General features: G+C 60.8%; 51 protein-coding genes, 3 tRNA genes, 1 pseudogene and 1 riboswitch (2 of these 56 running past the window's edge). Of the genes and pseudogenes, 37 read left to right on the forward strand and 18 right to left on the reverse strand.

Annotation, left to right across the window (positions count from 1 at the left end):
• The 5 genes from clpX to AC1ECN_RS10805 form a co-directional block, all read left to right on the forward strand.
• Positions 1-801, forward strand: partial view of an ATP-dependent Clp protease ATP-binding subunit ClpX gene (gene clpX / locus AC1ECN_RS10785; protein WP_003547337.1) — the 3' portion only. Its footprint begins 477 nt before the window's first position; only the last 801 of its 1,278 coding nucleotides appear in the window; the start codon falls outside the window, past its left edge; its stop codon occupies positions 799-801.
• Between the two features lie 403 nt (positions 802-1,204).
• Entirely contained in the window at positions 1,205-3,622 is a 2,418-nt protein-coding gene (gene lon / locus AC1ECN_RS10790; RefSeq protein ID WP_018483565.1) for an endopeptidase La, read from the forward strand.
• Between the two features lie 206 nt (positions 3,623-3,828).
• Complete coding sequence (gene hupB, locus AC1ECN_RS10795; RefSeq protein WP_003558438.1) at positions 3,829-4,104, forward strand: DNA-binding protein HupB; 276 nt, start codon at positions 3,829-3,831, stop codon at positions 4,102-4,104.
• Between the two features lie 122 nt (positions 4,105-4,226).
• A riboswitch (FMN riboswitch) is annotated at positions 4,227-4,382 on the forward strand.
• A gap of 189 nt (positions 4,383-4,571) precedes the next feature.
• On the forward strand, positions 4,572-5,480 hold the full coding sequence (gene ribN / locus AC1ECN_RS10800) for a riboflavin transporter RibN (RefSeq protein ID WP_455710431.1): 909 nt from the start codon (positions 4,572-4,574) through the stop codon (positions 5,478-5,480).
• An 83-nt stretch (positions 5,481-5,563) separates the two neighbouring features.
• On the forward strand, positions 5,564-7,774 hold the full coding sequence (locus AC1ECN_RS10805) for an esterase-like activity of phytase family protein (protein WP_477952960.1): 2,211 nt from the start codon (positions 5,564-5,566) through the stop codon (positions 7,772-7,774).
• An 84-nt stretch (positions 7,775-7,858) separates the two neighbouring features.
• On the opposite strand, the gene AC1ECN_RS10810 is transcribed toward AC1ECN_RS10805, so the two are convergent.
• Positions 7,859-8,845 carry an aldo/keto reductase gene (locus AC1ECN_RS10810; RefSeq protein WP_130672350.1) on the reverse strand — a complete coding sequence of 329 codons (987 nt, stop codon included), beginning with the start codon at positions 8,843-8,845 and terminating at the stop codon, positions 7,859-7,861.
• Positions 8,846-9,089: 244 nt separating this feature from the next.
• Here AC1ECN_RS10810 and AC1ECN_RS10815 point away from each other — a divergent pair, with 244 nt between their 5' ends.
• Positions 9,090-9,491, forward strand: coding sequence for a (R)-mandelonitrile lyase (locus AC1ECN_RS10815; protein WP_197727399.1), 402 nt, complete (start codon positions 9,090-9,092; stop codon positions 9,489-9,491).
• A gap of 109 nt (positions 9,492-9,600) precedes the next feature.
• Here the strand turns inward: AC1ECN_RS10815 and AC1ECN_RS10820 are convergent, their stop codons facing one another.
• Entirely contained in the window at positions 9,601-10,206 is a 606-nt protein-coding gene (locus AC1ECN_RS10820) for a class I SAM-dependent methyltransferase (RefSeq protein ID WP_024321118.1), read from the reverse strand.
• Positions 10,207-10,371: 165 nt separating this feature from the next.
• On the opposite strand from AC1ECN_RS10820, the gene AC1ECN_RS10825 reads away from it, so the two are divergent.
• Together AC1ECN_RS10825 and AC1ECN_RS10830 are read left to right on the forward strand one after the other, a co-directional pair.
• Positions 10,372-10,725: a hypothetical protein gene (locus AC1ECN_RS10825; protein WP_130661352.1), complete on the forward strand. Its 354-nt coding sequence runs from the start codon at positions 10,372-10,374 to the stop codon at positions 10,723-10,725.
• Between the two features lie 132 nt (positions 10,726-10,857).
• Positions 10,858-11,406: a glutathione peroxidase gene (locus AC1ECN_RS10830; protein WP_130672352.1), complete on the forward strand. Its 549-nt coding sequence runs from the start codon at positions 10,858-10,860 to the stop codon at positions 11,404-11,406.
• Between the two features lie 59 nt (positions 11,407-11,465).
• On the opposite strand, the gene AC1ECN_RS10835 is transcribed toward AC1ECN_RS10830, so the two are convergent.
• Together AC1ECN_RS10835 and AC1ECN_RS10840 are read right to left on the reverse strand one after the other, a co-directional pair.
• A complete protein-coding gene (locus tag AC1ECN_RS10835; RefSeq protein ID WP_018069463.1) occupies positions 11,466-11,864 on the reverse strand; it encodes a hypothetical protein in 399 nt (132 codons plus the stop codon).
• A 101-nt stretch (positions 11,865-11,965) separates the two neighbouring features.
• Positions 11,966-12,041, reverse strand: a tRNA-Val gene (locus tag AC1ECN_RS10840).
• A gap of 404 nt (positions 12,042-12,445) precedes the next feature.
• Between AC1ECN_RS10840 and AC1ECN_RS10845 the strand changes: the two genes are divergently transcribed.
• From AC1ECN_RS10845 to AC1ECN_RS10950, 22 genes are all read left to right on the forward strand, one after another.
• Positions 12,446-12,522, forward strand: a tRNA-Asp gene (locus AC1ECN_RS10845).
• Between the two features lie 84 nt (positions 12,523-12,606).
• Positions 12,607-12,683, forward strand: a tRNA-Asp gene (locus tag AC1ECN_RS10850).
• A 247-nt stretch (positions 12,684-12,930) separates the two neighbouring features.
• Positions 12,931-13,296 (forward strand): NADH-quinone oxidoreductase subunit A, encoded by a 366-nt coding sequence (locus AC1ECN_RS10855; RefSeq protein ID WP_010055493.1) that lies wholly within the window; start codon positions 12,931-12,933, stop codon positions 13,294-13,296.
• Positions 13,287-13,871, forward strand: coding sequence for a NuoB/complex I 20 kDa subunit family protein (locus AC1ECN_RS10860; RefSeq protein WP_003547368.1), 585 nt, complete (start codon positions 13,287-13,289; stop codon positions 13,869-13,871). Before AC1ECN_RS10855 ends, AC1ECN_RS10860 begins: the two co-directional genes overlap by 10 nt.
• Before the next feature lie 18 nt (positions 13,872-13,889).
• Positions 13,890-14,492, forward strand: coding sequence for an NADH-quinone oxidoreductase subunit C (locus tag AC1ECN_RS10865; protein ID WP_018069464.1), 603 nt, complete (start codon positions 13,890-13,892; stop codon positions 14,490-14,492).
• A gap of 65 nt (positions 14,493-14,557) precedes the next feature.
• Entirely contained in the window at positions 14,558-15,748 is a 1,191-nt protein-coding gene (locus AC1ECN_RS10870) for an NADH-quinone oxidoreductase subunit D (RefSeq protein ID WP_012756960.1), read from the forward strand.
• Entirely contained in the window at positions 15,748-16,020 is a 273-nt protein-coding gene (locus tag AC1ECN_RS10875; RefSeq protein ID WP_025394095.1) for a hypothetical protein, read from the forward strand. Before AC1ECN_RS10870 ends, AC1ECN_RS10875 begins: the two co-directional genes overlap by 1 nt.
• Before the next feature lie 16 nt (positions 16,021-16,036).
• Positions 16,037-17,203 carry an NADH-quinone oxidoreductase subunit E gene (locus tag AC1ECN_RS10880; RefSeq protein WP_130672353.1) on the forward strand — a complete coding sequence of 389 codons (1,167 nt, stop codon included), beginning with the start codon at positions 16,037-16,039 and terminating at the stop codon, positions 17,201-17,203.
• Positions 17,204-17,213: 10 nt separating this feature from the next.
• Positions 17,214-18,518 (forward strand): NADH-quinone oxidoreductase subunit NuoF, encoded by a 1,305-nt coding sequence (gene nuoF, locus AC1ECN_RS10885; protein WP_003547378.1) that lies wholly within the window; start codon positions 17,214-17,216, stop codon positions 18,516-18,518.
• Between the two features lie 2 nt (positions 18,519-18,520).
• Complete coding sequence (locus AC1ECN_RS10890) at positions 18,521-19,204, forward strand: 5' DNA nuclease (protein WP_477952963.1); 684 nt, start codon at positions 18,521-18,523, stop codon at positions 19,202-19,204.
• A 218-nt stretch (positions 19,205-19,422) separates the two neighbouring features.
• On the forward strand, positions 19,423-21,504 hold the full coding sequence (gene nuoG / locus AC1ECN_RS10895) for an NADH-quinone oxidoreductase subunit NuoG (protein ID WP_130672355.1): 2,082 nt from the start codon (positions 19,423-19,425) through the stop codon (positions 21,502-21,504).
• 12 nt (positions 21,505-21,516) lie between these two features.
• A complete protein-coding gene (gene nuoH / locus AC1ECN_RS10900; RefSeq protein WP_477952965.1) occupies positions 21,517-22,560 on the forward strand; it encodes an NADH-quinone oxidoreductase subunit NuoH in 1,044 nt (347 codons plus the stop codon).
• Between the two features lie 40 nt (positions 22,561-22,600).
• On the forward strand, positions 22,601-23,092 hold the full coding sequence (nuoI, locus tag AC1ECN_RS10905; RefSeq protein WP_003547385.1) for an NADH-quinone oxidoreductase subunit NuoI: 492 nt from the start codon (positions 22,601-22,603) through the stop codon (positions 23,090-23,092).
• A gap of 145 nt (positions 23,093-23,237) precedes the next feature.
• A complete protein-coding gene (locus AC1ECN_RS10910) occupies positions 23,238-23,852 on the forward strand; it encodes an NADH-quinone oxidoreductase subunit J (RefSeq protein ID WP_003547387.1) in 615 nt (204 codons plus the stop codon).
• A gap of 23 nt (positions 23,853-23,875) precedes the next feature.
• A complete protein-coding gene (gene nuoK / locus AC1ECN_RS10915) occupies positions 23,876-24,184 on the forward strand; it encodes an NADH-quinone oxidoreductase subunit NuoK (protein ID WP_003547388.1) in 309 nt (102 codons plus the stop codon).
• A gap of 7 nt (positions 24,185-24,191) precedes the next feature.
• The gene (gene nuoL, locus AC1ECN_RS10920; protein WP_477952968.1) at positions 24,192-26,189 is read left to right on the forward strand and encodes an NADH-quinone oxidoreductase subunit L; all 1,998 of its coding nucleotides are present in this window, start codon (positions 24,192-24,194) and stop codon (positions 26,187-26,189) included.
• Complete coding sequence (locus AC1ECN_RS10925) at positions 26,189-27,700, forward strand: NADH-quinone oxidoreductase subunit M (RefSeq protein ID WP_477952969.1); 1,512 nt, start codon at positions 26,189-26,191, stop codon at positions 27,698-27,700. Before nuoL ends, AC1ECN_RS10925 begins: the two co-directional genes overlap by 1 nt.
• A gap of 18 nt (positions 27,701-27,718) precedes the next feature.
• Positions 27,719-29,164, forward strand: coding sequence for an NADH-quinone oxidoreductase subunit NuoN (nuoN, locus tag AC1ECN_RS10930; protein WP_018069472.1), 1,446 nt, complete (start codon positions 27,719-27,721; stop codon positions 29,162-29,164).
• Entirely contained in the window at positions 29,164-29,928 is a 765-nt protein-coding gene (locus tag AC1ECN_RS10935; RefSeq protein WP_130661360.1) for a biotin--[acetyl-CoA-carboxylase] ligase, read from the forward strand. Before nuoN ends, AC1ECN_RS10935 begins: the two co-directional genes overlap by 1 nt.
• Before the next feature lie 17 nt (positions 29,929-29,945).
• Positions 29,946-31,616, forward strand: coding sequence for a ribonuclease J (locus tag AC1ECN_RS10940; protein WP_018069474.1), 1,671 nt, complete (start codon positions 29,946-29,948; stop codon positions 31,614-31,616).
• Between the two features lie 2 nt (positions 31,617-31,618).
• Positions 31,619-32,023, forward strand: coding sequence for a methylmalonyl-CoA epimerase (mce, locus tag AC1ECN_RS10945; protein WP_018069475.1), 405 nt, complete (start codon positions 31,619-31,621; stop codon positions 32,021-32,023).
• Positions 32,024-32,137: 114 nt separating this feature from the next.
• A complete protein-coding gene (locus tag AC1ECN_RS10950; protein WP_018069476.1) occupies positions 32,138-32,413 on the forward strand; it encodes a DUF1467 family protein in 276 nt (91 codons plus the stop codon).
• A gap of 402 nt (positions 32,414-32,815) precedes the next feature.
• On the opposite strand, the gene AC1ECN_RS10955 is transcribed toward AC1ECN_RS10950, so the two are convergent.
• Positions 32,816-33,004 carry a hypothetical protein gene (locus AC1ECN_RS10955; protein WP_018069477.1) on the reverse strand — a complete coding sequence of 63 codons (189 nt, stop codon included), beginning with the start codon at positions 33,002-33,004 and terminating at the stop codon, positions 32,816-32,818.
• Here AC1ECN_RS10955 and proS point away from each other — a divergent pair.
• Genes proS through AC1ECN_RS10970 form a run of 3 tightly spaced genes read left to right on the forward strand, consistent with a single transcriptional unit; the run spans position 33,003 to position 36,343 of the window.
• Positions 33,003-34,325 (forward strand): proline--tRNA ligase, encoded by a 1,323-nt coding sequence (gene proS / locus AC1ECN_RS10960; RefSeq protein WP_130672358.1) that lies wholly within the window; start codon positions 33,003-33,005, stop codon positions 34,323-34,325. The genes AC1ECN_RS10955 and proS overlap by 2 nt on opposite strands.
• 15 nt (positions 34,326-34,340) lie before the next feature.
• Entirely contained in the window at positions 34,341-35,645 is a 1,305-nt protein-coding gene (locus AC1ECN_RS10965; protein WP_018069479.1) for a lipoprotein-releasing ABC transporter permease subunit, read from the forward strand.
• 14 nt (positions 35,646-35,659) lie between these two features.
• Positions 35,660-36,343, forward strand: coding sequence for an ABC transporter ATP-binding protein (locus AC1ECN_RS10970; RefSeq protein ID WP_018069480.1), 684 nt, complete (start codon positions 35,660-35,662; stop codon positions 36,341-36,343).
• Positions 36,344-36,454: 111 nt separating this feature from the next.
• Here the strand turns inward: AC1ECN_RS10970 and AC1ECN_RS10975 are convergent, their stop codons facing one another.
• Positions 36,455-36,919: a DUF5680 domain-containing protein gene (locus tag AC1ECN_RS10975; protein ID WP_018069481.1), complete on the reverse strand. Its 465-nt coding sequence runs from the start codon at positions 36,917-36,919 to the stop codon at positions 36,455-36,457.
• Between the two features lie 510 nt (positions 36,920-37,429).
• Here AC1ECN_RS10975 and dnaE point away from each other — a divergent pair.
• The gene (gene dnaE, locus AC1ECN_RS10980) at positions 37,430-40,924 is read left to right on the forward strand and encodes a DNA polymerase III subunit alpha (protein ID WP_130672359.1); all 3,495 of its coding nucleotides are present in this window, start codon (positions 37,430-37,432) and stop codon (positions 40,922-40,924) included.
• A 123-nt stretch (positions 40,925-41,047) separates the two neighbouring features.
• Here dnaE and AC1ECN_RS10985 read toward each other — a convergent pair whose 3' ends face one another.
• Both AC1ECN_RS10985 and AC1ECN_RS10990 read right to left on the reverse strand, forming a co-directional pair.
• Positions 41,048-42,304: a L,D-transpeptidase family protein gene (locus AC1ECN_RS10985; protein ID WP_018069483.1), complete on the reverse strand. Its 1,257-nt coding sequence runs from the start codon at positions 42,302-42,304 to the stop codon at positions 41,048-41,050.
• Between the two features lie 92 nt (positions 42,305-42,396).
• Positions 42,397-43,689: a DNA polymerase IV gene (locus tag AC1ECN_RS10990; RefSeq protein WP_130662771.1), complete on the reverse strand. Its 1,293-nt coding sequence runs from the start codon at positions 43,687-43,689 to the stop codon at positions 42,397-42,399.
• Positions 43,690-43,765: 76 nt separating this feature from the next.
• Between AC1ECN_RS10990 and AC1ECN_RS10995 the strand changes: the two genes are divergently transcribed.
• A complete protein-coding gene (locus AC1ECN_RS10995; RefSeq protein WP_130661362.1) occupies positions 43,766-44,353 on the forward strand; it encodes a GNAT family N-acetyltransferase in 588 nt (195 codons plus the stop codon).
• Here AC1ECN_RS10995 and AC1ECN_RS11000 read toward each other — a convergent pair.
• Both AC1ECN_RS11000 and AC1ECN_RS11005 read right to left on the reverse strand, forming a co-directional pair.
• On the reverse strand, positions 44,328-45,005 hold the full coding sequence (locus AC1ECN_RS11000; RefSeq protein WP_018069486.1) for a hypothetical protein: 678 nt from the start codon (positions 45,003-45,005) through the stop codon (positions 44,328-44,330). The two genes, AC1ECN_RS10995 and AC1ECN_RS11000, sit on opposite strands and share 26 nt — an antisense overlap.
• Positions 45,006-45,007: 2 nt before the next feature.
• Positions 45,008-45,316, reverse strand: a complete 309-nt coding sequence (locus tag AC1ECN_RS11005; protein ID WP_018494103.1) for a DUF3572 domain-containing protein — start codon at positions 45,314-45,316, stop codon at positions 45,008-45,010.
• Positions 45,317-45,448: 132 nt separating this feature from the next.
• On the opposite strand from AC1ECN_RS11005, the gene AC1ECN_RS11010 reads away from it, so the two are divergent.
• Complete coding sequence (locus AC1ECN_RS11010; protein ID WP_003547430.1) at positions 45,449-45,820, forward strand: response regulator; 372 nt, start codon at positions 45,449-45,451, stop codon at positions 45,818-45,820.
• A gap of 18 nt (positions 45,821-45,838) precedes the next feature.
• Positions 45,839-47,212 carry a PleD family two-component system response regulator gene (locus AC1ECN_RS11015; RefSeq protein ID WP_018069488.1) on the forward strand — a complete coding sequence of 458 codons (1,374 nt, stop codon included), beginning with the start codon at positions 45,839-45,841 and terminating at the stop codon, positions 47,210-47,212.
• A 745-nt stretch (positions 47,213-47,957) separates the two neighbouring features.
• On the opposite strand, the gene rpmG is transcribed toward AC1ECN_RS11015, so the two are convergent.
• The 8 genes and pseudogenes from rpmG to AC1ECN_RS11055 all read right to left on the reverse strand — a co-directional run.
• Positions 47,958-48,125: a 50S ribosomal protein L33 gene (gene rpmG, locus AC1ECN_RS11020; RefSeq protein ID WP_003547442.1), complete on the reverse strand. Its 168-nt coding sequence runs from the start codon at positions 48,123-48,125 to the stop codon at positions 47,958-47,960.
• A gap of 92 nt (positions 48,126-48,217) precedes the next feature.
• Complete coding sequence (locus AC1ECN_RS11025; RefSeq protein ID WP_018069489.1) at positions 48,218-49,402, reverse strand: MFS transporter; 1,185 nt, start codon at positions 49,400-49,402, stop codon at positions 48,218-48,220.
• Positions 49,403-49,661: 259 nt separating this feature from the next.
• Positions 49,662-50,114, reverse strand: coding sequence for a DUF983 domain-containing protein (locus AC1ECN_RS11030; protein WP_024321100.1), 453 nt, complete (start codon positions 50,112-50,114; stop codon positions 49,662-49,664).
• Positions 50,115-50,241: 127 nt separating this feature from the next.
• Complete coding sequence (gene rnr / locus AC1ECN_RS11035; RefSeq protein WP_018069491.1) at positions 50,242-52,614, reverse strand: ribonuclease R; 2,373 nt, start codon at positions 52,612-52,614, stop codon at positions 50,242-50,244.
• Between the two features lies 1 nt (position 52,615).
• Complete coding sequence (gene topA / locus AC1ECN_RS11040; protein ID WP_130655191.1) at positions 52,616-55,270, reverse strand: type I DNA topoisomerase; 2,655 nt, start codon at positions 55,268-55,270, stop codon at positions 52,616-52,618.
• Between the two features lie 249 nt (positions 55,271-55,519).
• A pseudogene (locus AC1ECN_RS11045) lies at positions 55,520-56,172 on the reverse strand (DprA-like winged helix domain-containing protein).
• Positions 56,172-56,792: a glycerol-3-phosphate 1-O-acyltransferase PlsY gene (gene plsY, locus AC1ECN_RS11050; RefSeq protein WP_130655193.1), complete on the reverse strand. Its 621-nt coding sequence runs from the start codon at positions 56,790-56,792 to the stop codon at positions 56,172-56,174. The pseudogene AC1ECN_RS11045 and the gene plsY overlap by 1 nt, the downstream one beginning before the upstream one ends.
• A 78-nt stretch (positions 56,793-56,870) precedes the next feature.
• Positions 56,871-57,671: the 3' portion of a dihydroorotase gene (locus AC1ECN_RS11055; RefSeq protein ID WP_477952974.1), read on the reverse strand. It continues 489 nt past the right edge of the window; only the last 801 of its 1,290 coding nucleotides appear in the window; its start codon lies beyond the right edge, outside the window; its stop codon occupies positions 56,871-56,873.

A 57,671-nucleotide genomic window follows, 5' to 3' on the forward strand; every position in this document is an offset into this window, starting at 1 on the left:
GTCGAAAACATCATCCTGAAGCTGCTGCAGTCGGCCGACTACAACGTCGAGCGTGCGCAACGCGGCATCGTCTACATCGACGAAGTCGACAAGATTTCGCGCAAGTCCGACAACCCGTCGATCACCCGTGACGTCTCGGGCGAGGGCGTGCAGCAGGCGCTGCTGAAGATCATGGAAGGCACGGTCGCTTCCGTTCCGCCGCAGGGCGGCCGCAAGCACCCGCAGCAGGAATTCCTGCAGGTCGACACGACGAACATCCTGTTCATCTGCGGCGGCGCTTTTGCCGGCCTCGACAAGATCATCTCTGCCCGTGGCGAGAAGACCTCGATCGGCTTTGGCGCTAGCGTCAAGTCGCAGGATGACCGCCGCGTCGGCGAGGTCCTGCGCGAACTGGAGCCGGAAGACCTGGTCAAGTTCGGCCTCATCCCTGAGTTCATCGGCCGTCTGCCGGTTTTGGCGACGCTCGAGGACCTCGACGAGGACGCACTGATCCAGATCCTGTCCGAGCCAAAGAACGCGCTGATCAAGCAGTATCAGCGCCTGTTCGAGATGGAGGATGTGGAACTGAACTTCCACGAGGATGCTCTGCGCGAAATCGCCCGTAAGGCGATCGTGCGCAAGACCGGCGCCCGCGGCCTTCGCTCGATCATGGAGAAGATCCTGCTCGACACGATGTTCGAACTGCCGACGCTGGAAGGCGTGCGCGAGGTCGTCATATCAGAGGAAGTGGTGCGCGGTTCGGCCCGTCCGCTTTACATCTATGCCGATCGCCAGGAAGAAAAGGCCAACGCTTCGGCGTGAGCTTATGGATTTCGTGTGATTATTTTGGGGGCTTGCCATAGGCAGGCCCCTTTCTATTTGAAAAACCATGCGAAGCGCTGTTAGTATTTGCCGGTGGGAACCGAAATTGCCTTTGCCGATGTTGCGCAAGGGGTCGTGCTTGGCAATGATGCAATGATCCGTAAGTCTCTTGCTGGCGTTTGCATTTTAGCCGGGTCGGAAGTGGTAAGCGCCGGTCCAGCCACGCGCTTCATAGTGTTGGCGTTCCGTTGTAATAAAGCTGTCACATCCGGGGGAACGCGGGCGTTAGCGTGGCTTGAAAAGCGTAGTCAGAACCTCCACTTGTAGCAACAAGTGAGAGTGCCGGCCGGTCCCAAGCGGCCGTGCAGAGAGCCCGGCAACGGGACGATGGAAAGGACATAAAATGACGAAGAAAACGTCTGTAGCGAGCAGCACTGCCTACCCTGTTCTGCCCCTGCGCGACATCGTGGTTTTCCCGCATATGATCGTGCCGCTATTCGTCGGACGGGAAAAGTCGATCCGTGCGCTCGAAGAGGTCATGGGTTCCGACAAGCAGATCATGCTGGTGACACAGATCAACGCCAGCGACGACGATCCGGATCCTTCCGCGATCCACAATGTCGGCACCGTGGCGAACGTGTTGCAGCTGTTGAAGCTGCCCGACGGCACCGTGAAGGTTCTGGTCGAAGGCCGCGCCCGCGCCGAGATCGACACCTATACCAGCCGCGAGGATTTCTATGAGGCGCTCGGCCACGTGCTCGAGGAGCCGCATGACGATCCGGTCGAGCTGGAAGCCCTGTCGCGTTCGGTCGTCTCCGAATTCGAGAGCTACGTGAAGCTCAACAAGAAGATTTCGCCCGAAGTGGTCGGCGCCGCCAGCCAGATCGACGACTATTCCAAGCTCGCCGATACGGTCGCCTCGCATCTGTCGATCAAGATCACCGAGAAGCAGGAGATGCTGGAGACCACCAGCGTCAAGCAGCGCCTCGAAAAGGCCCTCGGCTTCATGGAAGGCGAGATCTCGGTCCTGCAGGTCGAAAAGCGCATCCGCTCGCGCGTCAAGCGCCAGATGGAGAAGACCCAGCGCGAATACTATCTCAATGAACAGATGAAGGCGATCCAGAAGGAACTCGGCGACGGCGAGGAAGGCCGCGACGAGATGAGCGAACTGGAAGAGCGCATCTCCAAGACCAAGCTGTCCAAGGAAGCCCGTGAAAAGGCCGATGCGGAGCTGAAGAAGCTGCGTCAGATGAGCCCGATGTCGGCGGAAGCCACCGTCGTGCGCAATTATCTGGACTGGTTGCTCGGCATTCCCTGGGGCAAGAAGTCGAAAATCAAGGCCGATCTCAACAATGCCGAGAAGATCCTCGAAGCCGATCACTTCGGTCTCGATAAGGTCAAGGAGCGCATCGTCGAATATCTGGCCGTGCAGGCCCGCGCCACCAAGATCAAGGGCCCGATCCTCTGCCTCGTCGGCCCTCCGGGCGTCGGCAAGACCTCGCTCGCCCAGTCGATCGCCAAGGCGACCGGCCGTGAGTATGTCCGCATGGCGCTTGGCGGCGTTCGTGACGAAGCCGAAATCCGCGGTCACCGCCGCACCTATATCGGCTCGATGCCCGGCAAGGTCATCCAGTCGATGAAGAAGGCGAAGAAGTCCAACCCGCTCTTCCTGCTCGACGAGATCGACAAGCTCGGCCAGGACTATCGCGGCGATCCGTCCTCGGCCCTGCTGGAAGTGCTCGATCCGGCGCAGAACATGACCTTCATGGATCACTATCTGGAAGTCGAATACGACCTGTCGGATGTGATGTTCATCACGACGGCGAATACGCTGAACATTCCAGCGCCTCTGATGGACCGCATGGAGATCATCCGTATCGCCGGCTACACCGAGGATGAAAAGCGCGAAATCGCCAAGCGGCACCTGTTGCCGAAGGCCATCAAGGAACATGCGTTGCAGCCGGAAGAATTCTCGGTCAGCGACGACGCCCTAATGTCGATCAGCCAGCAGTACACCCGCGAAGCCGGCGTCCGCAACTTCGAGCGCGAGCTGATGAAACTCGCCCGCAAGGCGGTCACCGAGATCATCAAGGGCAAGGCGAAGTCTGTTCATGTGACGGCTGCCAACATYTCCGACTATCTGGGCGTTCCGCGCTTCCGCCACGGCGAAGCCGAGGGCGAGGATCAGGTCGGCGTCGTGACCGGTCTTGCCTGGACGGAAGTCGGTGGCGAGCTGCTGACCATCGAAGGCGTGATGATGCCGGGCAAGGGCCGCATGACGGTCACCGGCAATCTGAAGGAAGTCATGAAGGAATCGATCTCGGCAGCGGCCTCCTATGTCCGCTCGCGCGCCGTCGATTTCGGCATCGAGCCGCCGCGCTTCGACAAGAGCGACATCCACGTGCACGTGCCGGAAGGCGCGACGCCGAAGGATGGCCCCTCGGCCGGCGTCGCCATGGCAACCGCGATCGTCTCGATCATGACCGGCATTCCGGTGGACAGGCATGTGGCCATGACCGGTGAAATCACCCTTCGCGGCCGTGTGCTGCCGATCGGCGGTCTCAAGGAAAAGCTGCTCGCAGCGCTTCGCGGCGGCATCAAGAAGGTGCTGATTCCGGAGGAAAACGCCAAGGACCTGGCGGAGATTCCTGATAACGTGAAGAACAACATGGAGATCATCCCGGTATCCCGCATGGGCGAGGTGATCAAGCACGCACTGATCCGGCGGCCGGAGCCGATCGAATGGGACGGCACGGTGGAAACGCCGGTCATCACATCGGTCGAAGGCCTCGATGAGACAGGCGCAACCATAGCGCATTGAGTGGCCTTTGCCACATTTATGCCCAATTGGGGCAAAACACGGAAAAAGGCTGGCGGAAACGCCAGCCTTTTTTGTGAAAACGTCATGTAGACGCTTGCTTTTCCTTGATTTGCAGGGCTTTTGGGTTTTCGGCGGGCCTGATGAAACCTATTCTGCGCCTAGCTTACTTTTGAGTCGTTTCATACCATTTAGAAAGGGGTGGAAACATGAACAAGAATGAACTCGTGTCCGCAGTAGCCGAAAAGGCAGGACTGACGAAGTCTGACGCGGCTTCCGCTGTTGACGCGGTTTTCGACGTTGTCCAGGCTGAACTCAAGAACAAGGGCGACATTCGCCTCGCGGGTTTCGGCAGCTTCACCGTTTCTCATCGTGCCGCAACGAAGGGCCGTAACCCGTCGACGGGCGCTGAAGTCGACATTCCGGCTCGCAACGTGCCGAAATTCACGCCCGGCAAGGGCCTGAAGGACGCCGTCAACGGCTGATCTGATATTATCCGTCGGCCGGAAACGAGACCGGTTGTGCAGGATTTAAGAGGGGTTCGGCTTTGCCGGACCCCTTTTGCTTTGGCGAGCCTTGCTGTCGTCCGGGCTTTGATCTACGACGTTTCTGTTCTCAGGGCGGGGTGAAACTCCCCACCGGCGGGTAAGGGTTTCGGCTCGAGCCCGCGAGCGCCTTTCCTCGTGTCCAAGCGGGGGAAGGCTCAGCAGATCCGGTGCGATTCCGGAGCCGACGGTTAAAGTCCGGATGGAAGAGAATGAGCGTCGGCCGTGCGAAGGGCAGGGGTTGCCCTGTGCCGCTTCGTCGGGGTTCATGCGTCCTGATTTATGTTGGTCCCACTGCATAATTTTATCCTTAAATCGGAATCGATTTAAGGATAAAATTATGCAGCGATTTAAAGTGCTACAGCGTCCTTTGCGCGTCTGAAAAGACGCGCGGCGCTGTAGTTTGGATGAAAGACATGAATCAGACTTCCCTTGCAGTCTCGCCGTCCCGCGCCGTTGTCGGCGCCCTCTGGATGGTGCTTGCCGGCATTGCCTTTTCGCTTCTCAACGTCGTCACCCAATGGCTGACGATGAAGCTTGCCTTTCCCTCGGCGTCGGCAGCTTTCTGGCAATATGGCTTCGCCTTCCTGTTTTCGCTGCCGTTCCTTAAGAGGCTCGGCCTTGCGGCGATGCGCACGGACTATCCCTGGCGTCACCTCGTGCGCGTCGCGCTTGCCGCGCTCGGCGTCGAAGCTTGGGTCGCGGGCCTTGCCGCGGTGCCGATCTGGCAGGCGATCGCACTGGTGATGACCTCGCCCTTCTTCATCATTCTGGGCGCCCGGCTTTTCCTGGGTGAGCGCGTCGGCCCGGCCCGCTGGGCTGCGACGGCTGCGGGTTTCACCGGAGCGATGATCATCCTGCAGCCATGGTCTGATGGTTTTGGCTGGGCGGCTCTCTTGCCTGTGCTTTCGGCGCTGCTGTGGGGCGCCTCGTCGCTGATCACCAAGAGCCTGACGGGTATCGAACGACCGGAGACGATCACCGTCTGGCTGCTCGTTCTGCTGACGCCGATAAATGGCGGGCTGGCGCTTGCGGCAGGCTTTGCAGTGCCGACGGGCGCAACCCTTGCCCTGTTCCTGCTGGCGGGGCTGCTGACTGCCGCAGCGCAGTATTTCCTGACGCTCGCCTATGCAGCCGCTGATGCCGCCTATGTCCAGCCGTTCGACGATCTGAAGCTGCCGTTGAACGTACTGGCGGGTTGGCTGTTCTTCGGTTATGCGCCGGCGGGTTATCTCTGGCTGGGAGCGGCTCTCATCCTGTCTGCTTCGCTGTTCATCATGCGAAACGAGATGCGCCGGGAGCGCAAACCAGCCTGACGTGATCAGGTGCAAAATGCCGCATCTGTCATGCCTCTGTCATGCCGCGCGCGCAGAAAACTCCTGTTTCGAATGTTCGACACATGGGGGATTTCATGACAATTTCATCGCGCAAGGCAGTGCTCGCTGTCGTGCTTCTCGCATCCGTTGCTTTTCCGGCCGCGGCCGAACCGGTTTTCAACCGCATCGCTTCCTTCCCGGTCGCAGAGAACCCGCCGGCTGACAAGGACAAGCTGTCGGTGAGCTCCGCCGAAATCATCACCGCGACCGACGACGGCAACACGCTGATCTATAGCGACAGCCCGCTCGGCGCGATCGGCTTCATCGATATTACCGATGCCAAGGCACCGAAGGCCGGCGGCGCGGTGATGATGGACGGCGAGCCGACATCGGTCACCTCCAGCGCCGGCAAGGCGCTCGTTGCTGTCAACACCTCCGAAAGCAAGGCGAAGCCCTCGGGCCGTCTCGCGATCGTCGACGTGGCGACCAAGAAGACCGAGAACAGCTGCGATCTCGGCGGCCAGCCGGATTCGATCGCCCTCAACAAGGACAAGACGCTCGGCGCCATCGCAATCGAAAACGAGCGCGACGAAGACGTCAATGACGGCAAGATCCCGCAAATGCCGGCCGGCGACCTCGTCGTCTTCCAGGTCAAGAACGGCACCGTCGATTGCGGCACTATCAAGCACGTGGCGCTGACCGGGCTTACCGGCGTCGCCCCTGAAGATCCGGAGCCGGAATTCGTCGCCTTCAACGGCCTGAACGAGATTGCCCTCACGCTGCAGGAGAACAATGAGATCGTCATCATCGACGCCAACACGGCTGACGTGAAGACGCATTTCTCCGCCGGCAGCGTCGATCTTTCCGGCATCGACACCAAGCGTGACGGCGCCCTGAAATTCTCGGGCGAAGCCAAGGGCGTGCTGCGCGAGCCCGACGCCGTGAAGTGGCTGGACGACAACCGCCTCGTCGTCGCCAATGAAGGCGACTACCAGGGCGGCTCGCGTGGTTTCACCATCTTCGACAAGACGGGCAAACTTCTCTACGAATCAGGCGCCTCCTTCGAACGCGCCGTTGCCCATATCGGCCACTATCCGGAAAGCCGTTCGGGATCGAAGGGCGTCGAGCCGGAAGGCCTCGAAGCCGCCAAGTTCGGCGGCGATCAGTATTTCTTCCTGCTCGCCGAGCGTGCTTCGGTCGTCGGCGTTTTCAAGGATACCGGCGCCGATCCCGAACTCATCCAGCTCTTGCCGTCGGGCATTTCGCCGGAAGGCGCGATCGCCATTCCCGCGCGTAATCTTTTTGCGACCGCCAACGAGCTCGACCTCGGCAAGGACGGCGGCGCGCGCTCGCATGTGATGATCTACGAGCGCTCGGAAGGCGAAAAGGCCTATCCGCAGATCGTCTCTGCCGAAAAGGACGGCAATCCGATTGGCTTCGCAGCCCTTTCGGGTCTCGCCGCCGYTCCGGGCAAGCCGGGCATGCTCTACGCCGTCAGCGACAGCGTTCTGGGCTCGCAGCCGACGATCTACACGATCGATGCCAGCAAGAAGCCGGCCGTCATCACCGACGCCCTCGTCGTCAAGCGTGACGGCGCCCCGGCCCAGAAGCTCGACATCGAAGGCATCGCGGCTGCTGCCGATGGCTCCTTCTGGCTCGCCTCGGAAGGTTACAGTGAGCGTCTCGTCCCGCACGCGCTCTACAACGTCAATGCCAAGGGCGAAATCAAGGCCGAGGTCGCCCTGCCGAAGGAGCTCGTCGCCAACGAAATCCGTTACGGCTTCGAAGGCGTGACCATTGTCGGCACCGGCGACGATGCGACGCTGTGGATGGCGGTCCAGCGCGAGTGGAGCGACGACGAGAAGGGTTTCGTCAAGCTCGTCTCCTACAATCCGAAGAAGAAGGAATGGGGTGCTGTGCGCTATCCGCTCGACAGGACGGAAAGCGGCTGGGTCGGTCTGTCGGAAATCTCGGCTCAGGGCGACAGCGTCTTCATCATCGAGCGCGACAACCTCGTCGGTGATGCCGCCAGGCTGAAGAAGCTCTACAAGGTCGCGATATCGGACCTGAAGCCCGCCAAGCTCGGCGGTGAACTGCCGGTCGTCAAGAAGACTGAAGCCCATGACTTCCTCGGCGAACTGAAGACCGCGACCAATGGCTATGTGCTGGACAAGCTTGAAGGCTTCACCTTCGACGCGTCGGGCAAGCCCTACGCGGTCACCGACAATGACGGCGTCAGCGACTCCTCCGGCGAGACCCTGTTCTTCCCGGTTGACCTGGTCGGCACCAACTGAGCCCACCAACTGACCTTGACGGATCGATAATATGCAAATGGCCGGGCGAAAACCCGGCCATTTGCATTTTGGAGTGTTGGACGCCTACCAGCGCTGATGCACATGCGGCGCGATCAGCCGCCCATAGATCTCGCGCGTTGCCGCCATGAGGTCGGCCGAAAGCGGCGCAAGGTCGGCCGCGGCCGTGTTGGCCCTGGCTTGCTCGCCATTGCGGGCACCGGGGATGACGACGGTGACGGCATCGCTCATCAGGATCCAGCGGAGCGCGAAGGCGGCCATGGTCGCGCCCGCGGGCACCAGCTTGCGCACCTCTTCCACCGCCTGCAGGCCGACCTCGAAGGGCACGCCGGCAAAGGTCTCGCCGACATCGAAGGCTTCGCCGTTGCGGTTGAAATTGCGATGGTCGTCGCTGGCAAAATGTGTGTCCCGGGTGATCTTGCCGGAGAGAAGACCGCTTGCGAGCGGCACACGGGCGATGATCGCCGCATTCCTGCGGCGTGCTTCCTGGAAGAACAGGTGATCGGGGCGCTGGCGGAAGATGTTGTAGATGATCTGGATGCTGACGACGCCGGGATATTCGATCGCCTTCAGCCCGTCCTCGACCTTTTCGACGCTGACGCCGTAACCCTTGATCTTGCCGGCCTTCTGCAGCGCGTCCAGGCCCTCGAAGACCTCCGGCTGGTAAAGCACATCGCGGGGCGGGCAGTGGAGCTGCACGAGGTCGAGACTGTCGACGGCAAGATTCGTCAGGCTGCGGTCGATGAAACCTTCGAGATTAGCCTTGGTGTAACCTTCCGCGACATGCGGGTTGAGGCGGCGGCCCGCCTTGGTGGCGACCATCGGGCGCTTGCCCCCACGCGACTTCAGCACGTCAGCAATGATCTTTTCCGAGCGGCCGTCGCCATAGACGTCCGCCGTGTCGATGAATGTCATGCCGGCATCGAGCGCGGCATTCAGCGCCGCGCGTCCGTCGGCCTCGCTGATATCGCCCCAGGAGCCGCCGATCTGCCAGGCGCCGAAGCCGACATTGGTGACGGTGAAGGCCATGCGGCCAAAAGCATGGTGTTTCATGAAAAATCCTCCCTACTGCATGTCGCCCGGAAGTATTGCATCGGTTCCGGACAACGACATGCATAAAAACAAAGAGCCAAAGCACGTCGCATGATTCAAGCAAGATGCGACGCGCTGATGAAAGGCAATGGCACTATCAGCCAGGTGACACCGCGGCAATTGTCGATCCGGCTTTGATTGGTCGCCCCGATGAAATATCGTTCTGCTACAAGGCTTCAACCGCATGGATGGAAAAGGAAAGATCATGGAGATCAAACCCGCCGGCTCTCGCCCCTCGACGAAGCCACCGGCCGACTATTTCACCGGCGCCGTTCGCCAGGATCCGCTGATGGAGACGCCGGCGCCGGCACGGGCGAGGGCGGTCTCCGTCACCTTCGAACCCGGCGCCCGCACGGCCTGGCATACGCATCCGCTCGGCCAGACGCTGATCGTGACATCAGGCAAGGGCCTCGCCCAGAGCTGGGGCGGGGAGATCCGAGAGATCCGCGCCGGCGATACCGTCTGGTTCTCGCCGGGCGAAAAACATTGGCATGGTGCTGCCCCGGATACGGCGATGACGCACATCGCCATCCATGAAGCGCTGGACGGCAGCCACGTCGACTGGATGGAAAAAGTCAGCGACGAGCAATATTCCGGCCAAGCGTAAAGCATGTCACGCAAAAGTGTGCAGCGGTTTTGCGGTGAAGACATGCGCAAGACCAAAGACCTAAAGCGCGTGAAGCGAATCTGAAAGATCGCGCCGCGCTTTAGACTGATCAGAGCCGCTTCAGGCAATAGGAAAAATGCGCGTGCGATTCGACCGTCAGGAACTCGAATTGCCAGCCGTAATCCTTGCAGAATTTGGTGACCGCCTCGACGACGCCATAGACGATCGGCTTGACCGTATTGCCGGTGCAGAAATCATGCCCGGCAATGCGCCCCGTCCGCTTCACCTTCTTTTCGCAGAGCAGCAGTTCCTGCCAGGTGAGCTCGAAGGAATGATCGGTATCGATATAGGCCCAGTCGAGGAAATCGTCCTCGAATTCGGCAAGCTTCTCGAGCGATGTGCCTTGCATCAGATGCAGCCGGCCGGCCTCGATCTCGGCCGCGAAATTCGTGTGGATCGCGTCAAGCCCGGAGCTATAGCGATCCATCGACCAGGGATCGATGAGGTAGAGCTGCGCCGGGCGATTCTTTTCCAGGATCTCCGCCGTGTATTCGCCGAAGGCGGCTCCCACCTCGACACCGATGCCACCGTTCGGAATCCGGTAGAGCAGCTCGCCACGATCCGGCAGCAATCGGGCGTTTTCCATATGATGGGCGTTGAGCGGGGTGCGCGGCATGCTCGCCCGGAGCGCCTGCCTTTCTTCACGTGTCTTCATCTCTGATCTCGGGATTGCGGGCGACTGACGGCCCTGATGCGGTTTGACGGGAAGGTAGGAGCAGCCGGCACCGATGACAACCGCATGACAGGAATTTGCTTCTTTCGAACAAACCGCTAAGTTCCATCTGTGAACTGACGAAAAAGCCTCGGGAGGAGCGATTTCATGAGACGCATGTGGCCTGAAGAATTCAACACCATCATCAGCGGAGCTGAGGAGGTGATGTTGGAAACACCAGCCGAGGCCGGCGAAGCGCCGCTGCAGCGCAAGGCGCTGAAGGCGCGAATCACCATGCAGGATTACGAGCGGATCTGGCCGCTCGCCGAGATGCGCTTCCGGCTTGGCGAAAGAGATGGCAAGGCCATCACGCTGATCACCACCAACCCCCACTATCATCCCTGGCACCCGAAGGACGGCGGCAGCGTCGATTCCGTGTCGGACAGTGGCCGCCATTACAAGACGGATTATCTCGTCGTGCACTTCCTGCTCGACGACGTGAAGGAAACGTCTCCCGCCTGAGGTGCTGAGGCCCGGTGCGGCCGGAAGCCGCACCGGCGTCCTGTGGAAGCCAAGTTGATCCCGACGCTGATGACAACAGCGGCGATATCGCTAAGCTTAGCGAAACATATCCTTACGAAATTGGAGGTTCCCGTGACGGGCAACGTGCTGGATATCCCGGTCAAAACAGTGGATGGTCGTGAGACCACGCTCAACGAATACAAGGGCAGGGTGCTCTTGGTCGTCAATGTGGCCTCGAAATGTGGGCTGACAGTCCAATATGAGGGGCTGGAAAAGCTCTATGGGGAAAAGCGCGAGCGCGGCTTCGTCATCGCCGCCTTTCCCGCCAACGACTTCAAGGGCCAGGAGCCCGGCACCGACGCCGAGATCCTCGATTTCTGCACCAGCGCCTACGACGTCACCTTCCCGATCTTCTCGAAGATTTCGGTCAAGGGCGAAGCCCAGCACCCGCTTTACCGCCAACTGACCAAGTCGGGCGTGAAGACGACGGGCGACGGCCCGATGCGCGAACGCTTGAAATCCCACGGGATGACCGGCAGCGATGAGGACGACATCCTCTGGAACTTCGAAAAATTCCTGATCGGCCGCGACGGCAAAGTCGCCGCCCGCTTCGCGCCTGACGTGACGGCGGATGATTCGCGGCTGGTTTCGGCGGTGGAGAAAGAACTGGCGAAGGCATGAATAGTAGGGGATGGGCATCCTCCAAACAGCGAGGCATGCCCATTGCCCCGATCACGCCGTCACATCTGCGTCAGAGAAAATGAGAAGGCGCATCGGGCGCCGCTCATAAATGAAACGCGGTTTTGGAAAAACGAAAACGTATATTTATCGCCACTTTGACCGCTGTCTCTGAAAGACGCGGGGAATCGGCTGATTGTGCTTAAGACGCCGCGCTGGCTGGCTTTGCTGATTTCCAGGCTGCAGGCTGAATTGTCTGCATCGACCGAAAAATTAATCGGAAGATCTGACGGCATTCTCAGGAGATATGTTCTGGCTTCACGTGCCGGAGTTTCTCCCGAGGTTGTAATCGCCTGATCCCCGGCAGACAGGAACACCTCTTGCGCCGGCTCTCTGGCAATGCACGGCGGCGCAGCCACGCTGGCGAGAAGCAGCGTAGAGATGATGGCAACGGTTTTCATGAGGTGTCTCCTGACAAAACACCTTGCGCAGATCGTGGCCGGATTAGCGAGCTAATTCGGGAGCCTAACTCTGATGAACAAGCAGCAGGAAACTCTAGAAATGGTGGGCGATGACGGACTCGAACCGCCGACATCCTCGGTGTAAACGAGGCGCTCTACCAACTGAGCTAATCGCCCATCGCAAACGAAGCCGGATCGGCCTGCCGCGTTGGTGGCCGTGATCTATGCGGATCGCGGCAAAACCGCAAGAGTGTTTGTGAAGATTTTTTGATTTTTTTGGTGGTGGTCCCGTGTCTTGCAATGACGCTTAGGCTCGGCTCGGCTGTGGAAAAGTGAGGGGAGGGCGGCGAGCATCCCCGTTTCGAAGGCGTTGCGTCTGCGGCTGAGCATTGCTGCCGAAGACGGAAGTGCCGGCTTTTGTTCGTCTGGCACCCAACCCGCCGAAACAATTCGCGGACTGTCATTGTTTTGTCTCCAAACCTGCTTGACACTAAAAGGCGAACCCCGTAGTTAGCCGCTCATCGAAACGGGCAGCCGTTTTGGAGAGGGTGCGAAGGCATCCGGACTGCTTGAAATGAATTGCGGGTGTAGCTCAGTTGGTTAGAGTGCCGGCCTGTCACGCCGGAGGTCGCGGGTTCGAGCCCCGTCACTCGCGCCATTTCAAGTCTTGTAAAACGCAAATGCGATTTGTCGTTTGTCCGGTTGTCTTCATCCTCGCGGCCGCAAAATGGCCGATTAATGCGCGGGTGTAGCTCAGTCGGTTAGAGTGCCGGCCTGTCACGCCGGAGGTCGYGGGTTCGAGCCCCGTCACTCGCGCCATTCTCTCTTGAAAGCCATGCAGTTTCCAGTGGTCAGCCATGCGCGCTGAAGCGGCTTGCGCGGATTTGTCGCGACATCGTTGTATGTGCTTGATAGTGTCCCTCGGATACTCGTCGAATTGCCTCTGTAAAAGTCTTGCGCCGGGGCGTCGGCTGCGCTAACCACGGCTTGTTGCAACGCACGTTCGCTTGCCGGGCATTTGCCCAAATGCGCCGCCTGGCGTCTCCGGCAAGCAGGGATGAACATGATGACTGAACTGCTCAGTTCTTATATTCCGATCGCTATCTTCATTGCTATTGCGCTCGTTATCGGCCTGGCGCTGCTCATTGCGCCGTTCGCCGTGGCTTTCAAAGCGCCCGATTCGGAAAAGCTCTCGGCTTACGAATGCGGCTTCAACGCTTTCGATGACGCCCGCATGAAGTTCGACATCCGCTTCTATCTCGTGTCGATTCTCTTCATCATCTTCGACCTCGAAGTCGCCTTCCTCTTTCCCTGGGCCGTGTCTTTCGGCGCTATCGGCTGGTTCGGCTTCTGGTCCATGATGGTCTTCCTTCTCGTGCTGACCATCGGCTTTATCTATGAATGGAAGAAGGGAGCCCTGGAATGGGAGTAGCCCCTGTGAGCAATCAGCCGCTTGTGGCCCAGCAGCCGAAGGGGATCATCGATCCCTCGACCGGCAAGCCGATCGGCAGCAACGACCCATTTTTTGGCGAGATCAATAACGAGCTTGCCGACAAGGGGTTTCTCGTCACCTCGACCGACGAACTGATCAACTGGGCCCGCACCGGCTCGCTGATGTGGATGACCTTCGGTCTTGCCTGCTGCGCCGTCGAAATGATGCAGCTGTCGATGCCGCGTTATGACGTCGAGCGCTTCGGTTTTGCGCCGCGCGCCTCGCCGCGCCAGTCCGACGTGATGATCGTCGCCGGTACGCTGACCAACAAGATGGCGCCGGCGCTCCGCAAGGTCTACGACCAGATGCCCGAGCCGCGTTATGTTATCTCGATGGGCTCCTGCGCCAATGGCGGCGGCTATTATCACTATTCCTATTCGGTGGTGCGCGGCTGCGACCGCATCGTGCCGATCGACATCTACGTGCCGGGCTGTCCCCCCACGGCAGAGGCGCTGCTTTATGGCGTGCTTCTGCTGCAGAAGAAGATCCGGCGTACCGGCACGATCGAACGCTAAGGGTTAAGGACAAGGCATATGAGTGAAGCCCTGACTGAGCTTGCGTCCTACCTTGGTGAAGCGCGCGGTAATCTGATCGCCGCATCGCAGATGAAGTATGGCGAACTGACGGTGACGACGACGGGTGAGAACCTGATCGCGCTGCTGACCTTCCTGCGTGATGACGCCAAATGCGGTTTCGTCAACCTGATCGATATTTGCGGGGTCGACTGGCCGCAGCGCGAGCTGCGTTTCGACGTCGTCTATCACCTGCTGTCGCCGAAGAAGAACCTGCGTATCCGCGTCAAGGTCGCGACCGACGAGGATACGCCGGTTCCGTCGGCTTGCCCCGTCTATCCGGGCGCCGACTGGTTCGAGCGCGAGACCTGGGACATGTATGGTGTGCTCTTCACCGGCCATCCGGACCTGCGTCGCATCCTGACCGACTACGGCTTCGAAGGCCATCCGCTGCGCAAGGACTTCCCGACGACCGGTTTCGTCGAGGTTCGCTATGACGATGCGGCAAAGCGCGTCGTTTACGAGCCGGTGGAACTGAAGCAGGAATTCCGCAACTTCGACTTTATGTCGCCCTGGGAAGGCACGGAGTATGTGCTGCCCGGCGATGAAAAAGCGAAACAATAAATTCAAGGCGGCTGGTGGGCTTGGCCCGCCATTCACTGGTTATCTGAGAACGCGAGCCCATCGCCATGACAGAACACAACGTTCGCAACTTCAATATCAACTTCGGACCGCAGCATCCGGCGGCGCACGGCGTTCTTCGTCTTGTCCTGGAGCTTGACGGCGAAATTGTGGAGCGTGTCGATCCGCATATCGGCCTTTTGCATCGCGGCACCGAGAAGCTGATCGAGACCAAGACCTATCTTCAGGCCGTGCCCTATTTCGATCGTCTCGACTACGTCGCGCCGATGAACCAGGAACATGCCTATGCGATGGCCGTCGAAAAGCTGCTCGGCATCGAGATCCCGATTCGCGGCCAGCTGATCCGCGTTCTCTATTCGGAAATCGGCCGTATCCTCTCGCACCTCCTGAACGTCACGACGCAGGCCATGGACGTCGGCGCGCTGACGCCGCCGCTCTGGGGCTTCGAAGAGCGTGAAAAGCTGATGGTGTTCTACGAGCGCGCCAGCGGCTCGCGCATGCATGCCGCTTATATCCGTCCGGGCGGCGTCCACCAGGATCTGCCCGAACAGCTCGTGCAGGATATCGGCGCCTGGTGCGACCCGTTCCTGAAGGCGCTCGACGACATCGACAACCTGTTGACCGGCAACCGCATCTTCAAGCAGCGCAACGTCGATATCGGCGTCGTCTCGCTGGAGGAATGCTGGGCCTGGGGCTTTTCCGGCGTCATGGTGCGTGGTTCGGGTGCGGCCTGGGATCTGCGTCGCGCCCAGCCCTATGAATGTTACTCCGATCTCGAATTCGACATCCCGATCGGCAAGAATGGCGACAACTACGACCGTTATCTGATCCGTATGATCGAGATGCGTGAGTCGGTCCGCATCATGAAGCAATGCGTCAACCGCCTGCTCTCGGATGCCAGGACCGGTCCTTTCTCGTCAATCGACGGCAAGGTCGTGCCGCCGAAGCGCGGCGAGATGAAGCGCTCGATGGAAGCGCTGATCCACCACTTCAAACTCTATACCGAAGGCTACCACGTGCCGGCCGGCGAGGTTTACGCCGCCGTCGAGGCGCCGAAGGGCGAGTTCGGCGTCTATCTCGTCTCCGATGGCACCAACAAGCCTTATCGCTGCAAGATCCGCGCCCCGGGCTATGCCCATCTGCAGGCGATGGACTTCATGTGCCGCGGTCACCAGCTTGCCGACGTGGCGGCCGTGCTCGGCTCGCTCGACATCGTCTTCGGCGAGGTGGATCGCTGATGCAGCTTCTGCCGCTGGCCGTCGCAATCCTTCTTTCGGCATCCGGGGTTTCGGCTCAGGAGTCCGATAGCCTCGGCACGCCGCTGGGCCATAAGGAAGAGACGCCGCCGGCGCAGCAATCATCCATGGGCGAGCTTTTGTCCAAGGGCTATCAGATCAAGGCTGCCATTCCGAACGGCAGCAAATTCGTAGTATTTATGCAAAAAGACCAGTCGGCCTATGCCTGCGAAATGCAGTCTTTGACCGCTTCGCGGTGTGGAACCCTAAACTGACAAGGCGTGAGGAAGAATGTCCGTTCGTCGATTAGCCGAAGATCAATTCCAGCCTGCCGCATTCGCCTTCAGCGATGAGAATGCGGTCTGGGCGGACAAGACGATCCAGAAATACCCCGCCGGCCGCCAGCAATCGGCGGTCATTCCGCTGTTGATGCGGGCGCAGGAGCAGGACGGCTGGGTCACGCGCGCGGCGATCGAAAAGATCGCCGATATGCTTGATATGGCCTATATCCGCGTGCTCGAGGTTGCGACCTTCTATACGCAGTTCCAGCTGCATCCGGTGGGAACGCGCGCCCATGTGCAGGTCTGCGGCACGACGCCCTGCATGCTGCGCGGCTCGGAAGCGCTGATGTCGGTCTGCAAGAGCAAGATCCATGCCCATGCCTTCGAGCGCAATGCCGAAGGCACGCTGTCCTGGGAAGAGGTCGAATGTCTCGGGGCTTGCGTCAATGCGCCGATGGTGATGATCGGCAAGGACACCTATGAGGACCTGACGCCTGAGCGTCTCGAAGAGATTATCGACGTTTTTGCCGCCGGCAATGGCGCCAGCATCAAGCCCGGCACCCAGATCGACCGGGTGTTTTCGGCGCCCGAAGGCGGCCTGACCTCGCTGACGACCGAAGAGCCGAAGGTAAGGACGCGCGCCAAGAAGGCCGATGCCGAAACCGTATCGACTCCGGTCGACCGCGCTCCGGTTCCACCCTCCGAGGCCGCCCGCCCGAAGAGCACCGATGCCGAGACCAATGCTGCCCTGAAGACGCCGGCAACGGCGCCGAAGGCGGCTGCGAAAAACGCAAAGGCAGCCGAGCAGCAGCCGATATCAGGCACTGCAGCCGCCGAACCGGCGCCGAAAGCTGCCGTCAAGGCCGAGGCTGCCCCGGCGGCAAAGCCTGCCCTGACCGACAAGAACCGTCCGGCGGGCGTCGAAAAGCCCGCCGCACCGGATGATCTGAAGATGATCTCGGGTGTTGGCCCGAAGATCGAGGCGACATTGAACGAAATCGGCATCTTCACCTTCGCGCAGGTCGCAGGCTGGAAGAAGGCCGAACGCGAATGGGTCGACGGCTACCTGAACTTCCGCGGCCGCATCGAGCGCGATGACTGGGTCAAGCAGGCCAAGGCGCTCGCCAAGGGCGGGGAAGCGGAATATATCAAGGTCTTCGGCAAGAAGCCGCGGTAAGAGGTGAAGCATGTTACAAGATAAAGACCGCATCTTTACCAACATCTACGGCCTCAAGGACAAATCCCTGAAGGGCGCGATGAGCCGCGGCCATTGGGACGGCACCAAGCAGATCCTCGAAAAGGGCCGCGACTGGATCATCAACGAGATGAAGGCGTCGGGCCTTCGCGGTCGTGGCGGCGCCGGCTTCCCCACAGGCCTCAAATGGTCCTTCATGCCGAAGGAAAGCGACGGCCGTCCGCACTACCTCGTCGTCAACGCCGACGAATCCGAGCCCGGCACCTGCAAAGACCGCGACATCATGCGCCACGATCCGCATACGCTGATCGAAGGCTGCGTCATCGCGAGTTTCGCGATGGGCGCCAATGCAGCCTACATCTATGTGCGCGGCGAATATATCCGCGAGCGTGAAGCGCTGCAGGCGGCGATTGACGAATGTTATGATTATGGCCTGCTCGGCAAGAACAACAAGCTCGGCTGGGACATGGACATCTTCGTCCATCACGGCGCCGGCGCTTATATCTGCGGCGAAGAAACCGCGCTGCTCGAAAGCCTCGAAGGCAAGAAGGGGCAGCCGCGTCTGAAGCCGCCGTTCCCGGCCAATATGGGTCTCTACGGCTGCCCGACGACGGTCAACAACGTCGAATCGATCGCTGTCGCGCCGACGATCCTGCGCCGCGGCGCCGGCTGGTTCTCGGCCATCGGCCGTCCGAACAATGTCGGCACCAAGCTGTTCATGCTCTCCGGCCACGTCAACAAGCCGTGCACCGTCGAAGAGGAAATGGGCATCACCTTCCGCGAACTGGTCGACCGCCATGCCGGCGGTATCCGCGGCGGCTGGGACAACCTGCTTGCCGTCATTCCGGGCGGAGCATCCTGCCCGATCGTTCCGGCCAAGGACATCATCGACTGCCCGATGGATTTCGACGGCCTGCGCGGCGTCGGCTCTTCCTTCGGCACGGCCGCCGCGATCGTCATGGACAAGTCCACCGACGTCATCAAGGCGATCGCCCGTATCTCCGCCTTCTTCAAGCATGAGAGCTGCGGCCAGTGCACGCCCTGCCGCGAAGGCACGGGCTGGATGTGGCGCGTGATGGAGCGCATGGCCAAGGGCAATGCCCAGAAGCGCGAAATCGACATGCTGTTCCAGGTGACCAAGCAGATTGAAGGTCACACCATCTGTGCGCTCGGCGATGCCGCCGCATGGCCGGTGCAGGGTCTGATCCGTAACTTCCGTCCCGAGATCGAAAAGCGCATCGACCAGTATACGGCAAGCGCGCTCGATCACGGCGCGGTTCTGGAGGCGGCTGAATAATCATGGCGGACATTGCATCCAAGGGTAGGAAAAAGGAAGAAGCCGCCGATTTCGCGGCCGGTTTCGGCCGTCTTGCCGCCGAGATGCTGGAAAATGCACAGGCAATGCCGGTGCATCCGCTGATGGCGCATCCGGCCGCAGCCTTTGCCGCCGCAACGGCGATCGGCTTCGGTTTCTCGACCCAGATGGCCGGTGCTTTCTTCGGGGCTTGGCAGAGCGCCCTGGAAACCACCAGCAAGGTCGCTGCCGCCCTCGATGACACGCCGCCGGACGAGCCGGCGCCCGATGTCGATATCCGGCCGGAGAATATTCGCTCGGAGGTCAAGGCTTTCACCAAGCCGCCGGCCGAGAAGAAGGCAAGGCCGACACTGACTGTTGTCAAGCCGGTCAGCGCGCCGATCCCAGCCAGCCAAACCAAGGCCAGCCAGCCAAAGCCGGCAGTGAAGGCAAAACCGGTTGCGCGGGCTGGAAAGGCCGACGATCTCAAGCTGATCGCCGGCATCGGCCCGAAGCTGGAGCAGGTGCTGAACGCCAAGGGCATTCGCAGCTTCGCCGAGATCGCTGCCTGGACCGACGAGGAGATCGCCCGGCTCGACGCTGAGCTCGGCTTCAACGGCCGCATCGGCCGTGACGACTGGGCCGGTCAGGCGAAAGTTCTGGCAGKGCGGGGCCGCAGAAAGAAATGAACTGTCCGGCCGTGTCAATCGGCCGGAAAGATGGGCAGGTCGGCGGACGGGCGGGGGCCTCAAGATGCCGGTGCGGGTTCCGGGTCTGGAACGCGCGATAGAGAATTTGGGCGACATCAGATGTCGGCAGGACGAAAGATCCGGCTTGGCAATGAGAGTGCTGCAAAAATAGGTTTGTTTGCCGTCATCAGGCAAACGGGAAACAGGACTGAGCGACGATGGCAAAACTGAGGATTGACGGCAACGAGATCGAAGTTCCGGATCATTTCACGCTATTGCAGGCGTGCGAGGATGCCGGTGCCGAGGTTCCGCGCTTCTGCTTCCATGAGCGTCTGTCGGTTGCCGGCAATTGCCGCATGTGCCTTGTCGAGGTGAAGGGCGGCCCGCCGAAGCCGCAGGCTTCCTGCGCCATGAGCGTGCGCGATATCCGCGGCGGCCCGAACGGCGAGCTGCCTGAGGTCTTCACCAACACCCCGATGGTAAAGAAGGCCCGCGAAGGTGTGATGGAATTCCTGCTGATCAACCATCCACTCGATTGCCCGATCTGCGACCAGGGCGGTGAATGCGACCTGCAGGACCAGGCAATGGCCTTCGGCATCGACACCTCGCGCTATCAGGAAGACAAGCGCGCCGTCGAGGACAAGTATATCGGCCCGCTCGTCAAGACGGTGATGAACCGCTGCATTCACTGCACGCGCTGCGTCCGCTTCACTACCGAGGTCGCCGGCATTTCCGAACTCGGCCTGATCGGCCGCGGCGAGGATGCCGAGATCACCACCTATCTCGAACAGGCGATGACCTCCGAGCTGCAGGGCAACGTCGTCGACCTTTGCCCGGTTGGCGCGCTCACCTCGAAGCCCTTCGCCTTTACCGCGCGCCCGTGGGAGCTGAACAAGACCGAATCGATCGACGTCATGGATGCTGTCGGTTCGGCGATCCGCGTCGACACCCGCGGCCGCGAAGTCATGCGCATCCTGCCGCGCGTCAATGAGGCGATCAATGAGGAGTGGATTTCCGACAAGAGCCGCTTCATCTGGGACGGCCTGAAGACCCAGCGCCTCGACCGGCCCTATGTTCGCCGCGATGGCCGCCTGCAGCCCGCCACCTGGGCAGAAGCCTTCGGCGCCATCAAGGCCGCCGTCGGCGCCACCTCGGGCGAGAAGATCGGCGCGATATCAGGCGACCTCGCTTCCGTCGAGGAAATGTATGCGCTTTCCGAACTGGTGAAGTCGCTGGGGTCGGTCAATCTCGACTGTCGCCAGGATGGGGCGGCACTCGATCCGTCGCTCGGCCGTGCAAGCTATCTCTTCAACCCGACCATTGCGGGCATCGACCAGGCCGACGCGCTGTTGATCATCGGCGCCAATCCGCGCTTCGAGGCCGCCATCCTCAACGCCCGCATCCGCAAGCGCTGGCGCCGCGGCAAGTTCCCGATCGGCGTGATCGGCGCGCCGGGCGAACTGCGCTACAGCTATGATTACCTCGGCGGCGGTCCCGACACGCTGAAGGATCTGGTCGACGGCACCCACGCCTTCGCGGACGTGCTGAAGAATGCCGCCAAGCCGATGATCATCATCGGCCAGGGCGCGCTGTCGCGCACCGACGGCGCCGGCGTACTCGCCAGTGCTGCAAAGCTCGCCGGCTCGGTCGGTGCGGTCGCCGAAGGCTGGAACGGCTTTGCCGTCCTCCATACCGCTGCCTCGCGTGTCGGCGGCCTCGACCTCGGCTTCGTGCCGGGTGCCAAGGGCGTCAATGCCGCCGAGATGCTGACGGCGATGGACGTGCTCTTCCTGCTCGGTGCGGACGAACTCGACTTCACCGCCAAGAAGGCCAAGCTCACCGTCTATATCGGCTCGCATGGCGATAATGGCGCGCACCATGCCGACGTCATCCTGCCGGCCGCAGCCTATACCGAAAAGTCCGGCACCTGGGTCAACACCGAAGGCCGCGTCCAGATGGGCAACCGCGCAGGTTTTGCGCCGGGTGACGCCCGCGAGGACTGGGCAATCATCCGTGCCCTTTCCGACGTTCTCGGCAAGAAGCTTCCCTTCGATTCGCTCAGCGAATTGCGCGCCCGGCTCTATGCCGCTTTCCCGCATTTTGCCGCCATCGACGAGATCGCCGAAACCGATAGCGCCCAAATTGCCGCAGTTGCGAAAAAAGCCGGCAAGATGAACAAATCCGGGTTTGCGTCGCCGGTGAAAGACTTCTATTTGACGAACCCGATAGCGCGTGCCTCGGCTGTCATGGCGGAGTGCTCGGCATTGGCCCGCAACAACTTCAAAGTCGCGGCAGAGTAAGGGCAGGGGACTATGGATTCTTTCTTTTCGACCTATGTCTGGCCGGCGATCATCATGATCGGTCAGTCACTGCTGCTTCTCGTCTGCCTGCTCGTCTTCATCGCCTATGTGCTGCTCGCCGACCGCAAGATCTGGGCGGCCGTACAGTTGCGCCGCGGCCCGAACGTCGTCGGTCCTTTCGGCCTGTTCCAGTCCTTCGCCGACCTTTTGAAATTCGTCTTCAAGGAGCCGATCATTCCGGCCGGCGCCAACAAGGCGGTCTTCCTGCTTGCTCCGCTGGTGACGGTGCTTCTGGCGCTGTCCACCTGGGCGGTGGTACCGCTGGCCGACGGATGGGTGATCGCCAACATCAATGTCGGCATCCTCTATATTTTCGCGATTTCCTCGCTCGAAGTTTACGGCATCATTATGGGCGGCTGGGCTTCGAACTCGAAGTATCCGTTCCTCGGCGCGCTACGCTCGGCGGCACAGATGGTGTCCTATGAAGTCTCGATCGGCTTCGTCATCGTCACCGTGCTTCTCTGCGTCGGCTCGCTGAACCTGACCGATATCGTCAATGCGCAGCATACCGGCCTCGGCACCATGCTCGGCCTGCCGGCCTCGTTCCTCGACTGGCACTGGCTGTCGCTCTTCCCGATGTTCATCATCTTCTTCATTTCGGCACTTGCCGAGACGAACCGCCCGCCCTTCGACCTTCCGGAAGCTGAATCGGAACTCGTTGCCGGCTTCATGGTCGAATACGGCTCCTCGCCATACATGATGTTCATGCTCGGCGAATATGCGGCCGTCTGCCTGATGTGCGCGCTGACGACGATCCTCTTCCTCGGCGGCTGGCTGCCCCCGGTCGATATCTGGATCCTCAACTGGGTCCCCGGCATCATCTGGTTCACGCTGAAGGCTTGCTTCGTGTTCTTCATGTTCGCGATGGTCAAGGCCTYCGTTCCGCGCTACCGCTACGACCAGCTCATGCGCCTCGGCTGGAAGGTCTTCCTGCCGCTGTCACTCGCCATGGTCGTCATCGTTGCATTCGTGCTGAAACTGATGGGTTGGGCATGATCATGCCTGCTCTCGTTTTCGGCAAAATTGGAGGTTGAAGATGGCAAGCTTGTCCGGCTCCATCAGCTCGCTGTTTCTCAAGGAATTCGTCGGCGCGTTCTTTCTGTCGATGCGCTATTTCTTCCGCCAGAAAGCGACGATCAACTACCCCTTCGAAAAGGGTCCGGTTTCCCCGCGTTTCCGCGGCGAGCATGCTCTGCGCCGTTATCCGAACGGCGAGGAGCGCTGCATCGCCTGCAAGCTTTGCGAGGCGATCTGTCCTGCCCAGGCGATCACCATCGAGGCGGGTCCCCGCCGCAATGACGGTACGCGCCGCACGGTGCGCTACGATATCGACATGGTGAAGTGCATCTATTGCGGCTTCTGCCAGGAAGCCTGCCCGGTCGACGCGATCGTCGAAGGCCCGAATTTCGAATTTGCGACGGAAACCCGCGAAGAGCTCTATTTCGACAAGGCGCGGCTTCTGGACAACGGAGACCGGTGGGAGCGGGAAATCGCTCGCAACATCGCGATCGACTCGCCGTATCGCTGATTGAGATTTTGAAATGCCGTGGTGGAGCGCAGTTGCTCTTGTCGCGGTCAATATGCACAGGAGCTTTTGCCGGTTAGCGCCAGCGAAAGCTCCATCGGGCAGGGAAACTCCCGGCTGCCCGGGGGAAGATGAAAAAGGCACCAACATGGGTCTGCAGGCTCTATTTTTCTATCTTTTCGCCTTTGTCGCGGTGGCGTCGGCGTTCATGGTCATCTGGGCGAAGAACCCGGTTCACTCGGTTCTCTTCCTGATCCTGGTGTTCTTCAATGCGGCTGGCCTCTTCCTGCTGCTCGGTGCCGAATTCCTGGCGATGATCCTGCTTGTCGTCTATGTCGGCGCCGTCGCCGTGCTCTTCCTCTTCGTGGTGATGATGCTCGATATCGACTTTACCGAACTGAGGGCCGGCGTTCTCGAATATGCGCCGATCGGCGGGCTGATCGGGGTGATCCTCGCAGCCGAACTGATCGTCGTCATCGGCGGCAGCGTCATCTCGCCGGAGATCGCCAAATCAGTCGCCATGCCGATCCCGGCGCTGAGCGAGCGCACCAATACCGCCGCTCTCGGCGACGTGCTCTACACCAACTACGTCTATTTCTTCCAGATCGCCGGTCTGGTGCTCCTGGTCGCCATGATCGGCGCGATCGTGCTGACATTGAGACACCGCACCAACATCAAGCGGCAGAATATTCCCAGGCAGGTTGCCCGTACGCCCGCTACCGCCGTCGAGGTGGTTTCGGTCAAGCCCGGGCAGGGCGTCTAAAGGCAGGTCAAGGAACAAAGAACATGGTCATCGGACTTTCCCACTACCTGACGGTCAGCGCCATCCTCTTCACGCTTGGCGTCTTCGGCATCTTCCTGAACCGGAAGAACGTCATCGTCATCCTGATGTCGATCGAACTGATCCTGCTTGCCGTCAACATCAACATGGTCGCCTTCTCCTCCTTCCTGAACGACATCGTCGGCCAGGTCTTCGCGCTGTTCATCCTGACAGTCGCGGCTGCCGAAGCGGCGATCGGTCTTGCAATTCTCGTTGTCTTCTACCGCAACCGCGGCTCGATCGCGGTCGAAGACGTCAATATGATGAAGGGCTGAGTGGCTCATGTTCCTCTATAAGGCTATCGTCTTTCTTCCCTTGATCGGTGCGATCGTCGCAGGCCTTTTTGGCCGCGCCATCGGCGCCAAGGCTTCGGAATATGTCACCAGCGGCCTGATGATCATCGCCGCCATCCTGTCCTGGGTCGTCTTCTTCACCGTCGGCATGGGTCATGCCGAAGGCGGTCCGATCAAGGTCGAGGTGCTGCGCTGGATCCAGTCCGGCGGCATCGACGTCTCCTGGTCGCTGCGTGTGGATACGCTGACCTCAGTCATGCTGATCGTCGTCAACACGGTCTCGACGCTGGTGCATGTCTATTCGATCGGCTACATGCATACCGATCCGCATCGCCCGCGTTTCTTCGCCTATCTCTCGCTCTTCACCTTCGCCATGCTGATGCTGGTGACCGCTGATAACCTTGCCCAGATGTTCTTCGGCTGGGAAGGCGTCGGTCTCGCCTCCTATCTGCTGATCGGCTTCTGGTTCAAGAAACCGTCAGCGACGGCTGCGGCGATGAAGGCCTTCATCGTCAACCGCGTCGGCGACTTTGGCTTCGTGCTCGGCATTGCCGGCGTCTTCGTGCTGTTCGGCTCGATCAACCTCGACACGATCTTCGCCAATGCCTCGAACTTCGCCCCGCATGAAGGCGGCGAAGCGGGCGAGGTGATCCTCAATCTCTTCGGCATGCAACTCGACAAGGCGCATGCGCTGACCGGCATCTGCCTGCTGCTCTTCATGGGCGCGATGGGCAAGTCGGCGCAGTTCCTGCTGCACACCTGGCTGCCGGACGCCATGGAAGGCCCGACCCCGGTCTCGGCCCTCATTCATGCCGCCACCATGGTCACCGCCGGCGTCTTCCTCGTCGCCCGCATGTCCCCGCTCTTCGAACTGTCGCCGGATGCGCTGGTTGTCGTCACCGTCATCGGCGCGATCACCGCATTCTTCGCGGCAACAGTCGCTCTCGTGCAGAACGACATCAAGCGTGTCATCGCCTATTCCACCTGCTCGCAGCTCGGCTATATGTTCGTGGCACTCGGAGCCGGGGCCTATGGCGCAGCGATCTTCCATCTTTTCACGCACGCCTTCTTCAAGGCGCTGCTCTTCCTCTGCGCCGGCTCGGTCATCCATGCCGTCGATGGCGAGCAAGACATGCGCYACATGGGCGGCCTTTGGCCGCATATTAAAGTTACTGCCGTGCTGATGATCATCGGCACGCTGGCGATCACCGGTTTTGGCATTCCCTTCACGCCGATCGGTTTTGCCGGATTCTTCTCCAAGGACGTGATCATCGAGGCGACCTATGCATCGCATTCGCCGGTCGCGGGCTTCGCCTTCGCGTTGCTGGTCATCGCGGCTCTCTTTACGAGCTTCTATTCCTGGCGCTTGATCTTCATGACCTTCTTCGGCAAGCCGCGCGCTTCCCATGAGGTGATGCACCACGTGCATGAGTCGCCACAGGTCATGCTGGTGCCGCTCTATCTCCTGGCGATCGGTGCGGTACTTGCGGGCGTGATCTTCGAAGGCCGGTTCTACGGCGAGGAATATGCCGAGTTCTGGAAGGGTGCGCTCTTTACCGGCGCCGAGAACGAACTCGTCGAAGAGTTCCACCATGTTCCGGCGCTCGTCGGCTTGAGCCCCTTCATCGCCATGGTTCTCGGCTTCGTCACCGCCTGGTACATGTATATCCGCTCGCCGCAGACGCCGCGCATCCTCGCGCAGCAGCACCGCGTGCTCTACCAGTTCCTGTTGAACAAGTGGTATTTCGACGAACTCTACGACTTCCTCTTCGTCCGCTCCGCCAAGGCACTCGGCCGCTTCCTGTGGAAGAAAGGTGATGTCGGCGTCATCGACACCTACGGCCCGAACGGCGTCGCCGCTCGCGTCGTCGCCGTCACCGATCGCGTGGTTCGCCTGCAGACCGGTTACCTCTATCACTACGCCTTCGCCATGCTGATCGGCATTGCGGCGCTCGTTACCTGGATGATGCTCGGGAGTTCCTTCTGATGACCGATTGGCCTATTCTTTCAACGGTCACCTTCCTGCCGCTCGTCGGCGTGGTGCTCCTGCTATTGATGAACGGGGAGAGCCAAACCGGCCGGAAGAACGTGCTGTGGATCTCGCTGATCACCACCGTCTTCACCTTCGTCGTTTCGCTCTTCATCTGGACCGGCTTCGACAATGCCAATGCGGGCTTCCAGATGCTTGAGAAGCATGACTGGCTCGGCACCGGCATTGGCTACCACGTCGGCGTCGACGGCATCTCGATGCTGTTCGTCATCCTGTCGACCTTCCTCATGCCCTTCTGTGTGCTGGCGAGCTGGCTCTCGATCGAGAAGCGCCTGAAGGAATACATGATCGCCTTCCTCATCCTCGAAACGATGATGATCGGCGTCTTCGTCTCGCTCGATATCGTGCTGTTCTACGTCTTCTTCGAGGCGGGCCTCATTCCGATGTTCCTGATCATCGGCGTCTGGGGCGGCAAGGACCGCGTCTATGCGAGCTACAAGTTCTTCCTCTATACGCTGCTCGGCTCGGTGCTGATGCTGCTCGCCATCATGGCGATGTACTGGCAGGCTGGCACGACCGATATCACCGCGCTGCTCGCCTACAAGTTCCCGCCGGCGCTGCAGACCTGGTTATGGCTTGCCTTCTTCGCCTCCTTCGCGGTCAAGATGCCGATGTGGCCGGTCCATACCTGGCTTCCCGATGCCCACGTTCAGGCGCCGACGGCAGGCTCGGTGATCCTGGCCGGCGTGCTGCTGAAGCTCGGCGGCTACGGTCTCATCCGCTTCTCGCTCGGCATGTTCCCGGTGGCATCCGATTATTTCGCGCCGCTCGTCTTCGCCATGTCCGTCATCGCCATCATCTATACTTCTCTGGTGGCGATGATGCAGGACGATATCAAGAAGCTGATCGCCTATTCCTCCGTGGCACACATGGGCTACGTGACCATGGGTATCTTTGCCGCCAACATGCAGGGCGTTCAGGGTTCGATCTTCCAGATGCTGTCGCACGGCATCGTCTCCGGCGCGCTCTTCCTCTGCGTCGGCGTCGTCTATGACCGTACCCACACCCGCGAGATCAACGCCTATGGCGGCCTCGTCAACAATATGCCGAAATATGCCGTGGCGATGATGGTCTTCACCATGGCCAATGTCGGGCTTCCCGGCACGTCGGGCTTCATCGGCGAATTCCTGACGCTGATCGGCGTCTTCCGCGTCAACACCTGGGTAGCGCTCTTTGCCGCCACCGGCGTCATCCTCTCGGCCGCCTACGCGCTCTGGCTTTATCGCCGGGTGATCTTCGGCGCGCTGGAGAAGGAAAAGCTGAAGGCGCTGCTCGATCTTTCACCACGCGAACAGTTGATCCTCTATCCGCTGGTTGCGCTGACCATCTTCTTCGGCGTTTATCCGGCTCCGGTCTTCGATGCGACAGCCGCCTCGGTGGATCTGCTGGTCAACAACTACACGGCCGCCGTGCACGCAGCGCAGAATGTTGCGCTGTCTATGAAATGATGACGGGACTTATTGGACATGACCGCTGAAACAATTCTCCTCAGTCTGCATCTTTCCGCGCCGGAGCTCATCCTCGCGGTCGGCGCCCTTGTCCTGTTGATGGTCGGCGTCTTCTCAGGCGAGCGGTCGGGCCTTGTCGTCACCGGCCTCGCCATCGTCCTGCTCCTGGCCTCCGGCCTGTGGCTGCTCTTCGTGCCGGCAGAAGGCCTTGCCTATGGCGGGGTCTACATGGCCGACGGCTTCTCGCGCTTCATGAAGCTGGTGGCGCTGATCGGTTCGCTGGTCGCCATGTTTATGTCGATCGGCCACGCCCGCGAAAATCAGCTCGACAAGTTCGAGTTCCCGGTTCTCCTGGTGCTTGCGACCCTCGGCATCCTGCTGATGATCTCGGCCAATGACTTGATCTCGCTTTATCTCGCGCTGGAACTGCAGTCGCTGGCGCTTTATGTCGTCGCCGCGATCAACCGTGACAGCCTGAAGTCGACCGAAGCCGGCCTGAAATATTTCGTCCTCGGCGCGCTTTCCTCCGGCATGCTGCTCTATGGCATGTCGCTGGTCTATGGTTTCACCGGCCACACCCATTTCTCCGAGATCGCCCAGGCGCTGTCCGTCGAGGGCGCGCGTTCGCTCGGCCTGATCTTCGGCCTGGTCTTCATCCTCGCCGGCATCGCCTTCAAGATCTCCGCCGTTCCCTTCCACATGTGGACGCCGGATGTTTACGAAGGCGCGCCGACGCCGGTCACCGCCTTCCTCGCCGCAGCACCCAAGGTTGCCGCCATGGCGATGATGACGCGCATCGTCATCACCGCCTTCCAGCCGGTTCTGGCGGACTGGCAGCAGGTCGTCGTCTTCATCTCGATCGCCTCGATGCTGCTCGGCTCGTTTGCCGCGATCGGCCAGAAGAACATCAAGCGGCTGATGGCCTATTCCTCGATCGGCCACATGGGTTATGCTCTGGTCGGTCTTGCCGCCGGCAACCAGACCGGCGTCACCGGCGTCATGCTTTACATGGTCATCTACATGGTCATGACGCTCGGCACCTTTGCGATCATCATGTCGATGCGCCGCAAGGACGGCACCGTCGTCGAAAATGTCGATGATCTCGCCGGCCTCTCCACCACGAACCCGTTCATGGCCGTGGTGCTGACGGCGCTGATGTTCTCACTCGCCGGCATCCCGCCGCTCGCCGGCTTCTTCGCGAAGTACTTCGTCTTCGTTGCCGCCATCGAAGCCAAGCTCTATGCGCTCGCCATCATCGGCGTTCTCGCCTCGGTCGTCGGCGCTTACTACTATCTGCGTGTCATCAAGCTGATGTGGTTCGATGAGGCGACCGGCGAATTCGCCCGTGTCTCCGGTGCGCTGCGTCTGGTCTTCGGTCTCTCCGGTCTCTTCGTCACCGCCTATGTTCTCATCGGCGGCCCGATCGGCGGTGCGGCAGAGCTTGCCGCTGCGACGCTCTTTTGATGGCTTCCGACGGGCGGCGCCGGATATCGCTCGGCGATTTCAGGCACGAGGCTCTGTCGGAAACATCGTCTACCAACAGCGAATGCCTCGCCCGGGCTCGGGCGGGCGATGGCGGCAATCTCTGGGTGACCGCCGAAAAGCAGACGGGCGGCCGCGGCCGCCGCGGCAGGCTCTGGGTTTCCGAGCGCGGCAATCTCTACGCTTCTCTTCTTCTGATCGACCCGGCCCCGATGGAGCGCCTGGGCTCGCTGCCGTTGGCGATCGCCGTTGCCGTGCACCAGGCGATCCGCAGGATGCTGCCATTGGGTGCCGAACCGCTCGAGGTCAAATGGCCGAACGATATTCTCATCGGCCGAAAGAAGACCTGCGGCATTCTCGTCGAAGGTGAGGGACTGCCGGACGGACGTTACGCGCTGATCGTCGGCATCGGTATCAATATCTCTGTGATGCCGGACAATCCGCTCTACCCCGTCACCTGTCTGCGCCAGCAGGGAAGTGCGGCTTCGCCGGAGGAACTCTTCGCGCACCTCTTCGCCACCACGGCGGAAGTGCTTGAAATATGGGACCAGGGCCGCGGCATCGGCGAGATCACGGCGCTCTGGCGCGCGATCGCCTGCGGCATCGGCGAAAAGATTACGGTCAATTTGCCGGACCGATCGATTTCCGGACAATTCGCCGGAATTGATGATAATGGCTTGTTGATGCTCGATACCGGCACTGGCAGGATAATGCCCATTGCTGCCGGTGATGTGTTTTTTGGATAGCGGAAAAAACGAAAATTATGGCGAAACAGGACGAACTGGTATTCCTGCCTCTGGGCGGCGTTGGCGAGATAGGTATGAATCTCGCTCTCTATGGCTACGGCCCGCCCGAGCATCGCCAGTGGATCATGGTCGATTGTGGCGTCACTTTTCCGGGGCCCGATCTGCCGGGTGTCGACCTCGTGCTGCCCGATATCCGCTTCCTCGCCAGCGAACGAAAGAACCTCAAGGCGATCATCATCACCCATGCGCATGAAGACCATTATGGTGCGCTCGCCGACCTCTGGCCCGGCCTCAACGTGCCGGTCTATGCCTCTGGTTTCACAGCCGGTCTGCTCGAAGCCAAGCGCAATTTCGAGAAGGCTAAGATCGGCGAAGTGCCGGTGACGCCGTTCAAGGCCGGCGATACGATCAATGTCGGCCCCTTCAGCATCGAAGGCGTCGCCGTCAACCATTCGATCCCCGAGCCGATGTCGCTGATGATCCGCACGCCGGTCGGCAATGTCATCCATACCGGCGACTGGAAGATCGACCACGAGCCTTCGCTCGGGCCCCTGACCGACGAGACACGTTTCCGCCAGCTCGGCGACGAGGGCGTGCTGGCGCTGATGTGCGATTCCACCAATGCGCTGCGCGACGGTGTTTCGCCCTCCGAGAAGGATGTGTCCGAAAGCCTGCGCAAGATCATCGAGAATGCCGAGGGCAGGGTGGCGATTACCACCTTCTCGTCGAATGTCGGGCGTATCCGCACCGTTGCCGAGGCTGCCGAGGCGGCCGGCCGCGAAGTGCTGCTGCTCGGCAGTTCGCTGAAGCGCGTCGTCGACGTCGCCCAGGATATCGGCCTGATGGAAGGTGTGAAGCCTTTCATCTCCGAGGACGAATACGGCTATATCCCGCGCGATAAGGTCGTCGTCATCCTGACCGGCAGCCAGGGCGAGGCGCGGGCAGCCCTTGCCAAGCTCTCGCGCGACGAGATGCGCAATGTGGCGTTTGCGGCAGGCGATATCGTCGTCTTTTCCTCTCGCGCCATTCCCGGCAACGAGAAGGCGATCCAGGACATCAAGAACGGCCTCGTCGAGCAAGGTGTGCACATCATCACGGATACCGAGGCGCTGGTCCACGTTTCCGGCCATCCTCGCCGCAACGAGTTGCAGCGGATGTATGAGTGGACGCGACCGAAGATCGTCGTGCCGGTGCATGGCGAGGCAACGCATCTGACGGCGCACAAGGAACTTGCCGAGCAATCCGGCATCGCACTGGTGCCGCGGGTGCGCAACGGCGATATCCTGCGGCTGGCGCCCGGTCCGGTCGAGGTGATCGGCGAGGCACCGCATGGCCGGATCTATAAGGACGGCACGCTGATCGGCGATTTCGACGAGATGGGTATCGGCGAGCGTAAGAAGCTCTCCTATGTCGGCCATGTCGCGGTCAATGTCGTGCTCGACGCCCGCTATGACATCGTCGGCGAACCCGACCTCATTTCGATCGGCCTGCCGACCTACGATGACGAGGGCGAGGATATGGAGGATACGCTCTTCGACGCGGCGGTCAGCGCCATCGAGAGCATTCCGCGCGCCCGCCGCAAGGATATCGACATGCTGCAGGAGGCCGTGCGCCGCGCCATCCGCTCGGCCGCGAACAACACCTGGGGCAAGAAACCTCTTGTCACCGCTTTCGTCACCAAGGTCTGACCATGCTCGGCCGGGTCAACCATATCGCCATCGCCGTGCCCGATCTGGCCGCGGCGACGGCGGCCTATCGCGATACGCTGGGTGCTGCCGTATCGCAGCCGCAGGCCCTGCCAGAGCATGGCGTCACCGTTGTTTTCGTCGAATTGCCGAACACCAAGGTCGAGTTGCTGCAGCCGCTCGGGGTTGCCTCGCCGATCGCAGCCTTCCTCGAAAAGAACCCGTCCGGCGGCATGCACCACATCTGCTACGAGGTGGACGATATCCTTCTCGCCCGTGACCGGCTGGTAGAGGCGGGCGCAAGGGTGCTCGGCGACGGCCAGCCGAAGACCGGCGCCCATGGCAAGCCGGTGCTCTTTCTGCATCCCAAGGATTTCTTCGGCACGCTGATCGAACTCGAACAGGCCTGAGCCCTGCTGCGGCAGAGTGACCCGAAGACCGGCCAAAACCGTTCGTCCGCTTTGAGTGGTCGCCATTCCGCCGTATAAGGACGCGATACCGGCGCGACACCAACGGGAACCATAATGCTCCAGATCTTTCTTCAGGGATTTGCCGTCTACTTCATCATCTGGTGGATGACGCTTTTTGCCGTCCTGCCGGTCGGTCTGCGTACGCAGGCGGAAGACGATGATGTCGTGCTCGGCACCGTTCCGAGCGCGCCCACCCGGTTTCGCGCCGCCTTCGTGTTTTCGCTGACGACGCTGATTTCGGCCCTGGTCTATGGCCTCTGGTACGTCTGCGACACCTATTTCGGCTGGGGCTTCGACGCCCTGCCGCAACTCGGCCCTAGCTTCTATTGAATCGTGGCTTTTGCTCAAACTTTGGGCAGATGTAAGCTTATTGAATGCGAGTTTCGTCATACCAGCGTCATGCTGTTGCGGCAAAGAGCTCGCGTAACGGAATGAGCGCTATTCCCTTACGGAAGTCGGTCGGATTTCTGGATGGGACGGAGGTCGAAAAGCCAAAAAAAAACAAGGCTAAAAGCCTTGTTTTAAGTATCGCGTGATCTGTAACCGTTGCCGGGGCTGCGACGAGCGCGCCTAAGATCTGATCCTCCCAAGACTTGACCGCGAATTCGGCAAGAATTTAACTTCCTGCCTGTTTTGTGAGCTAAAACTAGCTCAAACATTGGGCTTTGTCATCAGCTTTTTTTGCATTTTTGCTACACTCTAGCAAAATTTTTCTGTTGACAAGATTTTCGTTCAAGTCCTTATAAACACGCGCTTTTTCACGCCCTTCCATTTTGTAGGTTCGAACATGCGCTTCCGGGAGGTTGCCGGCATCCGTTGCGGGTTTCCTTCCTGCCGCGAAGCGGCTATGAACGCTCCCACATCAACAATTGCCTTCGATTCCGCCTGCTGCGGGATCTCAACTGCTCCGGAATCCGCCATGCGTCTGTCCCGCTATTTCATGCCCATCCTCAAGGAAAACCCCAAGGAGGCGGAAATCGTCTCCCACCGGCTGATGCTGCGCGCCGGCATGATCCGCCAGCAGTCGCAGGGCATCTATTCCTGGCTGCCGCTGGGCAAGCGCGTGCTCGACAAGGTCAACGCCATTATCCGCGACGAGCAGAACCGCGCCGGCGCCATCGAGCTGTCGATGCCGACCCTGCAGTCGGCCGACCTCTGGCAGGAAAGCGGCCGCTACGACGCCTACGGCAAGGAGATGCTGCGCATCAAGGACCGCCAGGATCGGCCGATGCTCTATGGTCCCACCAATGAGGAGATGGTGACGGATATTTTCCGCTCTTCCGTCAAATCCTATAAGGACCTGCCGCTCAATCTCTATCACATCCAGCTGAAGTTCCGCGACGAGATCCGCCCGCGCTTCGGCACCATGCGCTCGCGCGAATTCATGATGAAGGATGCCTATTCCTTCGACCTGACGCGCGAAGGGGCGGAGCATTCCTATAACAAGATGTTCGCCGCCTACCTGCGCACCTTCGATCGGCTCGGCCTGCGCGCCATTCCGATGCGCGCCGACACCGGCCCGATCGGCGGCAAGCTCAGCCATGAGTTCATCATCCTTGCTGACACCGGTGAATCCGAAGTCTTCTGCCACAAGGATTTCGTCGATTTCGATATTCCTGGTGCACACACCGATTTCGACAGTGTCGAGGGACTGCAGGCGATCTTCGACAAATGGACCTCGCTCTATGCTGCGACCTCGGAAATGCACGACGAGGCGGCCTTCAACGCCGTTCCCGAGGGCGACCGCCTGTCGGCGCGCGGTATCGAGGTCGGCCATATCTTCTATTTCGGCACGAAATATTCCGAGCCGATGGGTGCGAAAGTGCAGGGACCTGATGGCAAGGAACACTTCGTTCACATGGGTTCCTACGGTATCGGCCCGACACGCCTTGTTCCCGCCATCATCGAAGCATCGCATGACGACAACGGAATCATCTGGCCGGCATCGGTCGCGCCCTTCGATATCGTTGTGATCAACATGAAGGCGGGCGATCAGGCCTGTGACGATACCTGCGAGCTGATCTATGCCGCGCTGACCAAGGCCGGCAAGGATGTGCTCTACGACGATACCGACGATCGGGCCGGTACGAAATTCGCGACCGCCGACCTGATCGGTGTGCCCGTCCAGATCATCGCCGGCCCGCGCGCGGTCGCCAACGGCGAAGTTGAAGTGAAGGACCGCAAGACCGGCGCCCGCGAAACGATGACCATCGAAGCGGCGATCAACCGGTTCGTGGCTTAAGGAAACGGAGGCGAAATGGCAGAGGCAGCAGTGGACCGGAGTTCAAAATCCGGCTTGGGTCCGGCTGGCAAGCCATTTTCCACCTTCGAACGCCTCGTGGCGTGGCGTTATCTGCGCGCCCGCCGCAAGGAGGCCTTCATCTCGGTGATCGCCGGCTTCTCCTTTGTCGGCATCATGCTCGGCGTTGCGACGCTGATCATCGTCATGGCCGTGATGAACGGCTTTCGCACAGAGCTCGTCTCGCGCATTCTCGGCATCAACGGCCACATGATCGTCCAGCCGTCCGATGGCCCTTTCACCGATTATGCCGACCTCGCCAGCAGGCTTGCCGCCGTGCCTGGCGTCAAGATGGCGCTGCCGTTGGTGGAGGGCCAGGTACTTGCCTCCGCCCAGGCGGGCGGCAGCACGGGCGCGCTGGTGCGCGGCGTCCGCGCGGAGGACCTGACCAAGCTCAAAGCGGTTTCTGAGAATATCAAACCGGGAGACATGGTAGGCTTTGCCTCCGGCCAGGGCGTGCTGATCGGCACGCGCATGGCCGACCAGTTGGGTCTTAGCGTCGGCGACCTTATTACGCTGACGTCGCCAGATGGTGACATTACGCCAATGGGCGTCAGCCCGCGCGTCAAGTCCTACAAGATTTCCGGCCTCTTCGAGATCGGCATGTCGGAATACGACTCCTCGATCATCTTCATGCCGCTGGAGGAGGCGCAGCTCTATTTCAACGCCGAGGGACTGGTGCAGTCGATCGAACTCTTCGTCGACCACCCCGACGATATAGACAATCTGAAGCCTAAGGTAGTGGAGGCGGCCGGTCGCCAGATCAACCTCACCGACTGGCGCCAGCGCAACCAGACCTTTTTCTCGGCGCTACAGGTCGAGCGTAACGTCATGTTCATGATCCTGACGCTGATCGTGCTTGTCGCGGCGCTGAACATCATCTCCGGCCTCATCATGTTGGTGAAGGACAAGGGCAGCGATATCGCCATCCTGCGTACCATGGGTGCCAGCGCCGGTGCGATCATGCGCATCTTCTTCATGACCGGAGCGGCGATCGGGATCGTCGGCACAATTGGCGGTGTGTTGCTCGGCGTTCTTGTCTGCGTCAACATCGAATCCGTCCGCCAATTCTTCTCCTGGGTATCAGGCACCGTTCTCTTCAATCCGCAGGTCTATTTCCTCAGCCAGCTGCCGGCCGAAATGGATTTCAGCGAAACGATGTCGATCGTCGTCATGGCGCTGACGCTCTCCTTCATCGCGACCATTTTCCCGGCCTGGCGTGCCTCCAGGCTCGATCCGGTGCAGGCCCTGCGCTACGAATAAGGAATGCCGCATCTATGAAACGCAACGTCGTTCTCAAGCTTACCGGCGTCGAACGCCATTACGGGCAGGGCGATACGCTGCTCTCGATCCTAAAGGGCGCGGATTTTTCGATGTCGAAGGGCGAGATCGTCGCTCTCGTCGCTCCATCCGGCACCGGCAAATCGACGCTGCTGCATATCGCCGGCCTGCTGGAGCATCCGGACGGTGGTGAAGTCAACATCAACGGTCATGCCTGTGACGGCCTTAGCGACGAGAAGCGCACCGCGATCCGCCGGAGCGAAATCGGCTTCGTTTACCAGTTCCACCACCTCTTGCCGGAGTTCTCGGCACTCGAGAACATCATGATGCCGCAGCTGATCGCCGGGCTTTCCTGGAAGGAAGCCGGAGAGCGGGCCGGCCAGCTTCTCGATTATATGCGCATCGGCCATCGTGGCTCGCATCGCCCGGGCGAGCTTTCCGGTGGCGAGCAGCAGCGCGTCGCGATTGCCCGCGCCGTCGCCAATGCGCCGACCCTGCTTTTTGCCGACGAGCCGACAGGCAATCTCGACCCGGAAACGGCAAGCTATGTCTTCGACGCGCTGGAGGCGCTCGTGCGCCAGTCCGGCCTTGCTGCCCTCATCGCCACCCACAATCATGAACTCGCTCGTCGCATGGACCGGCGCGTGACGATCTCCGACGGCAAGGTCGTCGATTTCTAATGCATGTCGCCCAAAAGTRCGCAGCWGTTTTGRGATAACGACATGCATAAATCAAAGACTTRAAGCRCATCGCATGAATCCAGATTGACGCGATRCGCTTTGAGGCTGCGATCAGGGGATGATCAGCCCGCCGCGATAGTCGAGTTGATAGGCCTCATGGCCGTTGACCATGATGCATTCATTGCCCCTGAAGCGCTCGCATCCTCCTTCGCTGCGGTCGATATAGCGGCCGACTGGATGGTCGAATTCCATTCCGCCGAGGAACCGGCCCTGCCGATACATCGCTGAAAGCGCTGCCTTGATCACCGCTCCCGCCGCACTTCCATCGATGAGATCAGGCGCGACAATGCAGCCGAAATAATTCATCGCCCATATGGGCTCGTCGCCGAGCCACACCACCTCCTGTCCGGCGAAATCGGCGCCGCCGAAATAACTGTCGAGATAACGCCAGTCGCCGCGCTCGTAGCCGATATCGTGAGCGCCCGGCCGGCAAGGGGTGCGTGGGACTCCGCCGCCGACATAGGTCGCAGCCTTGGCCTCCACGACGAATTCGTTCAGCATCGCAATATCGGGCATATCGTCGTTCCCTCCGTCTCAAGCCGCAAAGATACATCGGGACGCCGAGAACATAAATAGAACAAACGGGGAGAATCGATCGATTGTTTGTATGATTTGTCCCCGCCATCCGCAGGTATCAACGATCCGCAATAGATGAGGATGACGAGGCAGCTGCCCGGCATTCCCAGACCCTCGCAAAGAGGCTTTGTCGATTCGCCGCGTCGTTTCAGGGTTTTCTGAACACAAGTCAGGAGGAAAAGATTCCTGTTGACAATGGAACATACATGGAACAAATTGAAAACATAACGAGTAAAGGAGAGCCCGATGACTGACATGATCCGTGATATCGCAGCATTCACCTCCATCGCAATGTTCGTTGCCAGCTTCTCGCTCATCGTCATGGCGTTCTAAAGTTTTCAGGGGATCGCATGGCAATCATGCGGTCCGGACGCGGGACTTCTTCTGGACATCATCGCCCTCTATGCCGACAATGCGTCCGATTCATTCGGGTGATTGGGAAGGCATGTCATGGCGGATACGGCAAAGGGTTCAACGGGTGAGGCGACCGGCACGCCGGGTTTCATCCACCTGAGGGTCCATTCCGCCTATTCGCTTCTCGAGGGCGCGCTGCCGCTGAAGAAGATCCTCTACAAGGCGACCGGCGACAGCCAGCCGGCGATTGCGATTACCGACACCAACAATCTGTTCGTCGCCCTCGAATTCTCCCAGAAGGCGATGGAGGAAGGCCTGCAGCCGATCATCGGCTGCCAGGTCTCGATCGACATGGAAGACGGGCTGGAAACCGAAAAGCGCGGCGGTCAGCAGGCCCTGGTCAAGCTGCCGGCGATCGTTCTTCTCGCTGCGACGGATGCCGGTTACGAACGGCTGGTCGATCTCGTCAGCCGGGCCTATCTCGGCGGCGAGAGCAACCAGGCCGTTCATATCAGCGCCTCCTGGCTGGAGGAGGCGGGCACGGAAGGGCTGATCGCATTGAGCGGCGCCTTGACCGGGCCGGTCGACGTGGCGATCAAGGAAGGCCATCCCGCTCAGGCGGAAGCCCGGCTGCTCACGCTGAAACGTCTCTTCGGCGACAGGCTCTATATCGAGCTGCAGCGGCACGGCACCTACGACAAGCGGCACGAGCAGAAGATCATCGGGCTCGCTTATGCCCACGACCTGCCGCTGGTTGCGACCAACGAGGCTTTCTTTCCGACACGCGACGATTACGACGCTCATGATGCACTGATGGCGGTCGCGCACAACGCCATCGTCTCCGACGACAGCCGCTTTCGCCTGACGCCGGATCACTATCTGAAGAGCCGGGCCGAGATGGTCAAGCTCTTCGCCGACCTGCCGGAAGCGCTGGAAAATACGATCGAGATCGCCACGCGCTGCTCCTTCGTGCTGAAGACGCGAAAGCCGATCCTGCCACGCTTCACCGGTGCGACCGACGATGCCGAGGAGGCCGAACGCGCCGAGGCGAGCGAGCTGCGCCGCCAGGCGGTCGAAGGGCTGGACATGCGGCTTTCGACGCTCGGCATGTCGCCGGGTTACGAGGAAGAGGATTATCGCGAACGGCTGGATTTCGAGCTCAGCGTCATCGAGCGCATGCGTTTCCCCGGCTACTTCCTGATCGTTGCCGACTTCATCAAATGGGCCAAGCAGCACGACATTCCGGTCGGTCCCGGCCGCGGTTCGGGCGCTGGTTCGCTGGTCGCCTATGCATTGACGATCACCGACGTCGATCCCTTACGTTTTTCGCTGCTCTTCGAGCGCTTCCTCAATCCGGAACGCGTCTCGATGCCCGACTTCGACATCGACTTCTGTCAGGACCGCCGCGAAGAGGTGATCCGCTATGTCCAGGCCAAGTATGGCCGCGAGCAGGTGGCGCAGATCATCACCTTCGGTTCGCTGCAGGCGCGTGCCGCCCTTCGCGACGTCGGCCGTGTGCTGGAAATGCCCTACGGCCAGGTCGACAAGATCTGCAAACTCGTGCCGAACAACCCCGCCAATCCGACGCCGCTGTCCAAGGCGATCGAGGAGGAGCCGAAGCTGCAGGAGGAGGCGGCGAAAGAACCTGTTGTCGCGCGCCTGCTCGACATCGCCCAGAAGATCGAGGGGCTCTACCGCCATGCCTCGACCCATGCCGCCGGCATCGTCATCGGCGACCGGCCGCTTTCCAAGCTGGTGCCGATGTATCGCGATCCGCGCTCGGACATGCCGGTCACCCAGTTCAACATGAAATGGGTGGAGCAGGCAGGCCTCGTCAAGTTCGACTTCCTCGGCCTGAAGACGCTGACCGTGTTGAAGGTCGCGGTCGATTTTGTCGCCAAGCTCGGCATCAAGGTCGATCTCGCGGCCATTCCACTCGACGACAAGAAGACCTACGAGATGCTGTCGCGCGGCGAGACGGTCGGCGTGTTCCAGGTGGAAAGTGCCGGCATGCGCAAGGCGCTGATCGGCATGAAGCCGGACTGCATCGAGGACATCATCGCGCTGGTGGCGCTCTATCGTCCCGGCCCGATGGAGAACATCCCGACCTACAACGCTCGCAAGCACGGCGACGAAGAGCTGGAATCGATCCATCCGATGATCGACCACCTGCTCAAAGAAACCCAGGGTGTCATCGTCTATCAGGAACAGGTGATGCAGATCGCCCAGGTGCTGTCCGGCTATTCGCTGGGCGAAGCCGACCTTCTGCGTCGCGCCATGGGCAAGAAGATCAAGGCCGAGATGGACCAGCAGCGCGAACGCTTCGTCGTAGGCGCCGTCAAGAATGGTGTATCGAAGCCGCAGGCCGACAATATCTTCGAGCTGCTGGCGAAGTTCGCCAATTACGGCTTCAACAAGTCGCATGCCGCCGCCTATGCCATCGTCTCCTACCAGACGGCCTACATGAAGGCGCATTACCCGGTCGAATTCCTCGCCGCCTCGATGACGCTCGACATGTCCAACACGGAAAAGGTCAATGATTTCCGTCAGGATGCCAAGCGCCTCGGCATTGAGGTGATCGCACCCTCGGTGCAGACCTCCTTCCGCCATTTCGAGACCGGCGACAACCGCATCTATTACGCGCTCGCCGCTCTCAAGGGCGTCGGCGAATCCGCCGTCGACCATATTGTTGGGGTGCGTGGCGACAAGCCCTTTGCCAGCATCGAGGATTTCTGCCTGCGTATCGATCCGCGTCAGGTCAATCGTCGCGTGCTCGAAAGCCTGATCTATGCCGGCGCCTTCGATTGTTTCGACATGGACCGCGCCCAGCTAGCAGCCGGCCTCGACCGCATTCTCGGTTATGCCCAGCGCGCCCAGGAGAACAAACTGAGCGGCCAGTGGGACATTTTCGGCAGTACGTTGACGTCGGGGCCTGAGAAAATCTCCCTGCCGCCGTTCTCGCCCTGGCTCCCCTCCGAGCGGCTGCTCAAGGAGTTCCAGGTGCTGGGCTTTTATCTCACAGCCCACCCGCTCGATTCCTACAACAATATCCTGCAGAAGATGCGGGTGCAGACCTTTGCCGAGTTTTCCGCCGCCATCAAGCAGGGCGCGGCCAATGCGCGCCTTGCCGGTACCGTCATCTCGAAGCAGGAGCGCAAGACTCGCACCGGCAACAAGATGGGCATCATCGTCTTCTCCGATTCTTCGGGCCAGTTCGAAGCGGTGCTCTTTTCGGAGATGCTCAACCAGTATCGCGACGTGTTGGAGTCAGGCAAATCCTTCGTGCTGACTGCGACGGGCGAGGAGCGGCCGGAGGGCATCGGCCTGCGCATCCAGACGATCCAGTCGCTGGAGGAAAAGTCGCTGCAGATGCAGAAGGCGCTGCGCGTCTATGTTCGCGATTCCGGACCGCTGAGAATGGTTGCCGGCCATTTGAACGCCAAGGGCGATGGCCTCGTTTCCTTCATCGTCATCAAGGAGGAGGGCAAACGCGAGGTGGAAGTAGCACTGCCGGAGAAATACCGCATCACACCGGAGATCGCCGCCGCCCTTCGCGCCGCCCCCGGCGTCATCGACGTCGAGCTTGTCTGATCAGCCTAAAGCGCGTCGCGTCAATCAGGATTCATGCGCCGCGCTTTAAGTCTTTGTTTTATGCATTTCGTTATCCCAAAACCGCTGCGCACTTTTGGGCGACACGCATTAGCGTGATGGCCATCACCCGCGGGTGATCGTGATGAAATCCGTGCCTTCGCCGGTCTCCCGGCCGAGGCCGGTATCGGAGATCGTCAGCGTCGAGCCGGGCGCGATGAGGGCGTCAATCTTGTGGCGGGTCTCGTCGGGGATGGCAATCCTGTTGAGCGAACGGGCGATCGGCTTGCCTGTAATGATCGAGCTTTCCTGATTGGTGATGCCAAGCCGCTTCATCGTCTCGCGGGAGAGATTGTTCTCAAGCGTGATGCCGAGCCAGTCGGCGGTGCCGGCCTTTTCATCGACCGCATGCAGCGTGAAGAAATGTGTGCCGAGCGCCAGTCCCGGATCGGCGATCGTCACCGGCGCTTCGAAGATCGGTTTGAAGGCCTGCCGCACCATGATGACGCCGTTCGGCGGCTCGCCCTTGCCAGCCGCGGCATAGACTTCTCTGAGGAGCGTGTCGGAGACCAGGCTCCTGTCGCCGGCAAATTCCGCCGGCCGTAGCGTCTTGAAAGCCTTTATCGCCTGTACGGTCGACGAACCGAGCAAGCCGTCCGGATTGCCGGCGGGAAAACCGAGCTGGTTGAGCAGGGTCTGGATGTCGATCACCGTCTCGCGCAGCGTCCGGCGCGTAATCAGCATGCTGATCGGCTCGGACGGCGGCTCGGGTTCGGGCGCTGCAATCGGCTGCGCTACCGGCATCGGCATCGCAGCGGTATCGTTCATCGCCACCTGCACCGGCTTTTCGGGGCTGTCGGGCATAGAGGGCCGCAGTTCGACATCCGAAAGCAGCGGCATCGCCGCCGGTGCATCCGGATGGAAAAGGGTCGGATGATCGATCGGCTGCGGCACCAGTTCACCGTCGCTGATAATGACGGGGACACCGGGATCGGTCATCCCATAAAGCATTTTTGCGAAAGCGCCCGGCATGCGCACGCAGCCATGTGAGGCCGGATAACGCGGGACCGAATTGGATTCGTGCAGCGCGATGCCGGACCAGGTCAGCCTTTGCATGAACGGCATCGGCGCCGCCGAATAGAGGTTGGATTCGTGGTATTTCTGCTTTTCCAGCACCGAGAAGATGCCGCTCGGCGTCGTGTGGCCGTCCTTGCCGGTCGAGACCTTCGAGGTCGCGACGACCTCGGTGCCGTCATAGACCACAAGCGACTGCTTGTCCTTGGAGACGATGATCTGCAGCGTGCGCGCATCCGCGGCAAGAGCGGGGTGCACGAGTGCGGTGGCCGACAGCAAGCCGAGGCCGAAGACGAGACGCGAGAACATGAGACCCAACCATACGCAATACTTGCCCGGCACATTATGAGACGAAGTTTAAGGAAGATTTTATAGGCTGGATCGCCGGCTGCCCTCACGCGTTAGTGATCGCGCTTGCCGCTGCCGAAGGTGTAGCCGGTCTCGACCGTTTTCTTGCCGAACTTGTCACGCAGCTTGTCCATCGCCGCTTCGGCTGCCGCCCGCCGGCCCGATTGCCGGTCGATCAGATCGGGCGGATCGGCGCGGGCGGCATCGCCGAGATCGGTGACGCCGATGCCGATCAGGCGGAACTTCGTACCGTCTGTCTCTTTTTCGAGAAGCTCGAGCCCGGTGCGGAAGATCTTGTCGGCAAGCTGGGTCGGGTCTTCGAGCTTGCGGTTGCGGGTGCGCGATTTGAAATCGGCGGTCTTCATCTTCAGGACGACGGTATGGCCGGCAATGCCGTTTTTCTTTAGCCGCCAGGACACCTTTTCGGAAAGGTTGCGCAGGATCGGCACCAGATCGTCGTAGCGCGATATGTCTTCGAAGAAGGTCGTCTCGGCCGATACGCTCTTGGCCGCATCGTTGAGATGCACCTCGCGGTCGTCGACGCCGCGCGACAGCCGGGCGAGCCGCTGCCCGATACTGCCGTAGCGGCGCATCAGATCGTTTTCCTCCATCTGCTGCAGCTGGCCGATGGTGCGGATGCCGTCCGCCTCCAGCGTCGCCGCAAAGGCCTTGCCGACGCCCCAGATCGTGGTGACGGGACGCGGCGCCAGGAACTCGACCGCTTCCTCGCGGCCGATGACCGAAAAGCCGCGCGGCTTCTGCAGATCGGAGGCGACCTTGGCGAGAAATTTGCAATAGGAAAGCCCGACCGAAACGGTGATGCCGATCTCCCTTTCGATGCGACGGGCGAATTTGGCGAGCGTGCGCGCCGGCGGATCGTGATGCAGCCTCTCGGTRCCGCCGAGCTCCAGGAAGGCCTCGTCGATCGATAGCGGCTGCACCAGCGGCGTCAGATCCTGCATCATTGCGCGCACCTGCCGCCCGACCCGGACATATTTCTCCATGTCGGGGCGGATGACGATCGCTTGAGGGCATGCCTCCAGCGCCTTGAACATCGGCATGGCCGAGCGCACGCCGTGGATACGGGCGATATAGCAGGCAGTGGAAACCACACCGCGTTTGCCGCCGCCGATGATGACAGGCTTGTCGGCAAGATCAGGATTGTCGCGTTTCTCCACCGCTGCGTAGAAGGCGTCGCAATCGATATGCGCCAGCGTCAATGCATAGAGTTCGCGATGGCGCACGAGGCGGGGACTGCCGCAGGAAACGCACCGGCGCGCCTCRCCCTTCTGCTCGGCAACGCAGTCGCGACAGAAGCCGGGTGTCTTGTCAGGCGCGGGCGTCATGATGAGAACAAAGATTGAACGATCGAACATTACGCCTTAAGCTTCCGAGTCTCAAGAGAGGCCGGGAGCTTTGCCTTTGGATAACGATCTTCGTTTCGAGCCGGTAACGCCAGAACGCTGGGACGACTTCGAAATCGTGTTCGGGCCGCAGGGTGCCTTCTATAACTGCTGGTGCGTCGCATTGCGCCTGCCGCATGCGATACGGACGAAGATGGCGGCCGACGAACGCAAGGCGCATATGCGGGAGCGGATCGAGGCGGGTCCGCCGCCTGGCATCCTCTGTTATGCCGACGGCGTGCCGGTCGCCTGGGTGCAGGTCGGGCCGCGCCACGACGTGCCGCAGTTCAATTCGCCGCGCACCGTCTCGCGGCCGCTGGATGAGGGCGATGCGCATGATCCATCCATCTGGGCCGTCAGTTGCTTCTTCCTGCTGCCCAAACTGCGTGGCAAGGGAATGGCCCACCGTCTGCTCGCCGGCGCGATCGACTACGCGCGGCGCCAGGGAGCGCGGCTGCTCGAAGCCTGTCCGATCGATCATGTGAAGCAGTCGAAATCCGTGACGTTCTGCATCGGCTCGACGGCAGTCTTCGATGCCGCCGGTTTCGAGACTGTAGCACGGCGCAAGGATGGCCGTCCGCTCATGCGGCTGGAGCTGCGCGCGTGACAGTGCCGGAAACAAAATGCGCCTCGATGAGGGCGGCCGCATGCGTCCAGTCGGTGGCGCGCGTGATGTCGTCAGCGGCCGCCGGTGCGAAACGATGGACGGGCGAGTTCGGCATCAGGTGAATCAGCAGGCAATCGGTGACGTGATCCCTAACGGAATGCAGATTGCGCGCCATATCATCGATGAAGACGACGGGAAGGGAGCGGCTGGCATGCAATGCGTGAACGATCGGCCCCTTGGGTTGCTCGGTGGCAAGCAGCGGAAAAAGCAGGCCCATCCTGTCGAGAAGGCGACGGCGCTGGTCCTGGAACCGTGGCTGCATGGCCGTCAGGAAAAGGATATCGGCCTCTTCCGAAAGCCGGTCGAGCGTTTCGACGACGCGGTCGAGCGGCGTCTGCCACAGCTCTTGGGCCTCGAAGAATTCCTCGATCAGCCGGCTGACCTCTTGATCCTCGATCTCCACGCCGTCCGCTTGCGAGACGATGTTGCCGTGAAGCCGGAACGATCGCGGCAGAAACGCGTGGCCCTGGCTCTGAAGGAAAAGCTGGAAGGGACCGATGAACTGCAGCACGACGTCGTCGACGTCACAGACGATCAACGGCCGTTCGCCGAGGCGGATATGCGAGATGTCGAGTTCTGGAGCGGAGGCCACGGTCAGTATTCTCCGGAATCGAGGCCCGGCGACGAGAAATGTTGCCAGGCCGCCGTCACCGTCTCTGGGCTGATCCCGCTCGCCGCGCAGAAGGCCATCGCCGTCGGTTCATGGTTCATCAGGAAATCCATCAGGCCGGCGAGGAATCCCGGATCGTTGACGGCGTTGCGCACCTGGCCAGGCGCTACACCCGTCAGGGCAAGAAAGCGGCCGAACATTTCKGGATCACCGGCAAGCCAGCCGAGCACGGCGATCGCCGTCTCGTGCGGGTCGGCAGCCTGTTGTTTCGAAGTCTTGAAGTTGCTTTGCATTTCGCTGGGTAAGTTACCTTTTCTTCAACCAAATACCGGTAGCGTGCACTATCGGTTTCACGCAGCTTTTGTCCGCATGTGCCTTTGTCATGGGACGAACCGCTGCGCGAACGGACGTAGGGACAGCTTGTCATGCCCAAACAGGTGATGATTGTAGAAGATAACGAGCTCAACATGAAGCTCTTTCGCGACCTCATCGAGGCGTCCGGCTATACGACGATCCAGACCAGAAACGGCATGGAGGCGCTCGATCTGGCGCGCAAGCATCGCCCCGACCTCATCCTGATGGATATTCAGCTTCCCGAGGTCTCCGGCCTCGAAGTTACGAAATGGCTGAAGGAGGACGACGAGCTGCACGTGATTCCCGTCATCGCCGTGACGGCTTTCGCGATGAAGGGGGACGAGGAGCGGATCCGCCAAGGCGGCTGCGAGGCCTATGTTTCAAAGCCGATCTCGGTTCCGAAATTCATCGAGACGATCAAGACCTATCTGGGCGATGCCTGACGCATCGGAAAGACGCTTATGACTGCGCGAATACTGGTGGTTGACGATATTCCGGCCAACGTGAAGCTGCTCGAAGCGCGGCTGCTTGCGGAGTATTTCGACGTGATGACCGCAGCAGACGGCTACACGGCACTGGCGATCTGCGAGCGCAACCAGGTCGATCTCATTCTGCTCGACATCATGATGCCTGGCATAGACGGTTTCGAGGTCTGCGAGCGGCTGAAGGCCAGCCAGAAGACCGCCCATATTCCAGTCGTCATGGTCACCGCGCTCGACCAGCCGACCGATCGCGTACGCGGCCTGAAGGCTGGCGCTGACGATTTTCTCACCAAGCCGGTCAACGATCTGCAGCTGATTTCCCGGGTGAAGAGCCTGCTACGGCTGAAGACGTTGAGCGATGAGCTGCGCATCCGCGCCGACACCGCCCATACGATGGGCATCGACGACCTCACGCGGGCAGGGGAGGGTCGCGCCGACGAGACCGCTCAGGTCCTGCTCGTCGACGGCCGCGCCAATTCGCAGGAGCGCATCATCAAGGCGCTGAAGCCCGTCGCCGACGTCCTTGCCCTCTCCGATCCGCAGGCCGCCCTGTTCGAGGCGGCCGAAAGCGCGTTTGATCTCGTCATCGTCAACGCCAACTTCGACGATTACGATCCGCTTCGCCTCTGTTCGCAGCTGCGCTCGCTGGAGCGCACCCGTTTCCTGCCGATTCTGATCATCACAGAGCAGGGCGCTGACGAGATGGTCGTGCGCGCGCTCGATCTCGGCGTCAACGACTACATCATCCGCCCGGTCGATCCCAACGAACTGGTTGCCCGCAGCCTGACGCAGATCCGCCGCAAGCGCTACAACGACCGCCTGCGCGCCAGCGTCAAGCAGACGATCGAGCTTGCCGTGACCGATCCGCTGACCGGCCTTTATAACCGGCGCTATCTCGACAATCACCTGAACGTGCTCTTCAACCGTTCGATGGCGCGGGGCAGGCCGCTTTCGGTGCTGATCACCGATATCGACCGCTTCAAGCAAGTGAACGACACCTACGGCCATGACGGCGGCGACGAGGTGCTGCGGGAATTCGCAAATCGCGTCCGTTCGACCATCCGCGGTGCCGATCTTGCCTGCCGCTATGGTGGGGAGGAATTCGTCGTCGTGATGCCCGACACCTCGCCGGAAATTGCCGCTACTGTCGCCGAGCGCCTGCGCGCGGCGATCGAAAGCGCTCCCTTTATGCTGAAACACTCCGGTGAAGCGCTAAATGTCACTGCTTCCTTCGGCATCGCCTCGCGTATTGCATCGGTGCTGACCCCGGACCAGCTGATGAAGCAGGCGGATCTGGCTCTTTACGAGGCCAAGAACACCGGCCGCAACCGTGTGGTCGCCGCGGCGGCGTGACGAATCACTTGCGGCCATACGCGCCATTTGCGGGTTTTCCACTGCGGTAAGCGAATTGTTACCGATTTTTAATCTTCGCCTGTGCAACGCGGGGCGAAAAATTTGGAATTCAATAGCCCAAAAATGGACTCGCCGCGTTGCTGCGGATGTGTTGGCGCTAGATAGTCTTCAGAGCGTCAGGCCGTAGCTCAAAATGAAACGAAGACTATAAAAAATGCCTGCCGCCAACCGGGTCAAATAGATTGCGGCGACGTCACCTCACGTAAGGGGAGGGCAGGCGTAAGTTGTTAAGTTATATTGTCGAATTTCTTCGAAGGGTGAAGCGCTACGCTTCAAGCTCAAGCAGAGCCGATCAATCTTTGTATGTCCCAAATCTGGACTTTTAACCATAGAATCAAGATAAGAAAATTCATCATTAAGAATTTGTTGATTTTCTTTCATTTTTGCGCAAATTATCGGCTCATAAGAGAAGCRCTCCCGTTGAGGAGTTGTCGATACCCCATGATGCTCAGGTCCGCCGCATCTCCTGGGTCGTGGGGTCGGTCGGCTAGTAGGCAAGTTATAGCGGTTCCTCGTGCCGTTTTGCATGCTGGCCGACCCCCTTTCAAGAAAACGCCGCCACTTCCCGAAGATGGAAGGGCGGCGTTTTGTCTGTTTGCGCTATCATTTTTCAAAGACCACAAACCGGCAATAAAAAACGCGCACCGAAGGCGCGCGCTTTTGTGAAATCCGTCAGGCCAAGTGATTACTTGATCTTGGTTTCCTTGAACTCGACATGCTTCTTTGCAACCGGGTCGTACTTCGTCTTCGTCATCTTGTCCGTCATCGTACGGCTGTTCTTCGTGGTGACGTAGAAGAAACCGGTGTCGGCTGTCGACAGCAGCTTGATCTTGATTGTTGTAGCCTTGGCCATGGTCGTCCTGCCTTTAAGAAAATGAAAGCCGTGGAAGCCGGATGGGCTCCACGGCAAATCCTGGCGCGAAACTACGAATCCCGCCCGAAAAGTCAAGCCCGTTTTCGAATGAACATCAGTCTGATGCCGGAAAGTAGGGCGTAAAGACCGAAGAAAGCGGCAATCGCCCAGGCAAACCCGTTATTTCCAGCGACATCGATCGCCGCGCCGATCGCCTGCGGCCCGGCCACGGTTCCCATCGCATAACAGAAGACGAAGGCAGCATTGGCCGCAGCAAGATCGGAGCCCGTCAGCCGCGAGCCGAGATGGCTGAGGCCGACCGTATAGAGACCTGAGACGCAGCCGCCCCAGAAAAGCAGGAGCCCGGCCATCAGCAGCCAGTTGTTGAGCAACAGCGGCAACATCATCGAGCCGATGAAGCCCATCAGCGCCATGCCGGCCAGAAGCGGCCGCTTGTCGGCGATGCGGTCGGAAAGCAGGCCGAGCGGGATCTGAAAGATGACGTTGCCGACGCCCATCATGGTGAGCAGAAGTGCTGCCTGCGATTCGGTGAAATGGGCGCGCACGGCAAAGATCGGGAAAAGCGACAGCCCGCCCGCTTCGACCGCGCCGAAGATGAAGACCGCCGCCGTCGCCGTCGGCACCAGGAAAACGTAGCGCATGAAATGCAGCTCCGGTTTTTCCTCGAGCACCGGGCTCTCGTCGCGGGCGATGAAGATCGGGATGGCCGCAAGCAGGATGGCGGCGGCGCCAATCAGGAAGGGGAAGATGCCGTCGCTGCCGAGGACCGAAAAGAGCAGGGGTCCGGCCGCGAAGCCAAGGGAAAGCACCGTCGCATAGATGCCGAGCACGAAACCGCGCTTGGAAGGCGGCGAAGCCGCATTGATCCAGAATTCGGAGAGGATGAACAGCGTCGTCGTCGCGCCATGGAAGGCGAAACGCAGCGGGAACCACATCCAGAAATCCTGGGCGTAATAGAAACCGAGCGCGCTCAGCGCCGAAATCAGCACGGCCCAGAGCATTGTCGGCGCAACACCGTATTTATGGGCAAGCTTGGTGGTAACAGGTGCGGCGGCCATCGCCGCGACCCCGGCCATCGCCGTGTTGAGCCCGATCAGGGTGGAGGAGATGCCACGTTTTTCGAGGATGATGCTGAGAAGCGGGAGTCCGAGGCCAATTGCTATGCCAACGGCTGATATGGACGAGATGGCTGCCACCAGAGAAGGCCAATGGATTTCTTCGACATCGCCCGGTGTGCCGGTTCTCGGCTGAGACATTTATCCATCCTTAGAAAGCTAAGCGAGCGAAACGGCCGGTCACCTCACACAGAAAGACACAGGCGTGCCAAATCCAGGTGACGGGCAGCGTTTCGCAGTATTTCCGATGTGAGTGACCACCTACGGAATGTAAAGCCTGTTCAGACAAGAAAAGCTTACCATGTCAAGTCGTTGAGGATCGTCGGCTGCCGCGTTCGGGTGGGTGGTGGTCGGTGGAACGCTGGCACTACACGTTAAATATGTCTGGAAGGTGAAGGCGTTAATCCGGCCGGCTGGGGATGTCATAATCGTCCGGGCCATCGCTCTCTCCACCGAAGCCGTGCATGCGCAGCGCCCATTGCAGGCCGATGACTCCGCCCTTGATCGGCTGGATCGAGGCAAGCGCGGTGATGATGGTGATTGGCGCCCAGATGGCAAGATGGACCCAAACCGGCAGCACGAAGGTCATGTCGGTCAGCATATAGCCGCCGACCACGACGTGGCCGAGGACGAGGATGACGATATAGGGCGGCAGATCGTCCGCGCGTTGGTGATGCATCGCCTCGCCGCAGGCCGCGCAATGATCGACCGGCTTCAGGAAGGCGCGAAAGAGCTTACCGCTGCCGCAGGCCGGGCAGCGGTTCATCAGCCCGCGCATGATGGAGCGCCCAAGCGGACGCTCGACCTCGGGCGTATCCCCGTAGCGGGCGACCGGATCGGTCGGTGTGCTCATCGCATGTTCCTCTTCGGATCTAAAACATGTCGTTATCGCGAAACTGTGCAGCGGTTTCGCGGTAACGACATGCGTAAAAACAAGGACCTACAGCGCGGGGAGCCAATCTGAACGATTGCGACGCGCTTTAGTGGCGTCCGCGCGGCGGCCTCGTTCCGGGCTTCTTGCGAACCTGGCCCCTGTCGCGGCGGCCCGCCTTGTGGAAGGAGCGCACCGCCGCCGGCATTTCGCGGCCCTCGCTGATCATCTCGAAACGCAGCGCACCGGCAAGCGGGATCGCTTCGGCAAGTTTCACGGTGACGCTATCGCCCAGGCGATAGCCGAGCCCTGTTCGTTCACCCGAGAGTGCCTGATGCGCCTCGTCATAGATGAAATAATCGCTGCCGAGCGTAGATATAGGGACGAAACCGTCGGCGCCATAGTCCGGCAGAGAGACAAAAAGCCCCGATTTCGTCACGCCCGAGACCCGCCCGGCAAATTCTTCGCCGACGCGGCCGCTGAGGTGATGGGCGATCAACCGGTCGACGGTCTCGCGCTCGGCTGCCATGGCCCGGCGCTCGAAGGTCGAGATTTCAGCGGCGATATCATCGAGCGCTGCCTCTTCGTCGGGCGTGATACCACCTTCGCCGAAGCTGAGTGAGCCGACGAGGGCGCGATGCACGATGAGATCGGCATAACGGCGGATCGGCGAGGTGAAGTGGGCGTATTTCATCAGATTGAGGCCAAAATGGCCGATATTCTCAGGGCCATAGATCGCCTGGCTCTGCGAACGCAGAACCATCTCGCTCACCATGGTCTGGTGCGGCGTGCCGTCCGCCTTCGCCAGGATGCCGTTGAAGTTGTTGGCGCGCATGTTGCCGCCCTTGGCAAGCGAGATGCCGAGCGTAGCCAGGAACTCGCGCAGGATTTCCTGCTTGGCAAGCGTCGGGCCGTCATGGATGCGGTAGATCAGCGGCTGACGTTTCTTTTCCAGCGTCTCGGCGGCGCAGACGTTTGCCTGGATCATCATCTCCTCGATCAGCTTATGCGCGTCGAGCCTTGGCGGCACGACGACCCGGTCGACCGTGCCGTCGGACTTCAGCAGGATCTTGCGCTCCGGCATGTCGAGTTCCAGCGGCTGGCGCCTGTCGCGTCCGCGCTTCATCACCTCATAGGCGTGCCAGAGCGGCTTCAGGATCGGCTCGAGCATCGGTCCGGTCTGATCGTCCGGTTTGCCGTCGATCGCCGCCTGCGCCTGCTGGTAGGACAGCTTGGCCGCGCTCTTCATCATGATGCGGTGGAAAATGTGGCCGATCTTACGGCCTTCGCCAGAAAAGCTCATGCGCACGGCGAGCGCCGGGCGGTCGACGCCTTCCTTCAGCGAGCAGAGATCGTTGGAGATGCGCTCCGGCAGCATCGGCACGACGCGATCCGGGAAATAGACCGAGTTGCCGCGTTTCAGCGCTTCGCGGTCGAGCGGCGAATTCGGGCGGACATACCAGGAGACGTCGGCAATCGCGACGGTGACGACGACGCCGCCAGGATTGTCGGGCGAGGGGTCGAGCTCGGCATAAACCGCGTCGTCATGATCCTTGGCATCGGCCGGGTCGATGGTGATCAGCGGCACGTCGCGCCAATCCTCGCGATGCGACATGCTGGCCGGTTTTGCGGCTTCCGCCTCGGCGATGACAGCCGGCGGGAAGACATGCGGGATGCCGTGCGCATGGATCGCGATCATCGAGATCGCCTTTTCCGAACCGACGGAACCGACGACGGAAAGCACCTTGGCGCGCGGCAGACCGAAACGGCCGAGACGGGCGATTTCGACTTCGACCAGGTCGCCATCCGCGGCGCCGCCGGTGAACTCGGGATCGATCACCATCTCCTCGCCGCGCCGTTCGATCGGCAGCAGCCGGCCGCCGCCGCCGGGTGCTGTGCGGAAGACGCCCATCGAGGCGCCGCGGCGCCTGTCGATCACCTTGATGATCCGCGCCGTATAGGCCGGCCCGCCGCGATCGACAGCCGGGAAGATCTTCGCCAGGATACGGTCGCCGAGGCCTGCGACCGGCGCCTTGCCCTTGCCCTGCCGGCCTGCTGGGGATTGCTGGCGGATGGCGACGGCGGGTGCCACGCCCTGATCCTCCGGCCATTCCGCCGGCCGGCCGATCAGATCGCCATCCTTATCACGCGTGGTGATATCGAGAACCGTGACGGGCGGTAGTGCACCGGGACGGATCAGCGACTTGCGGTTCTTCTGCAGCATGCCTTCCTGCTCGAGCTCCTGCAACATGTGCTTGAGCTCGACGCGGTTGTCGCCTTTCAGGCCGAAAGCCTTGGCGAGTTCACGCTTGGACGCTTTCTGCGGATGATCGGCGATGAAGCGCAAGATCACCTCGCGCGAAGGCAGCGCGCCGTGGACGATGTTCAGCGGCTCGACGGCGGGAGCATCCTTGCCGGCGCGGCCGATCTTGCCCGGGCGCTTGCCCGCAGGGTTCGTTCTCTCACGTGGTATCCTGCTCACGTCAGCTCTTTTTCGATTTCGCGGGCGCTTTCGCCTTCGTTGTCTTCGGCTTGGCGGCTGTCTTGGTGGTCTTGGCTTCGGCGGCTGCGGCCTTTGGCTTGGCTTTCGCCTTGGCCGCCTTGCCCACAGGTGCCTTGCCTGCCTTTTCGGCGATCAGCGCAAGCGCCTCCTCGACGGTGATCGCCTGGGGATCCTTGCCCTTCGGCAGTGTGGCGTTGACCTTGCCCCAGTTGACATAGGGGCCGTACTTGCCGTCGCGAACGGTGATGGCGCCACCATCAGGATGATCGCCGAGCGTCTTCAGTGCCGCCGGCGTGCCGCGCGCACCCCGGCCCGGCGCCTGTTTCGCTTTTTCGGCGATGACAGTTACGGCACGGTTGAGGCCGACCGAGAACACATCCTCGACGGTTTCCAGATTGGCATAGGAGCCGTCATGCAGGAGGAACGGCCCATAGCGGCCGATGCCGGACGAGATCATCTTGCCCGATTCGGGATGTTTGCCGATATCGCGCGGCAGCGAGATCAGCGCCATCGCCTTTTCATAATCGATGTCCTCGGGCTTCCAGCCCTTCGGCAACGAAGCGCGTTTGGCTTCCTTGCCGTCGCCGCGCTGGATATAGGGGCCGAAGCGACCGGAACGGAGCGTCAGCTCCTCGCCGGTGGTCGGATCGGTGCCGAGGTTCTTCGGCTCGTTGAGGGCAGCACCGTCCGCTTCTCCACCATTTTCCGAGGAGAGCTGGCGCGTGTAATTGCATTCCGGATAGTTCGAGCAACCGACGAAGGCGCCGTATTTGCCGAGCTTCAGCGACAAGTTGCCGGTGCCGCAGACCTGACAGATGCGCGGATCGCTGCCGTCCTCTCGTTTCGGGAAGACGAGTGGTGCCAGCGCCTCGTTCAGCGAATCGAGCACGTTGGTGACGCGCAGTTCCTTGGTGTCCTCGATCTGGGCGAAGAAATCCTTCCAGAAATCGCGCAGCACCTGCTTCCAGTTCAACTCGCCGGCGGAAATCCGGTCAAGCTTCTCTTCGAGATCGGCGGTGAAATCGTATTCGACATATTTGGTGAAGAAGCTCTCGAGGAAAGCCGTCACCAACCGGCCCTTGGCTTGCGGGATCAGCTTGCGCTTGTCGATCGTCACATAGTCGCGGTCGCGTAGCGTTGCGAGCGTCGCAGCATAGGTGGAGGGGCGGCCGATGCCGAGCTCTTCCATCTTCTTGATCAGTGTCGCTTCCGAATAGCGCGGCGGCGGTTCGGTGAAATGCTGCGTCGAATTGATCTTCTGCTTGGCGAGCTTCTCGCGCGCATTGATCTCCGGCAGGCGGCCATCCTCGTCGCCGTCGTCGCTCTGTTCGCCGTCCTCTTTCTGGTCGGTATAGGCAGCGATGAAGCCGTCGAAGCGGATGACCGAACCGACGGCGCGGAGCCCGGCCTTCTCGCCCTTGTTGTCAGCGGTGATTTCAGCTGTCGTGCGCTCGATCTCGGCCGACGCCATCTGGCTGGCGATGCCGCGCTTCCAGATCAACTCATAGAGCCGGATCTGGTCGGCATCGAGGAATTTGCGGACACGGTCGGGCGAACGATAGAAATCGGTCGGACGGATCGCCTCGTGCGCCTCCTGGGCGTTTTTCGCCTTGGTCGAGTAGAAGCGCGGCTTTTCCGGCATGTAGCGCTGGCCGAACTGGTCGACGATGGCACTGCGCGCCGCGTCGATCGCCTCGGGCGCCATTTGCACGCCGTCGGTTCGCATATAGGTGATGAGACCGACCGTCTCGCCGCCGATATCGACACCCTCATAGAGCCGCTGGGCGATCTGCATGGTGCGCGAAGCGGAGAAGCCGAGATTGGAGGAGGCCGCCTGCTGCAGCGTCGAGGTCGTAAACGGCGGTCCCGGGTTGCGCTTGACCGGCTTCGCCTCGACCGTGTCGACGACATAGCTCGCACCTTCGAGCAAGGCCTTGAGCCGGCCGGCATCCTCACCGTTGCCGATCGCGCGTGGCTGCAGCCGTTTGCCGTTCGCCGAAACCAGCCTTGCCTCAAACTCGTCGCCGCGCGGCGTCTTCAGAAGCGCCGAGATGTTCCAGTACTCTTCGGAAATGAAGCGCTCGATCTCGGATTCGCGGTCGCAAACCAGGCGAAGGGCCACCGACTGAACGCGGCCGGCCGACCGCGCACCGGGCAGCTTGCGCCACAGCACCGGCGAAAGATTGAAGCCAACGAGATAATCGAGCGCGCGGCGCGCGAGATAAGCGTCAACCAGCGGCACGTCGATATCGCGCGGATCGGCCATCGCGTCGAGCACCGCCTTCTTGGTGATCGCATTGAAGACGACGCGCTTGACCGGCTTGCCGTTCAGCACGCGCTTCTTGTTCAGCATGTCGAGAACGTGCCAGGAAATCGCTTCGCCTTCGCGATCCGGGTCGGTCGCGAGAAACAGGCCATCGGCAGATTTCACCGCGTCGGCAATGTCCTTCATCCGCTTGGCGGAGGCGCTGTCGACCTCCCAAAGCATTTCGAAATCCTGATCGGGGAGGACTGAGCCATCCTTGGCAGGCAGATCGCGCACATGGCCGAAGGAGGCGAGCACTTTGTATCCCGGACCCAGATACTTGTTGATCGTCTTAGCCTTGGCAGGCGATTCCACCACTACAACATTCATCATGATTCTCTAAAAAGGAAAGGACGCCAGCGTTGAAACCAGCGCAACACACACCGCAACTTGGATACCGGCCCTTCGACATGGACAGGGAAATCGCCGCGGTCAAGGGGTTTGCTACAATTTTACCTCTTGCATCTGTTGCAGCCGAGAGGAGATTGTCGGGAAAATACAATTTTAGATGGGTTGGCAAAGGTTTTTCGACACAGGGTTCGGCAATTCGCAAAGCTACCGCCTGATGTCGCGCAAGGTTCAATCGGAAAGCGAGACAAGGCCGCCCTGATGACGGTGCAGTCTGCCTGATATATCGAGTTCCAGAAGGATGAGATAGACAGCGGATGCCGAGAGGCCGGTATGACGGATGACGTCGTCTATCTCAACCGGGGTCGGCCCGAGCGCATCGATGATGCGGGTTCGATCGGAATCGCCTGGTGGCACCGATATGGGCTTGCCGTCACGCGCAGGCTCCTCTGCCATCGATGACGAGAACAGGTCGAATCGCCTGCGATCGAGGCGTTGCGCGAGCCGACGATGCCGACGGCCGGGCGTTTGGCGGCGGCAAGTGCGCCCTTGACGGCCAGAAGCGGCGGCGCGCCGTCGATCTGTTTCAGCGCTTGCGGGTAGTCCGGCTCGCCGATGCCGACGAAGCGGGCGCCGAAGCGATGCGCCGCCTCCAGTTCCCGATGCGCCTCGGCCTCGCTGGCGATGCGGATTGCCCGAGTGGCGCCGCCGCGCGCCGAAAGCTCCGGCAGTGCGGCAAGCGCTGCCTCGGCCGAACCGAAATGATTGATGAGGTCGCGAAAGGTGGCAGGGCCGATATTGTCGGAACGGATAAGGCGCAGCCAGGCAATTCTTTGCCGTTCGGTCAGCACGACGCCTTTTGGTCCCGCGCTCAGCGCATCCATTATCCCTTTGCCCCGATCTTGCTTTCCGTCCCGCCCATCAGGCGCGAAATATTCGCCTTGTGCTTCCAGTAGGAGATGAGGGTCATGATCGCCATGACAGCCGCAACCTTTTCGTTACCCAGTATCCACAGCGCAACCGGAATGACAAGCATGGCGACCAGCGCCGACAGCGAGGAGTAGCGGGTGGTGAAAGCGACCGCCAGCCAGACGGCAGCGAAGAGCACGACCATGATCGGCGCGACGCCGAGCAGGGTGCCGATATAGGTGGCGACACCCTTGCCGCCCTTGAAGCCGATCCAGACCGGGAAGAGATGGCCGATGAAGGCGAAGAAGCCGGCGATGATCGCGGCCTCCTCACCGAGGAAATAGCCGACGATCCAGGCCGCGGCCGATGCCTTCAGCGCATCGAGCAGCAGCGTCGCCGCGGCGAGCGACCGGTTTCCTGTTCTGAGCACATTGGTCGCGCCGATATTGCCGGAGCCGATGCTACGCACGTCGCCGAGGCCGGCGGCACGTGTGAGGATCAGGCCGAAAGGGATCGAGCCGAAGAGATAACCGATAACAGCGGCGGCAAGCGCGATCGGCAGCGTGATCTGCCATGACATGAGATTGGATAACATATGCCCCTCAGCCCCTCCGTGACTTATCCTCAGGTCCGACCTTCTTCCGCTGCGGGATGGACGGCGATGGTGTCGATCCTAAATTGCGTGGACAAGCTTTCCCGAGACGTATGTTGCGACCGCCCGTCCGCTGAAGCGCGCATCCTCGAACGGCGTATTCTTCGAGCGGGAGAGAAGCATGTCTTTAGCGACAAGCCAAGGCTCATCGAGATCGATCAGCGCGATATCGGCCGCAGCGCCCGGCTTCAACGTGCCGGCCGCGAGACCGAAGATTTGCGCGGGGMGGGTGGACATGGCGTCGATCAGGCGCATCAGGCTCACCTGGCCGCCATGGTGAAGCCTGAGGGCTGCCGCCAGCATGGTTTCGAGGCCAATCGCGCCGTCCTCCGCCTCGCCGAACGGCAGGCGCTTCGTATCGACATCCTGCGGGTCGTGTGAGGAGACGATGATATCGATCGCGCCGCTCGCAAGGGCGTCGGCCATGGCCACTCGGTCATCTTCCGGGCGCAGCGGCGGATAGAGCTTGAAGAAGGTGCGGTATTCGCCGATGTCGTTTTCGTTGAGCGCCAGATTGTTGATCGAGATGCCGCAGGTCACCTTGGCGCCGCGGCTGCGGGCGCGCTCGATCGCCTCGACCGATTCCGGCACCGAGATCATCGCGGCGTGATAACGGCCGCGCGTCAACTGCGCGATCCTGAGATCGCGTTCGAGCGGGATGAGCTCGGCTTCCTTTGGAATGCCGGAGAGCCCGAGCCAGCTGGCGAAAAGCCCCTCATGCATGACGCCGTTGGCGCCGAGATATTTGTCGCGCGTTTCGCAGGAGACGACGGCGCCGAATTCACGCGCATAGGTCATGATCCGGCGCAGCACCTGCGTGTC

The sequence above is a fragment of the Rhizobium sp. 01N447_2 genome (assembly GCF_056399245.1).

What these genes read in the sequence shown, in the direction of transcription:
- hupB (WP_003558438.1), top strand. Translation starts at nt 3,829, where the DNA reads ATGAACAAGAATGAACTCGTGTCCGCAGTAGCCGAAAAGGCAGGACTG.
- ribN (WP_455710431.1), top strand. Translation starts at nt 4,572, where the DNA reads ATGAAAGACATGAATCAGACTTCCCTTGCAGTCTCGCCGTCCCGCGCC.
- AC1ECN_RS10810 (WP_130672350.1), bottom strand. Translation starts at nt 8,845, where the DNA reads ATGAAACACCATGCTTTTGGCCGCATGGCCTTCACCGTCACCAATGTC.
- AC1ECN_RS10815 (WP_197727399.1), top strand. Translation starts at nt 9,090, where the DNA reads ATGGAGATCAAACCCGCCGGCTCTCGCCCCTCGACGAAGCCACCGGCC.
- AC1ECN_RS10820 (WP_024321118.1), bottom strand. Translation starts at nt 10,206, where the DNA reads ATGAAGACACGTGAAGAAAGGCAGGCGCTCCGGGCGAGCATGCCGCGC.
- AC1ECN_RS10825 (WP_130661352.1), top strand. Translation starts at nt 10,372, where the DNA reads ATGAGACGCATGTGGCCTGAAGAATTCAACACCATCATCAGCGGAGCT.
- AC1ECN_RS10835 (WP_018069463.1), bottom strand. Translation starts at nt 11,864, where the DNA reads ATGAAAACCGTTGCCATCATCTCTACGCTGCTTCTCGCCAGCGTGGCT.
- AC1ECN_RS10855 (WP_010055493.1), top strand. Translation starts at nt 12,931, where the DNA reads ATGACTGAACTGCTCAGTTCTTATATTCCGATCGCTATCTTCATTGCT.
- AC1ECN_RS10860 (WP_003547368.1), top strand. Translation starts at nt 13,287, where the DNA reads ATGGGAGTAGCCCCTGTGAGCAATCAGCCGCTTGTGGCCCAGCAGCCG.
- AC1ECN_RS10865 (WP_018069464.1), top strand. Translation starts at nt 13,890, where the DNA reads ATGAGTGAAGCCCTGACTGAGCTTGCGTCCTACCTTGGTGAAGCGCGC.
- AC1ECN_RS10870 (WP_012756960.1), top strand. Translation starts at nt 14,558, where the DNA reads ATGACAGAACACAACGTTCGCAACTTCAATATCAACTTCGGACCGCAG.
- AC1ECN_RS10875 (WP_025394095.1), top strand. Translation starts at nt 15,748, where the DNA reads ATGCAGCTTCTGCCGCTGGCCGTCGCAATCCTTCTTTCGGCATCCGGG.
- AC1ECN_RS10880 (WP_130672353.1), top strand. Translation starts at nt 16,037, where the DNA reads ATGTCCGTTCGTCGATTAGCCGAAGATCAATTCCAGCCTGCCGCATTC.
- nuoF (WP_003547378.1), top strand. Translation starts at nt 17,214, where the DNA reads ATGTTACAAGATAAAGACCGCATCTTTACCAACATCTACGGCCTCAAG.
- nuoG (WP_130672355.1), top strand. Translation starts at nt 19,423, where the DNA reads ATGGCAAAACTGAGGATTGACGGCAACGAGATCGAAGTTCCGGATCAT.
- nuoI (WP_003547385.1), top strand. Translation starts at nt 22,601, where the DNA reads ATGGCAAGCTTGTCCGGCTCCATCAGCTCGCTGTTTCTCAAGGAATTC.
- AC1ECN_RS10910 (WP_003547387.1), top strand. Translation starts at nt 23,238, where the DNA reads ATGGGTCTGCAGGCTCTATTTTTCTATCTTTTCGCCTTTGTCGCGGTG.
- nuoK (WP_003547388.1), top strand. Translation starts at nt 23,876, where the DNA reads ATGGTCATCGGACTTTCCCACTACCTGACGGTCAGCGCCATCCTCTTC.
- AC1ECN_RS10925 (WP_477952969.1), top strand. Translation starts at nt 26,189, where the DNA reads ATGACCGATTGGCCTATTCTTTCAACGGTCACCTTCCTGCCGCTCGTC.
- nuoN (WP_018069472.1), top strand. Translation starts at nt 27,719, where the DNA reads ATGACCGCTGAAACAATTCTCCTCAGTCTGCATCTTTCCGCGCCGGAG.
- AC1ECN_RS10935 (WP_130661360.1), top strand. Translation starts at nt 29,164, where the DNA reads ATGGCTTCCGACGGGCGGCGCCGGATATCGCTCGGCGATTTCAGGCAC.
- AC1ECN_RS10940 (WP_018069474.1), top strand. Translation starts at nt 29,946, where the DNA reads ATGGCGAAACAGGACGAACTGGTATTCCTGCCTCTGGGCGGCGTTGGC.
- mce (WP_018069475.1), top strand. Translation starts at nt 31,619, where the DNA reads ATGCTCGGCCGGGTCAACCATATCGCCATCGCCGTGCCCGATCTGGCC.
- AC1ECN_RS10950 (WP_018069476.1), top strand. Translation starts at nt 32,138, where the DNA reads ATGCTCCAGATCTTTCTTCAGGGATTTGCCGTCTACTTCATCATCTGG.
- proS (WP_130672358.1), top strand. Translation starts at nt 33,003, where the DNA reads ATGCGTCTGTCCCGCTATTTCATGCCCATCCTCAAGGAAAACCCCAAG.
- AC1ECN_RS10955 (WP_018069477.1), bottom strand. Translation starts at nt 33,004, where the DNA reads ATGGCGGATTCCGGAGCAGTTGAGATCCCGCAGCAGGCGGAATCGAAG.
- AC1ECN_RS10965 (WP_018069479.1), top strand. Translation starts at nt 34,341, where the DNA reads ATGGCAGAGGCAGCAGTGGACCGGAGTTCAAAATCCGGCTTGGGTCCG.
- AC1ECN_RS10970 (WP_018069480.1), top strand. Translation starts at nt 35,660, where the DNA reads ATGAAACGCAACGTCGTTCTCAAGCTTACCGGCGTCGAACGCCATTAC.
- AC1ECN_RS10975 (WP_018069481.1), bottom strand. Translation starts at nt 36,919, where the DNA reads ATGCCCGATATTGCGATGCTGAACGAATTCGTCGTGGAGGCCAAGGCT.
- dnaE (WP_130672359.1), top strand. Translation starts at nt 37,430, where the DNA reads ATGGCGGATACGGCAAAGGGTTCAACGGGTGAGGCGACCGGCACGCCG.
- AC1ECN_RS10985 (WP_018069483.1), bottom strand. Translation starts at nt 42,304, where the DNA reads ATGTTCTCGCGTCTCGTCTTCGGCCTCGGCTTGCTGTCGGCCACCGCA.
- AC1ECN_RS11010 (WP_003547430.1), top strand. Translation starts at nt 45,449, where the DNA reads ATGCCCAAACAGGTGATGATTGTAGAAGATAACGAGCTCAACATGAAG.
- AC1ECN_RS11015 (WP_018069488.1), top strand. Translation starts at nt 45,839, where the DNA reads ATGACTGCGCGAATACTGGTGGTTGACGATATTCCGGCCAACGTGAAG.
- rpmG (WP_003547442.1), bottom strand. Translation starts at nt 48,125, where the DNA reads ATGGCCAAGGCTACAACAATCAAGATCAAGCTGCTGTCGACAGCCGAC.
- AC1ECN_RS11025 (WP_018069489.1), bottom strand. Translation starts at nt 49,402, where the DNA reads ATGTCTCAGCCGAGAACCGGCACACCGGGCGATGTCGAAGAAATCCAT.
- AC1ECN_RS11030 (WP_024321100.1), bottom strand. Translation starts at nt 50,114, where the DNA reads ATGAGCACACCGACCGATCCGGTCGCCCGCTACGGGGATACGCCCGAG.
- topA (WP_130655191.1), bottom strand. Translation starts at nt 55,270, where the DNA reads ATGAATGTTGTAGTGGTGGAATCGCCTGCCAAGGCTAAGACGATCAAC.
- plsY (WP_130655193.1), bottom strand. Translation starts at nt 56,792, where the DNA reads ATGTTATCCAATCTCATGTCATGGCAGATCACGCTGCCGATCGCGCTT.